This window comes from Bacteroides sp. AM41-16 (assembly GCF_003603495.1).
Taxonomy (GTDB): domain Bacteria; phylum Bacteroidota; class Bacteroidia; order Bacteroidales; family Bacteroidaceae; genus Bacteroides; species Bacteroides uniformis.
In genome coordinates, this window is sequence record NZ_QTNE01000016.1 from 57,672 (window position 1) to 115,342 (window position 57,671).

The window sequence follows — 57,671 nt, forward strand, 5'->3', positions numbered from 1 at the left end:
ATCGACCAGACGGCTTGGACGGATGAAGTTTTCTCGATGAAAAGGGGAAAAATGGAGCTTGTCGCTTCCGGCACTCACTCGCTTTTGTCGGCAGATGGTACTCCCCTCTGGCTGGTGCAGAAAGGTAAGTTTGCCTATCGGATACTTCCTGAGTATACCCGTGAAGCATTTGTTACTTGCGAGACTCGTCCCACAGATTGGGTGAAGCGGAACAAGGTGAATGAAAAGAAACAAGGCTTGCCCTCAGAAGCCAGAATCCTCCGTCTGTGGGCAAATCATGGACAGCGTCCGGTTGATGATACCTATGGCTATGTGGTTTATGCAGGCCGGCAGATACCATCGGATGAACTGCCGTTCCGGGTATTGCAGAACGATACCCTGGTGCAGGCGGTCTGCTCTATGGATGGAAAGGTGGTGGAAGCCGTCTTGTATCCCGGCAATAAAGGTTTGCAGGCAGAAGGTTTGTCTCTTTCCGCTTCTGCCCTGTGTGCGGTGCTGATAAGGGAAGAAGCAGGGGAGATTGTGGTTTCTGTCACCGATGCTTGCATGAATGCGGCTCTGAAAGGGATTCGGATTGTTCTCAATGGAAGGGAAATCAAAGTACCTATGCCGCAGAGGATGTTTTGTGGAAAACCGGGGGTAATACGTGTGGATAGAATGACAAATCAATGATATAGATTCTTTTATTGATTACTTTCTGGGCCTATATCGGTCTACTCACTACTTTTGTTTCTACACAAAAGTTTCAAAATGAATAATATCTGTCGCGATGTCAGGCTCTAATGGTATATTGGGAATAGTGTGATATAGTTGCTTTTGACGTTCAAGACCATTCCTTATTTGGTTGGATGTCTTTGGGGCAGTATTCATTGTATTGATAAATAAAAGGGAGGAACCTCACGGCCCCTCCCTTTCGTACATATCAAATTGATTAAGGTCTATTTGATTTCTTGATAAATAAGGTTAGAAGTTTTGTGTTATTCTGTTTCTATTAATAACCGGCATTATTGGTCCATTGTGTTAACTCAATCTGTTGGTAGGGGATTGGGAAATAATAATGGTTGTTTCTTTGGAAAAGTGAACCATCCCAAGTCTCGGCTCTTACTTCACTTACCTTCTCGAGACGGACTAGTTCGAACCAACGCTTCATTTCGGCAAAGAATTCCCATCCTCGCTCATTGGACACTGCAGTGGTGAAAGCGGTGGGGTCGGTAGTGGTAGTCAGTTGGCTGTCTGCATATCCGGCACGTTTCTGTATTTCCTGAATAGCCTGGATAGCTTGCGTATTCACGCTGTTGGTTGCACGAGTGGAGGCTTCGGCATACATCAGCAGGACTTCGGCATAACGATAGATGCAGGTGATACCGTTGGCAAGCTGGCTACTACCCGGTGCGCCATTATCATAGTTGTAATATTTCGAGATAGCAGGTAACTTGTCACCGCTCTCTTTGTAAGTGACATGGCCACTTTTAGTGTTCCATTCCGTCATGTAGTTCCAGGCTTTCCGTTCATCGTCTGGATAGTTCAAGTAGAAGGCTTCGTTACCGTAATAATCGGCCCAACCGGCGGGGATAAAATCGGCTGGATAATAGGACTTCCCATAGTTACTGGCTGTTTTTAGCTTTGCATTATGGTGGATGGCAAACATCACTTCATTGGCTTGTTCTTTGTTGGCTTCTTTCCACAATTCAGCATAGCTCTCGGTCAGATACAGTCCAGAGTTGTCTATGATATTTTTGGCTGTTGTAGCTGCCAGGCTATAATATTCTTGTCCTTTTTTTAAAGGCCAGCCTGCCATAGTCATGTAGGCGTCGGCGAGGCAGGCTTCAGCTGCCCATTTAGAGGGAGTGGAGCTAAAACCGCTACGGCTCTTGGTCGGTAACAGTTCTACTGCCTTTTTTAAACTTGGAATAATAGCTTGGTCATAGATGTCGGCTACAGCTGTTCTCGGCATATTAGTGGCAGCGTCTTCTTCCGTCAGAATCAGAGGTAAATCACCATACATGCGTACCAGATAAAAATAAGACAATCCACGGAGGAAGTAGGCTTCACCTAATACTTCTTCATATTGTTTGGCTAAGGTAGCGTCTTCAGGAAGCACCGCTTTGTTGATGAGTTTGTTGGCGTTGTTGATTACAGTAAAGAATAATTCCCATGTAGTCTTGTAGTCTGCATTGTTGGCTGTGATATTGGGGGTCAGTCGGTAGTAATTAGCCAGTTCATTGTTGGCTTTTGCTGCACGATATGTAATGTCATCTGCGCATACATTGATGCGTTGCAAGCGGCAGTTGAATCCGTAGTTACCATTCCATAAATCGTTGTAAAGCCCTGTTGTAGCTTGTTGCAGGCTGGTCAAATCCATACGTGCAATATATTCTTCTTCTGTAATGAAGGATTGTGGCTCTTGAGTCAGGTCCACACAAGAGGTTGTGAGGAACATACTACTTGTAATTACTATATATGCTAATTTTTTCATATCGTTCTTTTGTTTAATAAAGTTAATCATTAGAATGCAAAGTTTAAACCAATGAGGTAGTTACGGCTGTTAGGATATGCACCCCAGTCTACACCTTGTACCAATGGACTACCCATGGTAGCTTCAGGATCCAGTCCAGAATAGCTGGTAATGTGGAACGGGTTTTGAATAGAAGCATATACGCGCAGGTTGCTGATGCCTAATGCTTTACAAGCCAATTCTGGTAATGTGTAACCCAAGGTAATACTTTTCATCTTGATAAAACTTCCGTTCTCAACAAATCGCGTGGAGAAGAAATCTTTGTTTTCGGTTCCTCCATTGGTAAAACCTGGTACATTCGTATTAGTATGGGTAGGTGTCCAACGGTCCAAGAAGTCACGCATTGGGGTTACACCAGCTACCTGTTGACTTCCGATGAGACCGAAGCCTATCTGTTTGGTCGCATTATAGATGTCGAATCCGTGGAAGCCTACTACGAAGAATGAAAAGTCGAAGTTCTTGTAATTGAAACTATTGTTCCAACCCCAGTTGAATGTCGGTTGTCCGCAACCGATAATGCCTTGGTCCTCAGTGTTAATCTTTCCGTCTTTGTTGACATCTATATATTTAGAATTACCTGCAACAACTCCATATACTTTACCGTTGGTCTCACCAGTGGCGTTCCCGTTGGCATCAATGAATGGAGCGTTTACTTCATCTTCCTGCCAGATACCGTCAAAGGTATATCCCCAGAATGTCCCTAATTTTTCACCTTCAATCATTTGGAATAATTGGTTCTGGTAGTTACCAGCTTGCTGTTGGCGGTGGTTGGGAGTTGGTATACTGGCATAAGTACCTTTGTTGTGTGCCAAAGTAAGGTCTGTGTGCCAGTTGAAATCTTTATTGGTAAAAGGGTCTGCACTAATAGTAAATTCAACACCAGTATTTTTAATTTCACCAGAATTCATAAGTAATGACGAGTATCCCATGTGGGTAGGTTGTGCCAGTTCCAGTAGAATGTCTTTGGATACTTTGTTGTACCAATCGGCTGTTAAGCGAACGCGACCATTGAGAATACCAAAGTCAATACCGACATTGACCTGGTCGTTACGTTCCCATTTTAGGTAAGGAGCGGCGGGACGGTCTACTTTATAGGAAGTGCTGCCATCGCTGTTTCTTACGGGTGACATTTTGGAGTAAATACGATAAGCTTCTACTGATTGATTACCTACGGAGCCATAACCTAAACGAAGTTTTAGTTGGTCGATGAAACTGTTCTCTTTCAAGAAGTTTTCTTGTTTCAAATCCCAAGCCAAAGCGGCGGAAGGGAAGTAACACCATTTGTCTTTCAATCGTGAAGAGCCGTCGGCGCGTATGGAAGCCGTAATCATATAGCGATTCATGAATACATAATTGACACGTAACATGCCTGACATCAATGTATTGATGATGCGATCTGAACCGATAGCGGCAAGATTAGCGTCAGACCATGCCAAGTTGTTAATACCAATACGGTCGATATAATCCAGATTATAGGCAGTACTTGTGTGGTTGTAATTATTATCGTAGGATTGTTCGAATACAGCTGTTGCATTGATACGGTGATTTTTATTGAACTCCTTGACATAACTCAGTGTATTGGTGTTCAGCCAGGAAGTATTCCAGTAACTGCGCGATTGTCCTTGGGTCATTTTGTTCTTGTAGTTGTAATAGCTATCTTCGTTTTCTACTGAAGTGTTCAGTCGGTTGTCGAATAGGACACCTAATTGTGAACGGAATGTTAGTCCATCCAATATATTGAACTGTACGTATCCCTGAAGACGATTATTAATGGTCTTGTTGGAGTTGTTTGATTCCCAAATGTATCCCATAGGATTGTAGGTTGGACTGCCATCAAAGAAGGCGTTGTTATATTCTCCGTTCTCCTTTTTAGGAGAGATTGTGCTAGGGAAGTACATGGCTTGTTGAATCAAACCATCGTATTGTGTGATACGGGGAGCTGTATTATTGCGATAGTGTCCATAAATATTCAGTCCGGCTGTCAACCATTTTTTGATTTTAGTATCCATCTTCAAGCGCCAACTGTAGATTTGACTGTCTGATTCTTTAATGATACCTTTGTCATCTTGATAACGGAGTGATGCTAAGAAAGTGGTTTTCTCGCCACCACCGGCTATAGAGAGTTCATAGTTCTGGGTAACTGCAGTGCGGAAAATTTCTCTTGAGTAATCGAAACCTGCTGTTCCGTTCTTGAAAGCTTCTAGCTCTGCTGCACTGTAATAGTGGTTGTCTTCATAACCAAATTTTTCTTTACCGAATTCGTTCACCAAATTGGCATATTCGTATGGAGAGAGGTTGTCAGCATACTTAGCTACTGTCTTGATATTAGCAAAAGCATTAAAAGATACAGTCAATTTATCTTTGTCAGGATTTTTAGTAGTAACCAAGAGGACACCGTTTGCACCGCGAGAACCGTAAACAGCTGTTGCAGATGCGTCTTTCAATACTTCGATAGATTGAATATCGGAAGGATTCAACGACTGAAGGGAACCACCGATGAAACCGTCGATAACAACCAAAGGACCGGTTTCTGCTGTGATAGAGTTGATACCACGTACACGGATGGTATTGTCTTCAGTAGGATTACCGGAACCAGAGAGAACTGATACACCGGCCATACGTCCCTGCAATGCATCGGATACATTACCGGTCGGGGTATTCTTCAATGCATCTGCTGCTTTTACAGAAGCAACTGCACCGGTCAGGTCACTCTTACGTTGAACGCCGTAACCCACTACGACAACTTCCTGCAGCAATTGGCTGTCTTCTGCCAGTTTTACGTCGATTTTGGTCTTTCCGCCTACGGCAATCTTTTGTGTCTGATATCCGATATAGGAGAATACGAGAGTTGCGTTTGCCGGAACATTGGGAAGGGTGTAGTTTCCGTCAATGTCTGTGATACATCCGTTACTTGTTCCTTCCACCTGGATAGAAGCACCAATCACCGGACCTAAGTTGTCAGTCACTGTACCTGTTACTGTGAGATTCTGTGCATTGGCCTGCGTGGCAAATAGGACAGAAAGCAACATAATACCTAATGCTTTAAAGAAGCTGGATTTCTGTTTCATAAATATTAATTTAATTAGTTATTAATAAAGGTTGTTTCTTTGTTTTGTACTCACTTCAGAGTTGAATCACATCGCAAATGTAGGGGATGGAATATACAAATGCATTAGTTAATAGTTCGCAAAAAGTACGAATTCGTACAAAACTTGCGAACTATACCACTCTTGTACTTTTATTCCCTTTCACTTTGGTTCTTTGCTTCCTTCACCTCTTCCAGTAGGGCAGAGAGCGTTTTTACCTTGTCCGGATGGGCTTCTGCCACATTGTCTTTTTCGGACGGATCAATGGAAAGATTGTACAGTTGGGGCTGCGGGGCGTTGCCCATTTCTATTTTTGTCCAATACTCCAGTGCCGGCTTGTCGCTGGGCTCTATGTATTTCCAGTCTCCTTGGATAATGGAGAGTGTATTGTCCAGATTCTGTTGTACAATATAGTCACATCCGGCAGTATCGGTTCCCAGGAAGTTGTTGAGCTGGTCGCGGCTGTCGGGAGCGATGCCTGCTTCCAGCGGATGGTTCAGCAGGGCGGCGAATGAAGCGTATACATCAATCATGGAGAAGGGGGCTTGTTGTTTGCCGGGTTTGATGCCATTGGGCCAGCGTACAATGAAGGGAATGCGGGTACCGGCATCGAAAGCGCTGTACTTCCCACCGCGGTAGTGCTTCATGGGAGTATGGCCGTTCAGCAGTTCGCGTGCCTGGTCCTGATAGCCGTCGTCTATGACGGGACCGTTGTCACTGCAGAATACAAAAATGGTGTTGTCGGCAATGCCGAGGCTGTCCAAAGTGTGCATGATTTCACCCACGGTCCAGTCCAGCTGGAGGATGACGTCGCCACGTACGCCCAAACCACTCTTGCCGGCGAAACGCGGATGTGGCACGCGGGGAACATGTACATCTTGCGTACCCATATAAAGGAAGAAAGGTTCGTCTTTATGGGCTGTGATGAAGTTCTTGGCCTTGTCTGTAATCACGTCGGCAATGTCTTCGTCTGTCCAAAGGGCGGATTTGCCGCCGGTCATCCAGCCGATGCGGGGGATGCCGTTGATGATGGTGTTATTGTGCCCTTGGCTGGGTTTCATCTTGACGAGTTCGGGGTTTTCGAGACCGGTGGGCCAGTCACCGACCTTGTGGTCGTAGCTCACAGTGATAGGGTCGTTGGGGTCGAGGCCCACTACATGTCCGTTCTCTACAAAGACGCAGGGAACGCGGTCGACGGTAGCGGGGATGATGTATTCATAGTCAAAGCCGATGTCTTGGGTGTTCGGTTTGATGGAGTGGTTGAAGTCTGTACCGCCTTTAGGGCCCAGGCCGAGGTGCCACTTGCCCACTGCTGCAGTGGCGTAGCCTTCTTCCTTGAACATATCGGCCATAGTGACGCAGGCGGTATCGATGATGAGTTCGGAATTGCCCGGAGCGATGCCGGTATTCTTCTGTCGCCAGGGATACATGCCCGTCAGCAGGCCGAAACGGGAAGGAGTGCTGGTGGAAGAAGTGGCATAAGCGTTGGTAAACTGCATGCCTTGTCCGGCAAGGCGGTCAATGTTGGGAGTGCTTACTTTGGTGGCACCGTAACAGCTCAGGTCGCCGATACCCAGGTCATCAGCAATCAGATATACTACATTGGGCTTCTGCGGCGAGTGCTCCGAAGTCTTGTCTTTAGGTTGGCTTCCGCATCCCGCTATCAGGGCTGCACCGGGAATCAGAGACCACAAGGGGGAAAAATGCTTCATAGTTCTTTGACTTTAGATTGTAATTCTGAGGTCAAAGGTAAGAGGTTTTATGGAATCGGGTGTATAAGGAAGTACAAGGGAAGGGAGAAAAAGTACAAACCGTATCATGCGATGGCTTGATGTACAATATTAAGATGTCTCTTCACTGTCTTCCGTACTTTCCTCTCCTCCATTCTCTCCTTTGCGGTAGGCCAGTGGGCTGACATGGTAAATGTCCTTGAAGCATTTGGAGAAATAGCGTGAAGAACTGAAACCGATCCGGTCCGCAATTTCAGTGATATTCAGCTCCGGATTGTTGCGCAGCATTAGAGCGCCTTTCTTCAGGCGGATGGTCAGGATAAAGTCGTTCGGAGTTTGTCCGGTGATAGCCTTCAGCTTGGTGAACAGATTGGTGCGTGCCATTGCCATTTCACGGGCAAAGACGTTGACGTTGAACTCCGTATCGTCCAGATGTTGCTCGATGACTGCCATGGCACGGTCCAGAATCTCCTTGTCTATGGGGTTGGTGGCAAGCATCTGTACAAAGGCTTGCGGCTGCTTGCTGAACTTCTCCTGCAGGAGGATGCGCGAGTTCACGAGGTTGTTGCAGCGCGAAATCAATAGATTGGTGTTGAACGGCTTGGTGATATAGTCGTCCGCACCGATGCGTAGTCCCTCGATATTCTGTTCGATGGCAGTACGTGCCGTGAGCAGTACCACGGGAATATGGCAGGTGTTGAAGTCGCTCTTTATCTGTTTGCACAGTTCCGTTCCCGACATGTTGGGCATCACCACGTCGCTGACTACGATATTGGGCATTTCGCTGCGCACCAGTGCAAGTCCTTCCGCTCCGTCGGCCGCAGTCAGCACTTCGTAGAAGGGCTTGAAGATACCTGCCAGCATGTCGCGGATGGAGTCGTTGTCTTCCACTATCAGGATTTTTGCATCCGGGAGTCGTTTGATGGGAGCACTCTCTTCCAGCTCCGCCTTGAGCAGGGCATCGTTTTCCGGTTTGGGAATTTCTATTTGTTGCACACTGTCTGCATTCTTATTTATTTGCTCTTCGTCAAACTGTGCGTTCCCCAATTGCAGGTTTACGATGAAGCTGCTACCTTTGCCCAGTTCGCTTTCCACACGGATGGTGCCGTGATGGAGCTCCACGATACCCTTCGTCAATGCCAGGCCGATACCCGTACCCGTCTTGCTTGCATCTGTAGAGTCCATTTGGTCTATCTGGTAGAAGCGGTCGAATATCTTGTCCACTTCCCGGGCATCTATGCCGCTGCCGGTATCGGTCACGCGGATGACGGCATTGCTGCCTTCGGTCTTGATGCTGAGGGTGATGCTGTCTTCCGCCTTGGTATGCTTGACGGCGTTGGACAGCAGGTTGTTTATCACTTTCTGCATCTGTTTTTGGTCATACCATACTTCGAGGCTGTCTGTTTCCTTCTCGAAGTAGAGGCTGATTTGTTTGGCGCTGGCATATTCCAGGAAAAGCAGATAGTTTTCGTATAGGAAGTTCACGATGTTGTGTGGACTTACCTTTATCTTCATGTGCCCTTGTTCCTGCTTGCGGAAGTCGAGCAGCTCGGTGATGAGTTCCCGTAGCTGTATGCTGTTCTTGTAGATGCCCAGTACCTTGTTATATATGGCAGGCGTGAAGTTCTGGAGTTGCATCAGCGTTTCCACTTGGGCCACGATGAGTGTCAGCGGGGTGCGGAATTCATGGGAAATGTTGGTGAAGAAACGTAGCTTTGACTGGTTCAGGGCCTCTACGTCACGGATGTGCTTCTGTTCGTACTTCAGTGATTCACGCAACTTGATTCTGGACTTGTAGGTACGCACCAGATACCAGAGCAGGATTCCCGTCACTATCAGGTAGATAAGATAGGCAAGGGGAGTCTTGTAGTAGGGAGGCAACACGTGTATGGTCAGGTGGACTTGCGGACAAAGGCTCTCGTCTTTTCCGTTGGGCTTTATAATCAAGTTATAGGTTCCGGCATTCAGGTTGGTATAGGTGATGTTGTGCAGTCCACGGGCACTGTTCCAGTCGTTGGAGAAGCCTTCCAGCTTATAGATGATGTCGTCTTTGTTGGCGGCTACATAGTTTGAAGTGGCAAACTCTATGCTGAACATGGACTGGTCAGCGTTGAGCGTAATCTCGGGGGTGCAGTACAAGGCTTGCTGCAGGATACCGGTCTCATCTCCCACTTGTATTTCCGTTCCGTTCACAATGAGGCGGGAGAGGATGATTTTGTAGGGTTTCGGCGTGAAGTTCAACTCCATTTCATGGAAAGAAATCATTCCCTGCGTGCCTCCCAGGAATATCTCTCCGTCACGGGTCACGCAAAGGGCATTCTCGTTGACGGCAGTCATTGGGAAACCGTTTTCGGCACTGTAGTTCAGGAATGCCTTTTGCCGGTAGTCGAAGATGGAGAAGCCCTCGTTGGTGATGAGCAGCAGTTTGCCGCTGGTGGGGGATTCCTCCGTCTCATAGATACAGTCGCTGGAAAGGCCGTTCTTCGCTTGGTCAAAGTTCTCGAAGTCGTTGCTGGCAGGGCGGTATAAGTCCAGTCCGCTGCCCGAAGTGGCGAACCACAGATTGCCTTTGCTGTCTTGGGTAATGTTGTTTACATTGTTGTTGCTGATGCTGTGTGGGTCGGCAGTATCATGGCGGTAGTTGGTCAGTTTGCCGGTATCGAAACGGTAGCTGAACACACCTTCGCCCGTGGCTGCAATCCAGAGCGTACCGTTGCTGTCGAAAGTGACATCTGCCACCATCTTGATTTTTTTGCCTTCTTTGCTGTCCTGGAACAGTTGTTGGCATTTCCCGTTGGCAGGGTCGAAGAGGCAGATTCCGTTTTGGGTGGCTATCACCAGGTGGTCTTGGTAAGGCGCGATATCGCGGATGATGTCGGAAGGCAAGGTCTCCGGATTACCTGCTTCCATGCGGTAGTGTGTGAATCGCCCCGAGCGTATGTCCAGTCTGTTCAGTCCGCCCAGATGGGTTCCTATCCAGATGATGTCTTTGGAGGCATCATAATAGAGAGCCTTGATGTTGTTATGGGAAATACTGTTGGGACCGATTTCCGGGCGGAACCATTTGAACTCACGGGTACGGCGGTTGTAATAGTTCAGTCCGCCCCCTTCGGTGCCAATCCACAGATTGCCGTCCTTGTCTTCGATGGTGCGGCCTACAACCGGATTGCTCAGCCCCTTCTTTTCGATGGGCGAATACATATAGCGGCTGTATATCTCGTACTCGGGGTTGAAGTAGTTGACGCCGCCAAAGTAGGTCCCCAGCCACAGCGTTCCTTGGTTGTCCTTTACGATGCACCAGATGGAAGAGTGTGTCAGTCCGTCGCTCTGGGCATCACTGGCAGTGTGGTTCTGGAAGAGTCCCGTACTTTTGTCATACCGGTTCAATCCGTTGAATGTCCCAATCCAGATGTTTCCCAGATTGTCTTCACAGCAGGCTCGCACGAAGTTGGAAGAGATGCTGTAAGGGTTCTTTGCGTCGTATTCAAAGATTTCGATGGTTCCGTCGGTCTTTACATGGTGCAGCCCTTCTTCCCAGCTGCCAATCCATAACTCGCCTTCGCTGTCTTGGTATATGCTGGTGATGTTGCCTTTCAGGATGGGGTGGGTCAGCTCGTTCTTGTCCAGTTGCAGGCGGTATGCTCCGTCGGTGGTCGTTCCAATCCACATTTGTCCTTTGTCCAGATGCATACAGCAGATTTCCAGACTTTTTCCGGGAAGCTGGTAATAGAGGTCAAAGTTCCCGGTCTGCTCGTTATAGCGGTAGATTTCATTCTGTTTTCCGATGAAAAGGGCCTCTTTGTAATATATGCTGTGTACATTTCCTTGCAGCAGGGTGGTGAATCTTTGGGTGGCGAGATTGAACTCGGCTACTCCTTCCGTACAGAGCAGGTAGATTTTTCCGTTACGGTTGCCGGCCATGCGCAGCACGGTGTTGCAGAAAAGGCTGTAAGGGTCGTTCTTCTGCAGCTTGTAAGTTTGTATGTCTTCTCCGTCATAACGGTTCAAGCCTTCTCGGGTTCCAATCCATAAGACACCGTTTTCATCGATGTAAAGGCTGTTCACGGAGAATTGTGACAGACCGTCGTCGGTTGTCAGATGGTTGAAGGTGATGTTCTGCGCCTGCAGGGTTGCAGCAATCATGCTTACTGAAACAAGAAGCAGCCGGATGATAAACGTTCGCACTTTTCGGGTAGTTTTTAAGGTTTCAGTTACAAATATAGGTATATTTTGTACAAGACTTCTTATTTATTAGGCAGTTTTTGCGGTTATGTTTGGATAAATGTATAATTTTGGAAGCGCGCCGAACGATACTTGTCTTTTGATAGATGGCAATCGGCGTATCTTTGTAAACAAATTAATTCATTTATTATCATGAAAGACCTTTTATCTATTGTATCTCATTTTCAAATGCAGGGTACGGTTCGTGAAATCAAGCCTTTAGGCTCAGGCCTGATTAACGATACGTACAAAGTGACCACCGTTGAGGCCGATGCGCCGGACTATGTTCTGCAACGTATCAATCATGCCATTTTCCAGAATGTAGAGATGTTACAGTCTAATATCGAGGCTGTGACCGGGCATATCCGTAAGAAGCTGGAAGAGAAAGGAGAGGCCGATGTCGAGCGTAAAGTGCTTCATTTCATCCCCACGGCCGAAGGGAAAACCTATTGGTATGACGGTGAGAACTACTGGCGTATCATGACTTTTATTCCCCGTGCCAAGACTTACGAGACGGTGAACCCCGAATATTCCTATTATGCGGGAACTGCCTTCGGTAATTTCCAGGCTATGCTTGCCGACATTCCAGATACATTGGGCGAGACAATTCCCGATTTCCACAACATGGAGTTCCGCCTGAAGCAACTCCGTGATGCTGTGGCTGCCGATGCGGCGGGACGTGTGCAGGAGGTGCGGTATTTTCTGGATGAGATAGAAAAACGCGCTGATGAAATGTGCAAGGCAGAACGCTTGTTCCGTGAAGGCAAACTGCCCAAACGGGTATGCCACTGTGATACGAAAGTGAACAATATGATGTTCGACGAAGACGGTACGGTGCTTTGTGTCATCGACCTGGATACGGTGATGCCCAGCTTCATCTTCTCCGATTATGGCGATTTCCTTCGCTCAGGTGCCAACACGGGGTTGGAAGACGACAAGAATCCGGATAATGTGAACTTCAATATGGAAATATTCCGGGCATTTACCAAGGGCTATCTGGAATCGGGCAAGTCCTTCCTGTTGCCGATAGAGATTGAGAATCTGCCTTATGCGGCTGCCTTGTTCCCATACATGCAGTGCGTACGCTTCCTGGCAGATTATATCAACGGTGATACTTATTATAAAATCCAGTATCCGGAGCACAATCTTGTGCGTACCAAGGCTCAGTTCAAACTGTTGCAGAGTGTGGAGGAACATACACCGGAGATGAAAAAGTTCATTGACTCATGTATCTGAAAAAGTTTTTAATGACGATGGCGGCAGCTCTTTGCATGTTGCCGCTGTCTGCAATTAATCCCCAAAATAGTAAAATGAAAGAATTGAATGTAAAGAAAGTAAGTGTGGCCAATATACCGGTAGAGTCGGTTCCGGCTCTTCTGGATGAAGAGAAGGTGGCGTTTCAGCCCGTAAACACTGTGAATTGGGCTGCTTTTCCTTATACTCCCGATGTGGAATTCCGCATAGCGCATACGGAAGATGCCATTCTGCTGCATTTCAAGGTAAGGGAAGCGAGTGTACGCGCAGTTGCAGGCCACGATAACGGTCCGGTTTGGGAAGATGCGTGTGTAGAGTTCTTCTCTGTGCCTGCCGATGACGGAGTGTACTACAATATGGAGTGTAATTGTGCCGGGACTCTGCTTATTGGGGCAGGTGCCGGACGTGGAAACCGCCAGCATGCCCCGCAAGAGGTGCTCGATAAAGTACAGCGTTGGGCTTCTTTGGGACGTGAGGCTTTCGACGAAAGAGTAGGTGAGTGTGCCTGGGAAGTGGCCCTGGTCATCCCTTATTCCGCTTTCTTCCTGCATGACATCACTTCGTTGGATGGAAAGACGCTCCGTGCCAATTTTTATAAATGCGGTGACAAGCTCCAGACTCCCCATTTCCTTTCCTGGAATCCGATAGGTCTGGAGAAGCCGAACTTCCATTGCCCGGAGTTCTTCGGTACCCTGCATTTCGAGTAGTAGTAGAACAAAAAATTACTCAACCTGCCCTCACCACTATCACCGCTTTTCTGAAACTCCCTATTCATCGCCCTTTCAAGGGTGAGTGAGAGCAAATAAAAAGGGTGAGGGCAAATTTTACCCTCACCCTTCCGAGCGTACCCGGTTGCTTCCTGCTTCTTTCCCCGTCTTTTATAGGACAAGACAGACCATTGTCTACAGAAACAGTATAATAAATACCCTTTATATACTTAATCCGTTAGTTCACAACACTGAACAGTTTGTTCCAGCATTAGAGAACACTTTGTTTCAGTATAGAAAAACACTTTGTTTTCATATAATGGAACGAACTGTTTTGTTAAGGGAAACAAAGTGTTTTCTATAAGGAAACAAAATGTTTAGTTAAAGGAAACAGTTTGTTTTACTTAGCATACTGCCTGGAATGAATATGCATCAAAAAATAGTAAAAGATAATGCAGGAACTATTGTAGAGGAATATAGAAAAAGGCACGAACTACGCAGACTTACAGAAAAGAATTTATTCATCCGTATTGTCTGCGTGATTCGTGCCCGAAGAAGGGTGTTTACTTCACGATTCCTTTGGAATTCTTGATGAAGTTGATGATATTGTGTATCTCGTCACTCATCGGTACTTGGTCTTCAATCTTCTGCAAGGCATCCTGCACGCTGAAGTTTCCCTGGTATACCAGACGGTAGGCATTTACGATATGGCGCAATACACGTTCGGTCACCTGGTGTTTGTGTTGAAGCACAGCAGCGTTGATACCGTGGTATTCTGCCGGATTACCGTTCATGATGATATAGGGCGGCACATCTTTTGATATGCGGCAGCCAGCTTGAATCAGTACCCAACTTCCAATGTGGCAGTATTGGTGCAGAATGACATTGCTGCTCAGAATGGTACAATCGTCTATCTGACATTCTCCGGCTACGGTAGTCTTGATACCCAGTACACAATGGTTGCCTATCTGCACGTCGTGGCAGAGGTGTACACCATCCATCAGGTAGTTTTCATTGCCGATGCGGGTAGCGCTTCCTGCATGGGTAGCACGGCTGATAACCACGTTCTCGCGGATGTCGTTATTATCACCGATAATCAGCATACTGCTCTCTCCCGTATAGTGGAAGTCTTGCGGTTCGGCACCCAGAACGGCATTGTGATGTACCTTGTTCCCTTTTCCCATGCGGGTACCGTGCAGAATTTTTGCACCCGACATAATAATACAGTCATCACCGATTTCCACGTTCCCTTCGATAAATGCAAAGGGCTGGATGGTTACATTCTTGCCGATTTTTGCGGCAGAATCTACATAAGCTAACGGACTTATCATAGTAATTAGCGATTAATGATTAATGATTAGTGATAAATGGTTAGTGATTAGGATTTACTATTTCATTAATCGCTAATCACTAATCACTTATCGCTCATTTTATTCTCTTCCTCCTCCAAGCGCTTGATACAGGCTGATAACCGCCTGCATGCTGCTGAAGGTGTCGGATACTTCTGCAAGCTGTGCGCTGAGGTAAGACTGCTCGGCAGACAAGACTTCCAGATAGGTCGACGTGCCTAAGTTAAACAATTCTTTTGTATCTGAGGCAGCTTGGCGGGCAGAATTTACTTGAATAGTGCGTGAAACGGCTTTGTCCTTCTCCATTTGATACAGGTGCAGGGCGTTGCTCACTTCATTTCCGGCATTCAGCAGGGCGGTTTGGAACTGAATCTTAGCCTGCTCCTCTTGTGCCTTGGCTTGTTTCAGACGGGCAATGTTGGCACCGCGATAGAACAAGGGTTGCGTCAGCGAACCGATGGCGGAAGCCAGTAGTTTGCCCGGGTTGACGATACCTGCACCGGAGTTATTGGTCCAGCCTCCCGAACCGCTCAATGTAATCTGCGGGTAGAAAGCGGCACGGGCGCTATTGGTATTATAGTAGCTGGCAGCCAGTGACATCTCGGCAGCTTTCACGTCCGGACGGTTGGATAGCAACTGCAAGGGGATACCTACTGAAAATTCCGTAGGCAGCTGTTGCTCTTCCAGCACACCGCGTGCGATGCTCTGTGCCGGTTGGTGCAACATCAGGCAGAGGGCGTTTTCGGTTTCGCGTATGCTCTGGCGTATGTCGGGCAGTGATGCCATGACTTGAGCGTAGGCAGTGCGGCTCTGCTCTACGGCAGCAGAAGTGGTTCCGTAGATGCCTGCATCTTTCATGGCTTGCACGGTCTCCAGGTTCTTTTTCAGAATCTCGACGGTGCCTTCGGTGATTTGCAGTTGGCGGTCCAGCATCAGCAGGGTGTAGTACATGTTGGCTACGCCGGCGATGACTTGCGTCTGAACGGCTTGTTCGTAGAATTGCGTCTGCTTCAAGCTAACCTTTGCTTGTCGCTTCGGGTTCAGCAGTTGACCGAAGAGGTCGACTTGCCAGCTTGCGGTGACGGGCAGGGAGTAGATTTGTGTAGCCTTTCCCTTGTCCCAGCTGCTGACGGTTCCTTGCGGAGACAAGGCAAGCATCGGAGCATAGGCAAGGCGGGCAGACATCAGTGCGGCTTGTGCTTGTTTCACGTTCAAGGCGGCACTGCGCAGGTCACCGTTGTTGGTGAGTGCTTGCTCGATAAGTGTCTGCAGCTGCGGGTCTGTGAACACTTCTCTCCAAGGCAGATTACCGAAGTTGGCCGTATCTGCGGCTAATGTATTGTTCACGGACGCCGTGTCGCGATACAGTCCGGCAGTTGTTATGTCTTCGGGTCTGTCGTATGATTTGTAGATGTGGCAACTGCTCAATAAAGCAGTTGCGCACATCAGGCATATTATTTTCTTCATAATCGCTAATCGTTAATCACTATTTTGTATATTGTTCAATCTCCGGTTCTGCATCCGAGTTGTCCACATCTTCCCATTCCATCGGCTTGAATTTCTCCTGCAAGTACTGGAATGCCACGAACAGTGCGGGCACTATGAAGATTTGCAGAATCATACCGATTAACATACCGCCGATGGCAGACGTACCCAGCGTACGGTTACCGTTGGCACCCGCACCGGAAGCAAACATCAGCGGGAGCAGACCGACAATCATTGCCAACGACGTCATCAAGATAGGACGCAGACGGGCTGCGGCACCCAATACGGCTGCCCAGGTGATACTCATACCCATTCTGCGGCGTTCGAGGGCAAACTCTACAATCAAGATGGCATTCTTGGCCAACAGACCCATCAACATGATGAGGGCAATCTGCATATAGATGTCATTGGACATCGTACCCAGAATCATTTTCAGTGCCGGGATGCTGCCCAATGCGCCTATACCGCCTACAAAGAGGAAGCTACCCAGCAGACCGAACGGCACGGACAGCAATACGGATAAAGGCAGGATGTAGCTTTCGTACTGGGCACTCAGCAACAGATAAACGAATACGAAGCACAATATGAAGATGAGTCCCGTAGTGCTGCCACTCGTTTCGGCCTCTTCACGCGCCATACCTCCCAACTCATAACCGAAACCGGCAGGCAGGTTTTCCTGCGCCACTTCGGCAATGGCTTGCAGAGCCTGACCGGAAGTGTAGCCTGATGCGGGAGCCACCATCACCTTCATGGAGGTGTAGAGGTTGAAACGGCTGATGACGTCAGGACCATATACTTTCTTGATGGAGATGAACTGCGTGATAGGTGCCATCTCGTTGCCGTTGCGCACCTTGATGCTTTGCAGTGTTTCCATATTCTTGGTAGCATCAGGTTCGGCTTGTACCATTACGCGGTACATCTTACCGAAGCTGTTGAAGTTGGAAGCATACAAACCACCGTAATATCCCTGCAAGGTAGTCAAGATGTCATTGGGGCTGATACCTGCTTTCTTACAAGCGGCAGCGTCAATGTCCAGCTGGTATTGCGGGAAGTGAGGGTTGAAGGATGTCTTGGCGGAGTTGATTTCCGGACGCGCTTCCAGGGCAGCAGTATAGTTGTTCACCACGTCGAAGAAGTGGTCCAAATCACCACCCGTCTTGTCCTGCATGTTCAACTCGATGTCGCTTGAAGCCGAGTAACCCGGAATCATAGGCGGCGCGAAGAACAATACCTGCGCTTCCTTGATAATCTTTTGGGCGCGCATGTACAAAGTGGCGTACACAATCGTGGAGTTCTGCATCGTGGAACGTTCTTCCCAGTTCTTCAGCTTGATGATGAGTGAACCGTAGGAGGGGCCTTGACCGCCCAAGAAGCTATAACCTGAGATAACGGTACGTGACTGTACGGCAGGGTCTGCAGCAACCAAGCTGTCCACACGGTTCAAAATCTCTTGTGCGCGTTCTTGTGAAGTGCCCGGAGGCAGTGTCACAGCGCCCATGATGGTACCGGTGTCTTCGTTGGGCACCATACCGGTCGGGGTTATCTGCATGAATACGCCCAACAGTACAATAGAGCCGATAACCAGTCCTGCCGATATCCAGCGTTTCTGGATGAAGAACAGCACTTGTTTCTTATACTTGCCCAGGATACCGTTGTATGAGTCATTGAAGGATTGTTTGAACTTGTCGGTAGTCATACCTGCCAACGCCAGCACACTGATGATAATCATCAAGCTACACAGAATGGGGTGTTCGCTGAAGCTGAACAGACCGAAAATCATGCCCAGGATAGCTACCGTCACGAAGAGCAGTGTAATGCCGGGACGCATCAACCGGCCTATAGAGTCGGCATAACGTGCAATCATAATCTTGCGGGCTTCCTTGGCGGCAACGCCTACACGCTCTTTCAGACTTTCGTGTCCGCCGTTGTGAGGTTTCAGGAAGATGGCACACAGCGCAGGACTCAGGGTCAGGGCGTTCAGAGCCGAGAAACCGATGGCAATCGCCATGGTCAAACCGAACTGACGGTAGAAAGTACCTGCCGTACCTCCCATGAAGCTCACGGGAACGAATACGGACATCATCACCAACGTAATGGAGACGATGGCACCACCCAGTTCACTCATGGCGTCGATGGAAGCTGTACGGGCCGATTTGTAGCCCTGGTCCAGCTTGGCATGGACGCCCTCGACGACGACGATGGCATCATCGACCACAATCGCAATGGCAAGCACCATGGCCGAAAGGGTCAGCAAGTTGATACTGAAGCCAATCAGTTTCAATACAAAGAAGGTGGCAATCAACGCCACGGGAATGGCGATGGCGGGAATCAACGTGGAGCGCATATCCTGCAGGAAGATATACACTACGATGAACACCAGGATAAAGGCCTCGATCAATGTCTTGATTACCTCATGTATGGAAGCGAAGAGGAAGTCGTTGGCACTCTGTGCAATGTTTATCTTCAAGCCGGCGGGCAGTTTGCTGGAATAGTCGTCCAGTAGGGCCTCGATATCCGAGATGGTCTGCGTGGCATTACTGCCTGCCATCTGGAAAATGATACAACTCACGGCTTTATGTCCGTTTACCATATTGTTGAATCCGTATGACAGACGGCCCAGTTCCACATTTGCTACATCCTTCAGACGGAGTATTTCACCGTTCTCCAAGGCCTTGATGACAATGTTCTCGAACTCCGTAGTCTGTTGCAGACGTCCTTTGTAGCGCAGGGTATACTGGTAGGTTTGGTTACCGCGCTCACCCAACTGGCCGGGAGCCGCTTCGATGTTCTGTTCGCTCAAGGCGGCAACCACATCGTTGGGGATAAGTTTGTATTGGGCCATTACATCAGGTTTCAGCCAGATACGCATGGAGTAGTCTTGTCCCAATACCATGGCATCGCCCACACCGTTGACACGTTTCACCTCAGGGATAAGGTTGATGTTGGCGTAGTTTTCCAGGAACTCGATGTTGTACTGGTCTTTTTCATCATAGATGGAGAATACCATCAACATGGAAGTCTGGCGTTTACGGGTGGTTACACCGATTTTGGTAACTTCGGCAGGCAGCAAGCCTTGCGCCATGGAAACGCGGTTCTGTACGTTCACCGCTGCCATATCGGGGTCGGTACCTTGCTTGAAGTAGATGGAGATGTCGCCCGAACCGCTGTTGGTGGCGCTCGAACTCATATACATCATATTTTCCACACCGTTAATCTGGTCCTCCAGCGGAGCGATAACGGAGTTAAGCACCGTTTGGGCATTGGCACCTTGGTAAGTCGCACTTACCGATACGGTGGGAGGTGCAATGTCCGGGTATTGGGTGATAGGCAAGGTAGCCAGGCCAATAACTCCTAAGATTACTATCAGGATGGAAATTACCGTTGATAGTACCGGACGGTTAATAAATCTATCTAATTTCATTTCATGAACAATTAAGGAATTAAAAATTGAAGAATTTTTTTATTTTTCATTCTTTCATTGAAACGCAGTCTGAATATTGCCTTCTTTCTGGTCTTTTAGGGCCTTCTGGTATTCGGCTTCCTTTTCAGCAGGCGTGATGGGCGTGATGGACTGTCCGTCCTTCAGGTTCTGTACCCCTTCGATAACGATTTTTTCGCCTGCTTTCAAACCTTCCGTCACGTAATAATACTTGCCGTCGTCTAAGCTGAACACTTTAACTTCGGTATTTTTCAGCGTGTTGTCCGGTTGCAGTACGAATACGAACTGCTTGTCCTGGATTTCGGTAGTGGCAGACTGTGGAATCATGATGACATCATGCAGCGGGTTGGGGAATACCACATTGCCGGTGCTTCCACTACGCAGCACGTTGTGCTTGTTGGGGAAGAGGGCACGCATGGTTACCGAACCGGTAGTCTGGTCAATGACTCCGCTGATTGTCTCCACGCGGCCACTGTCGGCATACATGGTTCCGTCGATGAGCTGCAACTGTACATTCGGCATCTTTTCCAGAATTTCCTTGGTGCTACCGCCTTCACGAATCTGTGACAAGAGTTGGCGTTCGGTCATGGAGAAGTAGGCGTACATTTCGGAGATGTCGGCAACGGTAGTCAGCGGGCTGGCTACGGAAGGACTAACCAAGCTACCTACGCGGTAGGGAATGCTACCTACTACACCGTCACTGGGGCTGGTTACACTGGTGTATGACAAGTTGTTCTTGGCATTGACCAATTGGGCATTGGCTTGTGCCAGTTGTGCCTTTGTCTGTGCCAGCTGGTTTTCGGCCATTTGCAAATCGTAGTCACTGATGATGTTTTTCTTGTTCAGTTCACGTTTGTTGTTTACAGTCAGTTCTTGTGTGTTTACGGCAGCTTTGGCTGTTTCAACAGCAGCTTTGGCCGAATTTACGGCTGCCTGATACTGTACGGGGTCGATGCTGAACAACACTTGTCCTTTGCGCACTGTTGCGCCTTCATCCACGTGCAATTTTGTGATGAACCCACTCACCATCGGGCGGATTTCTACATCTTGTTTACCCTTGATAGTAGCAGGGTAGCTGTTTGTCAAGTTGGCAGTGGTGGTCTTTGCCTCAATCACTGCAAATTCGGGAGCTTTACCCGTTCCTTTGTCGCCTTGTCCGCAACTGCTGAGCAGTGCCAGGCAACATGCCAATAATACTAATCTACTCTTCATACTCTTTTTTGTTCTCTGTATAATTTTATATTCTTCTTTTTTTCGATTCTTGAAAGGCGTTTTTGTGTGTAATTCATGATTTAGAAATAAGGCAGGAAAAAGAAAACTGAATACTCCTATTCAGTTTTCGTCTGCAAAAATATTCTTTTCTTAGTATATAAGGTGTGAAACACTTCCTTTTTTAACTATGTTTCATACATAGATGAGAACGAAAGGACATTTTTTGATTAAAATACTGTAAAGCATACCGCTAATTGGCAGATAACCTTTATTTTTGCAGCATGTTAGAACGTAAACGCCATACTAAAATGAAGCCGCTTTTCCGCAGGTTGTTGGGGGGTGTTGCCATAGCTGCCGCACTGTATTCTTGTGCCAGTGTGGGCCGTATTGAAGGAGGACCTTATGATGAGACTCCTCCGCGTTTTATTTCCGGTACTCCCACGCCCGGCGCACTCCATCACAATAAAAATAAACTTTCCATTGAGTTCGATGAATTTATCAAGCTTGACAAGCCGAATGAGAAGATTGTAATATCCCCTCCGCAGGTGCAGCAGCCCGAAATTAAGTCTAATGGGAAGAAGGTGGTCATCACTCTGCAGGATACATTGAAACCCAATACTACTTATACATTCGATTTTGGTGATGCCATCCAGGATAATAATGAGGGGAATCCCTTGGAGAATTTCTTCTATTCTTTCTCTACGGGCGACCGTCTCGACTCTATGGCTGTGGCCGGTACAGTACTGAATGCGGCCAATCTTGAACCGGTGAAAGGAATGCTGGTCGGTCTGCATGCCAATCTGGCCGACTCCGCTTTTACCAAACTTCCTTTTGAGCGGGTGGGGCGTACGGACAGTCGCGGACGCTTCTCTATCCGTGGAGTGGCTCCCGGCAAGTATCGCATTTATGCCTTGCAGGATGCCGACCAGAATTTTGCCTATTCCCAGCCGACGGAAGTGATAGCTTTTAATGACTCTATCATCATTCCTTCCATGGAAGAGCGCATGCGCCAGGATACGACCTGGATAGACTCGCTGACAGTAGATACGATTGTAGAACGTCAATATACCCACTACCTTCCGGATGATGTTCTGCTGCGTGCTTTCAAGGAGCTTTCCTTCTCGCAACGTTTTTTGAAGGCCGAACGGTTGACTCCGGAGAAGTTTTCGCTCTATTTCACTGCTCCGGCAGACACGTTGCCTTTATTGAAAGGATTGAACTTTAATGAGGAAGATGCGTTTGTTATAGAACAGCCTACCGGCCGGAACGATACGATTCATTATTGGATAAAGGATTCTCTGCTCTATAAGCAGGATTCCCTGAAAATGAGTATCACCTATTTGTATACGGATAGCCTGAAACGATTGGTACCCCGTACCGATACTTTGAATGTGCTGGCGAAGTTGACATACGACAAGCAGCAGAAGCAGAAGCAGGAAGCGAAGGAAAAGGAACAGAAAGAGCGTGAGAAGAAAAAGAAGAAGTTGAAGGAAGGTGAGGTGGAAGAGCCCGAGCCGACGGAATTCCTGGCTGTAGATGTGTATGCCCCTTCTGCAATCGATGTATATGATTATCTTACTCTGTCGTTTACGGAGCCGGTGGCAAGCATAGATACCACCGCTTTCCATCTGAAACTGAAAGTGGACTCGTTGTGGCAGGATGTCCCGTTCGACTTTATGCGCGACTCTTTGGACTTGAAGCGTTATAATCTGTTTGCCGAATGGGCACCCGGCGAAAGCTATACATTTGAAGTGGATTCTGCTGCCATACGCGGGTTGTACGGGTTGTTCTCCGACAAGATAAAGAAGGACTTCAAGGCCAAGAAGCTGGAAGAGTACGGGCAGATATTCTTTAATGTGCATGGAGCGGACTCTCTGGCTTTTGTGGAACTACTGGACGGTCAGGACAAAGTGCTGCGCACGGTGCCGGTGGTGGATGGGAAAGCCGATTTCTATTTCCTCAATCCGGGCAAATATGGAGCGCGGCTGATAAATGATACGAATGGGAATGGCGTCTGGGATACGGGAAACTATGCCGAGAAGCGCCAGCCTGAAATGGTTTACTATTATCCGATGGTTCTGGAGCTTAAAGCGAACTTTGATTTGACCCAGGAATGGGATATTAAGGCCAAGTCCCTGGATAGGCAGAAGCCGGACGAACTAAAAAAACAAAAACCAGATGAAGACAAGAAAAAGCAAAACAGGAACAAAAATAACCGCAGTGGCAATAGCAGCCGCAACAGTGGTAGGGGCCATAGCTATTAGGCGGAAGCAATTGTTCATTCTGTTGATGGTGGGAGCGGTCTGTTTGGGAACCTCCCAGTCTGTTCAGGCCCAATGTACTGCAAAGAATGAAGCTTTCCAGTCGGGCGAGCATGTCATGTACGATTTATATTTCAATTGGAAGTTCATTTGGAAGAAGGTGGGGTTGGCAAGCCTCACTACCAATGCCACGACTTACCATTCCGAGCCTGCATTCCGCTTTAACTTGCTTTGTGTAGGCAGTAAAAAGACCGATTTTTTCTTCAAGATGCGTGATACGCTGACTTGTTATGTCAGCGATAGGTTGGAGCCGCTCTACTTCCGTAAAGCGGCGGAGGAGGGAAGCCGCCATACGGTGGACGAGGCTTGGTTCTCCTACTCGGACGGACTGGCGAATGTAAAGCAGAGACGCACCTGGCACAATCCCGTGCGTGAGGCTCAGGAGATGGAATACAGTGATAGTCGCTGTATCTTCGATATGTTGAGCATTTTGGCGCAGGCGCGCTCTTATGACCCTAAAGACTACAAGGTAGGGCAGAAGATACTCTTTCCCATGGCCACGGGACGCAGGGTGGAAGAGCAGACGTTGATTTACCGCGGCAAGGAGGAGGTCAAGGCGAATAACGACACCGTTTACCGCTGCTTGGTATTCTCTTTCGTAGAGTACAAGAAAGGTAAGGAGAAGGAGGTCATCACCTTCTTCGTATCCGATGATAAGAACCACCTTCCCATTCGCTTGGACATGTATTTGAATTTCGGTTCGGCCAAGGCATTCTTCAAGAGTGTCCGGGGCAACCGCTATCCGATGACGTCTGTGGTAAGGAAAAAGTGATGTTATCCCCTTTTCTAAATACACTGGATTCGAAAGTGGCAATCAGTTTTCCCTCCTGGTTGGTGACGTCGATCTGGTAATATCCGGTGGTGCGGCCGATGTAGCGTTCGCGTGCTTCGGCATACAGTACATCGCCCGGTCCGCTGCTGCGCAGGAAGGTGATATTGGACGAAAGAGAGAAGGCCAATGTTCCGTGGGAGTTGGCTGCTGCTGCCAGTGCCAGGTCGGCAAGGGTGAAGATGGCCCCTCCTTGCGTACGGCCTCCTGCATTGAGATGCTCTGCTGTGATAACCAGGCGTGCCTTGCTGTATCCTTCCTTTATTTCTATCAGTTCTACACCTGCATTCGTGGCGAAGCGGTCGTTCTTAAAAAACTCTTGTGCGGTCATGGGGAGTAATGATTAATGTTTAGTGATTAATGGGTGGAAAATATGTGCTTCCGGACGCAAAAGTAACGATTTTAGCCATTAATTGAATTATTTAGGCGGGTCAAATCTGTACACTTGCTCTACTTTTGCAGCAGGAAAAATCATAAACTCTTAATAAATAAATCCCTTATTATGAAAACAGTCCTCACTACATTGGGAATCTCCCTCCTTGTATTGGCAGGTTGCGCAGGGCAAAAGCAGGCTGAAAGCAACTTTATCCAAGAAAACATTGATAATGCTGTGGCTCAGGAGACAATTCAGACAGACATTATCGAAAAATCCGGTAAAATCCTTAATCCCCGTACCATTGATAAGGATGGGAACATTGTCTATGTACCTATCGACGATTGGTGTTCCGGCTTCTTCCCCGGTAATATCTGGCATATGTACGAGTTGACCGGTGACCAGAAGTGGCTGCCGCTGGCAGAGAAGTATACCGAGGATTTGGATTCGGTACAATACCTTACCTGGCACCATGATGTGGGCTTTATGATTGGCAGCAGCTACCTGAACGGATACCGTTTTGCGGGTAAGGAGGAGTACAAGCCGGTCATCATACAGACAGCCAAATCATTGTCTACCCGTTTCCGCCCTGCAGCAGGCGTACTTCAGTCATGGGATGCAGACAAGGGGTGGCAGGCTGAACGTGGCTGGAAATGTCCCGTTATCATTGATAATATGATGAACCTCGAACTGCTGTTCGAAGCTTCCAAGCTGTCCGGCGACTCCACTTTCTATAACATAGCCCGGAAGCACGCCGATACGACTATGGCTAACCATTTCCGTGAGGACAACAGCTGCTATCATGTGGTGGATTATGACCCCGAAACCGGTGAAGTCCGTAAGAGACAGACTGCACAAGGCTATGCCGACGAGTCTGCTTGGGCACGTGGACAAGCGTGGGCCTTGTACGGCTATACCATGTGCTATCGCTATACACACGATGCCAAATACCTGGAGCAGGCTGAAAAGGTCTACAACTTTATCTTCAACAACAAGAATCTTCCGGAAGACTTGGTTCCCTACTGGGATTTCGATGCCCCCAATATCCCGAATGAACCTCGCGATGCTTCGGCAGCTGCCTGCACGGCGTCCGCCCTTTACGAGCTGAGTACTTATCTGCCGGATAAGGGATACAAGGAAACCGCCGACCGGATTATGGAAAGCCTCGCTTCTCCTTCCTACCGTGCCAAGGTGGGTACCAACGGCAACTTCATCCTGATGCACTCTGTGGGCAGTATTCCTCACGGTGCGGAGATTGATGTACCGTTGAACTATGCCGACTATTACTTCCTGGAAGGATTGATGCGTAAAAGAGACTTGGAAAAATGAAAACTCAATTAAATATTTTGTTAGGTGGTTTAGGTTTGTTCGCCTTGCAGGGCTGTAAAGCCCCGCAGGCGGAACAATCCGTCCAGCCGAATGTCATTTACGTTTTTCCCGACCAATACCGTAACCAGGCGATGGAGTTCTGGGGCCAGGAAGGTTTTCGCGAGAAAGTGAACTTTCGGAATGACCCGGTGCATACCCCGCGCTTGAATGATTTTGCCCGGGAGTCAGTGGTGTTGACATCTGCCATGAGCAACTGCCCGTTGAGCAGTCCCCACCGTGGTTCTCTGTTGACGGGAATGTATCCTAATAAGAGTGGTATTCCATTGAATTGCAATTCGAGCCGTCCCATCAGCTCCCTGCGTGAGGATGCTGTGTGTGTGAGCGATGTTTTCTGCAATGCCGGATATGACTGCGCCTACTTTGGCAAACTGCATGCCGACTTTCCTACCCCCAATGACCCCGAACGTCCCGGACAGTATGTGGAAGACCGTGTACCTGCATGGGATGCCTATACGCCGAAAGAACGTCGTCATGGGTTCAATTACTGGTATTCTTACGGTACCTTTGACGAACACAAGAATCCGCATTACTGGGATACGGAAGGCCGTCGCCACGACCCGCGCGAGTGGTCACCGTTACACGAATCGGGCAAGGTGGTGTCTTATCTGAAGAACGAGGGGAATGTACGCGACCCGAAGAAACCTTTCTTCATTATGGTAGGTATGAATCCTCCCCATAGTCCGTACCGTTCTTTGGACGACTGTATGGAGGAAGATTTCAATCTCTATAAAAACCAGCCTCTGGACAGCTTGCTCGTCCGTCCGAATGCCGACTCCAAGATGCTCAAGGCAGAGAGTGCACGATACTACTTTGCTTCTGTGACGGGTGTCGACCGTGCTTTCGGTCAGATACTCGATGCCTTGAAGGAACTCGGACTGGACAAAAATACCATTGTCGTGTTTGCCTCCGACCATGGAGAGACCATGTGCAGCCAGCATACGGAAGACCCGAAGAATTCCCCATACTCCGAGTCCATGAACGTTCCTTTCCTGGTGCGTTTTCCCGATAAGATTAAGCCCCGCGTGGACGACTTGATGCTTTCCTCGCCGGACATCATGCCTACCTTGTTGGGTCTTGCCGGTCTTGCCGACTCCATCCCGACCGAGGTGCAGGGCCGCAACTATGCACCGCTTTTCTTCGATGAAAAGGCGGATATTGTCCGTCCTACCGGCGCTCTCTACATCCAGAACCTGGACGGTGAGAAGGATGCGGAAGGCATGGTCCGTTCCTACTTCCCTTCGTCGCGCGGCTTTAAATCGGCGCGCTACACGCTGGCGCTCTACATTGACCGCGAAAACCATAAGCTGGTCAAAAGTTTGTTGTTTGACGATGAAAAGGATCCGTATCAGATGAATAACCTTTCTTTGGAAGAAAACCAAGAAGTCGTAAAAGACCTTTGCGCAGAGATGGGCAAAGTGTTGAAAGAGATTGATGATCCTTGGTATAAGGAAGGTATCTTGAAGGATATGATACCTTATTGATTGGAAATGGGTTATAGATAATCCTCCATAAATTGCTTGAACGTTTTTTGCGACCCGCTTCGACTGATAGTGAACTATTTGTCGGAGCGGGTTGTTTAATTCAGAATGGAATAAATTACCAATACGTATTAAGTAAATGATGGAGATGAAGTATAGACTATGGGCTTGTTTGTTGTTTTTGCCGATGGTCCTTTGGGCGTCCGGGCGTCCGAAAGTGGCTGTCGTACTCAGTGGGGGTGGCGCCAAAGGGACGGCGCATATCGGTGCTCTGAAAGTAATTGAAGAAGCGGGTATCCCTATAGATTATGTGGTGGGCACTAGTATGGGGGCCATTGTGGGCGGTTTGTATTCTATCGGATATACCCCGCAGCAATTGGACAGTATGGTGAATGCCCAGAACTGGAAATTCTTGCTCTCGGATGCCCCCAATCCTAAGGATGTGTTGCTGGATGACCGGTTGAAGTCGGAGCGCTATGTACTCTCCATTCCGTTTTCTTTGAAATCTGCCGCTGTTTCGGATGCGGGTATCATAAAAGGGAAGAACCTGGCACGTTTGTTCTCCACATTGACAGAAGGTTACCAGGATTCTGTGGATTTTAGCCGTCTGCCTATTCCGTTTGCCTGCGTGTCGGAAAATCTGGTGAATGGCAGCGAAGTAGTGTTCCATGAGGGAATACTGGCTACTGCCATGCGTTCCAGCATGTCCATTCCCGGTGTGTTTGCTCCGGTAGACCTGGATGGAATGGTGTTGGTGGACGGTGGAATGGTGAATAACTATCCGGTAGATGTGGCGCTTGCCATGGGGGCCGACTACATTATCGGGGTGGATGTGCAGAGTCCGCTGCTTAAGGCTTCCGAGCTGAAATCGGTGAAAGACATCTTCGGGCAAATCATCAATCTGCAAGGAGAGAAGAAATACCGTGAGAATCTGCGTAATACCGACGTGTTGATAAAGGTGGATGTCACCGGCTATTCGGCTGCAAGTTTCACCAAAGAGGCCATCGACACTTTGATGGTGCGGGGAGAGCGTGCTGCCATGGACAGTTGGGACGGACTGCTTGCCCTGAAACGGAAGCTGGGACTTGCAGAAGATTATCAGCCTCGCCGCCCGGGACCTTTCCGCTTGCCCGGCGCGGCTGTTGATAGGGAGATTCCCGTTGATTCCCAAATAGCCGCCCCTGCTGTGCGGGAGAACAAGCTGAATGTCGGTTTTCGCTTTGATACAGAAGAACTGGCGGCGTTGCAGGCAAATACGGACTTCTATTTCGGCCGGCAGCGCGAGTCGCTGGTCAGCCTTACTGCCCGTCTGGGCAAGCGTACACTGGCACGACTCGGATATAGTTACCAGTGGGACGGTGGATGGCAGGCGGGACTTGCCTATCAGTTCGACTATAAAGATATGAATATTTACAATGAAGGCAAACGGGCGCTGGATTTGACTTTTACACATCAACTGGTCCGTATGGGGGCGGCGAAGGACTGGAACAATATCCAGGTCAGTCTGGGCATTGACTTTGATTACTACCACTATCATGATTTGCTGTCGCTCGACCCGTTAGCTTCGGCACTGTTTGAAAATTCGTCCTTATTCAGTTACTTTGCCGGACTTGTGTTCAACAACTTGAATGAGAGGAGCGCCCCTACAAAAGGTATGTCGTGGGCGGTATCCTATCATCTCTATACGGATAACTTCTTCCAGTATAAGGACAACAATCCTATTTCTGTTTTCGATGCCCGTTGGCAGGGATGTTTCTCTCCCTCGAGTAAGTTCACTGTCACTCCTTCGTTTTATGGACGCGTATTGTCCGGAAGCGGTAATTATCCTTTTGCCATCATTAATATGGTGGGGGGAACCATACCGGGGCGCTATATGCCACAGCAGATACCGTTTACGGGCATCAACCGTGCGGAACTGTCACAAGCCGCACTGCTGGTTGCAGGGCTGAACCTCAGACAGCGTATCTTGAAAAACCAGTATATATCAGTGATGGGCAGTTATGGGCGAAACTCCGGGAAGTTTCATCAGATTCTTGACTCTTCCGAATCGGCTGATATGGCAGGGGTAGGCATCGGCTATATGTACAAGAGTTTTCTGGGACCAGTGGAGATACAGTTGAATTGGTCCAACCAGACGAAGAAAGTAGGGTGGTATGCTGGGTTCGGATTCGTATTCTAACGAGGATATATCAAAATATTACATGGATTTTATTTTTCAGACAAAAGAACAGAAGAACAAGAGAAAAATATGTTCTTTTGTTCTTCTGCCTAAAACTTACCCCCAATCTGTATGATTCTGCGGTGAGTTATGATACCTTCGTTATTTATTCAGCTTCCATTCGCTTCCGTCCTTACCGTCCTTAATCTCGAAACCGAGCGCGGTGAGTTCATTGCGGATTTTGTCGGATGTAGCCCAATCTTTGTTGGCTTTTGCCTTTGAACGCTCTTCCAATAGCATGTCCACTACCTTGCCGAAGGCAGCTTCACGCTCTTCGTTGGAGGCGTTGTCTTCTTGTAATCCTAAGATGTCGAAGCAGAAGAGGTGGAAGGTTTCCTTCAATTCTTTCAGGTCTTCGGCTGTGATGGAATCGTTTCCAGCTAGGATATTGTTTACCATCTTGGCGCCGTCGAAGAGGTGGGCGATGACAATCGGTGAGTTCAAGTCATCATTCATGGCTTCGTAACACTTGGCACGCAGGGATTTCACGTCTATGGTGGAGGTTGCAGCAGGGGTAATCTTGTCCAGTCCATGTACAGCATCCATCAGTCTTGCCAATCCCTTTTCGGCGGCTTGCAGAGCTTCGTTGCTGAAGTCTACCGTACTGCGGTAGTGGGCTTGCAGGGTGAAGAAGCGGATGGTCATTGGGCTGTAGGCTTGCTCCAGCATGGGGTGTGTGCCTTTGAAGAGCTCTTCCAATGTGATGAAGTTACCGTAAGACTTACCCATTTTCTGTCCGTTCACGGTCAGCATGTTGTTGTGCATCCAATAATGTACCATATCTTCCCCTTGGGAAGCTACGGATTGTGCAATCTCGCATTCGTGATGCGGGAAGATAAGGTCCATGCCGCCACCATGAATGTCGAAGTGCTCGCCCAAGTATTTCTTTCCCATGGCTGTACATTCGGCGTGCCAGCCGGGGAAGCCGTCGCTCCACGGGGAAGGCCAACGCATGATGTGTTCCGGTTGCGCACATTTCCAGAGGGCAAAGTCTGCGGGGTTGTGCTTCTCGCTCTGTCCGTCCAGTTCGCGGGTGGTGTTGAGAACATCATCCAGGTTGCGTCCGGAGAGCTTGCCGTAGTGATGGTCCTTATTGTATTTTTCTACATCGAAATAAACGGAACCTTCACTTTCGTAGGCATATCCGTTCTTCAATATCTCCTTTACAAGTTCTATCTGTTCGATGATGTGGCCGCTGGCATGTGGCTCGATACTGGGAGACAGCACATTCAATGTATCCATCGCCTTATGATAGCGGTTGATGTAGTACTGTGCCACTTCCATTGGTTCCAGTTGTTCCAGACGGGCTTTTTTCGCAATCTTGTCTTCACCTTCGTCGGCATCGTGCTCCAGATGGCCCACGTCGGTAATGTTGCGGACATAGCGCACCTTGTAGCCGATGTGCGTCAGGTAGCGGAACAGCAGGTCGAAAGTGATGGCAGGGCGTGCATGTCCCAAGTGCGGGTCACCGTACACGGTCGGTCCGCAGACATACATGCCTACATGCGGTGCATGCAGCGGTACGAACAGCTCTTTTTTTCTATTTAAAGTGTTGTAAATGGTCAGTTGATGTTCCATAACAGTTGATTATTAGTTCTTTTAGGAGTACAAAGGTATAATAAATCTGTGAAAATCTATAATGATATTCTGTTTTATAAGAGTAAATGCAACGGATTTCACCTTCGTTTATTACTTTTGTATCCATGAAGTCAGATAAACGTGTATTGCTTGGCATGAGTGGCGGCACGGATAGTTCCGTGGCCGCCATGAGGTTGCAGGAAGCCGGTTATGAGGTGACTGGCGTGACTTTCCGTTTCTATGAGGCAGGAGATGAGACCGGGTATTTGGAAGATGCACGGGCTCTGGCCCTGAAGCTGGGGATGAAACACATTACCTATGATGCACGCGAGCTTTTCCGTTCGCGTATTATCTGCTATTTTGTGGAAGAGTATCTAAGGGGGCGTACTCCCGTTCCTTGCACGGTCTGCAATAATGAGCTGAAGTGGGCGCTGTTGGCTAAAATAGCCGATGAAAAGGGGATTTATTGGATTTCTACCGGACATTATGTGCGTAAAGTCTTGTCCGGAGGAAAGTATTATATAGCTCCTGCTGCAGATAAGGACAAAGACCAGACTTTCTTTCTGTGGGGATTGAAGCAGGACATCCTGCAGCGTATGTTGCTTCCGATGGGAGATATTACGAAAAATGAGGCGCGCTCGTATGCGGCGGAGCGTGGTTTCGGGCAGGTGGCTGCGAAGAAAGACAGTATAGGTGTGTGCTTTTGCCCTTTGGATTACCGTTCCTTTTTAAAGCGTGAGGTTCCTGAAACACTATTACCCGGTAAAGGTAGATTCGTCGATGAAAAGGGGAATTTCTTAGGATGGCATGAGGGCTATCCGTTTTATACCGTAGGGCAACGTAGGGGCTTGGGTATCCATCTGAACAAGGCTGTTTTTGTGAAAGAGACAAGAGTGGAAAGCAATGAAGTCGTTTTAGCTCCGCTCTCTTCCCTCTACAGGCAGGAAATGTGGCTGGGAGACTGGAACCTGGTGGAGAATAGTCGTGTGCTGGGTGCAAACGAGGTTATTGTGAAGATACGCTACCGTAAGCAGGCAAACCGGTGCAGGGTGACTCTTACGGTGGAAGGTCTGTTACGTGTCCGTCTGATAGAGCCGCTGGAATCCATTGCACCCGGGCAGGCAGCGGCTTTCTATGATAAGGACGGATACTTGTTGGGCGGTGGAATTATTCTCTGAACCTTACATTCGTTTTATAGCTTCTCGAACAAAAGATAGTAAATGTTGTTAATTTTATGAGACGTCTTTTTATGAGAAACTTTTAAAACGAACTGTAATATGAAAAGGATATATATTGTAATGTTGTTTGCTGCTTTAGCAACCATAACTTATGCTCAGACGGATGATAAAGGTTATCAGGAGGGAGCTTGGGTATTGAAAGGAGTGACTGGTCTTAATATGTCACAGACTGCCATGGCCAACTGGTCGGCAGGAGGTGAAAATTCCATTGCTGGAAATGCCTACTTGAATGCATCACTGACACACAAGAAAGGAAACTGGCTCTGGGTCACCAACATGGTGCTGGACTATGGCTTGTCCAAAACCAAATCTCAGGGGATGAGGAAAAGTAGTGATAAAATAGGGCTTTCCACTCAGTTGGGATATTCTACCGACAACGTCTGGTTCTATACGCTGATGGGTGATTTGAATACCCAGTTTGCCAAAGGATATGACTATCCCGACAAAGAGCACCAGATTTCCAATTTCTTTGCTCCTGCCTATTCGAATATCGCTCTGGGTATGGAATGGAGGCCTAAAAGTAACTATTCTCTGCTGCTTTCACCCGTTTCCACCAAGATGACTTTCGTGACTGATGATTATCTCTCCGATTTGGGTGCCTTTGGTGTAGACCCGGGTGACCACTTCAAGATAGAGGGTGGCGCTTTTGTGAAAGCCCGTGCTGAATTGCCCGTGATGGAGAATGTGAATCTGATTACTACGGCTGATTTCTTTACTCCTTACAGCAAAGATTTTGGAAACATAGATGTGAATTGGGATGTACTTATCAGCATGAAAATCAATAAAGTATTGTCGGCTACCATCAATACAACTCTGAAGTATGACAATGATGTGAAAACGTTTGATGACAATGGAGTGAAGAAGGGCGCCAAGGTGCAGTTTAAGGAAGTGCTGGGAATTGGGCTGGCATATAATTTCTAATCCTTGAGGCTGATTGTTGAAATGAAAAAGTAAAGTCAAAACGTACTGACTGATTTGTAAAACGCGGATTACGCAGATTACATGGATTTATTAATTTATCCGCGTAATTTGCGTAATCCGCGCTTGATTTTTATGATATAGTAATTTACCGGTTTAGTTCCAGCATTTCCTCTATATACTCCCTCGTGTTGCTGAGCCGGGGCACCTTATGCTGTCCGCCGAGTTTCCCCTTGCTATCCAGCCAGTCATGGAAGAGGTTGGGGCGGGCAACGATGATTTCCAGCGGTTGCAGCGCCAGATTATTCTGCCTTTTAGCCTCGTAGTCGGAGTTCACCTCTTTCAGGGTATCGTCCAATACTTTGGCGAACTTCTCCAGGCTGTCCGGCATTTGTGCAAACTCTATCAGCCACTGGTGGCGGCATTTGGCATGCTTGTCCATAAACACGGGAGCAGCAGAGTAATCTACTACTTGTGCACCGGTCTCGGCACATGCCCTGGCAAGTCCTCTTTCCGCGTTATCCACAATCAGTTCTTCGCCGAACGCGTTGATAAAGTGCTTGGTACGTCCGGTGATGACGAACTTATAGGGGTTCTTCGATGTGAACTTCACCGTATCTCCAATCATATATCGCCACAAACCGGCAGAAGTGGAGATTACCATGGCGTAGTTTTTGTTCAGCTCCACCTCCTCGAGGCAGAAGGTACGCGGATTCTCCTTGCCTACATCTTCAAGCGGGATGAACTCGTAGAAGATACCGTAGTCAATCATCAGCAACATGGCAGGGTCGGCAGGGTCGTTCTGCGTGCCGAAGTAGCCTTCGGAGGCGTTATAAGTCTCTACATAATGCATCTTGCTGCTGCGGATCACGTCTTTGTATTGCTCGCGGTAGGGAGTGAAGGCAACGCCGCCGTGGAAGAATACCTCCAGGTTGGGCCATATCTCTTCGAGGCTCTGCTTTCCCGTCTTTTCCAGTATATGTTTGATGAGTACAAGCATCCAGGACGGTACACCGGAAAGGTTGCTTACATTTGCATGGATGGTTTCGCGGGCAATGGCCTCCATTTTGGGCTCGAAGTGCTCCATCAAGGCTGTCTGCTTGCTGGGTACGCGGACAAAGTTTACCAGTGGGTTGATATTTTCTATGAGGATGGCGGAGAGGTCGCCTACAAGACTGTGGTTGGTGTTCAGGTTGGGAGCGTGGCTGCCTCCAAGGATAAGCCCTTTACCGGAAAAGAAGCGACTTTCGGGATTCTGTCCCAGATAGATGGCAACGGCATCCCGGCCTCCCTTGTAATGCGTGTCGTGCAAGGACTCCCGGCTGACGGGCAGGAACTTGCTCTTGTCGTTGGTGGTACCCGATGATTTGGCAAACCAACGTATTTCCGAAGGCCAAAGCAGATTTTGCTCACCGGCACGCAGGCGGGTTACATAAGGTTTTACTTCTTCGTAAGTTTGTATGGGAAGGCGCTTCTTGAAATCTTCATAAGTACGGATAGAGGCATAGTCATGCTTCTTTCCCCATTCCGTGTTTGCCGCTGTCCGGACGAGGCGCTGCAGTACAAGCTGTTGCAATTCACCGGCATGGCTGGTGTATTGTTCGATTTCTTTCAGACGGGGAGCAAAATATACCTTATTCAGAAACTTTGTAATATTCATCGTTCTTTGTGAAATCTTATTTTAAACCGCAAAAATAATCTTATTTATCGGCATCTCTATCTTTTTTCTCTTTTTTTTCTATCTTTACGGACCTATAGAACAATAATTCAAACAAAAATATCATGAGAATAGGTATTTTGACTTCAGGAGGCGACTGTCCCGGCATCAACGCTACCATTCGCGGTGTATGCAAAACAGCTATCAACCATTATGGAATGGAGGTAATTGGCATTCACAGCGGTTTTCAGGGGCTGCTGACCAAGGATGTGGAGTCGTTTACCGAAAAGTCCTTATCTGGTTTGCTGAACTTGGGAGGTACGATGCTCGGTACTTCGCGCGAGAAGCCCTTTAAGAAGAACGGCGTGATGTCCGGCGTGGACAAACCGGCACTGATAGCGCGGAATATCGAAGAGATGGGGCTTGATTGTGTAGTCTGTATCGGCGGGAACGGTACGCAGAAGACAGCCGCCAAACTCTCTGCTATGGGGCTGAACATTGTGTCTGTACCTAAAACCATAGACAACGATATTTGGGGAACTGATTTCTCCTTCGGATTCGATTCTGCCGTCAGCATTGCTACGGATGCCATCGACCGGTTGCACAGCACGGCCAGCTCGCACAAACGGGTGATGGTGATTGAGGTGATGGGGCACAAGGCAGGTTGGATAGCCTTATACTCCGGTATGGCAGGCGGTGGTGACGTGATTCTGATTCCGGAGATTCCCTATAATATCCACCGTATCGGAGAAACGATTCTGAATCGGCTGAAGAAAGGAAAGCCTTACTCCATCGTGGTGGTAGCCGAAGGTATACAGACGGACGGGCGGAAGCGTGCCGCCGAGTATATCGCTCAGGAGATAGAGTATGAGACGGGTATCGAGACCCGTGAGACTGTGTTGGGTTATATTCAGCGAGGCGGCTCACCCACACCTTTTGACCGTAACCTTTCCACACGTATGGGCGGACATGCCACGGAACTGATTGCCAACGGGCAGTTCGGGCGGATGATTACCTTAAAGGGAAATGAAATAGCTTCTGCACCGCTGGAGGAGATTGCGGGCAAGTTGAAGCTGGTGACGGAAGACAATGACTTAGTTGTCCAGGGGCGCAGGATGGGAATCTGTTTCGGCTAATTTTTCTTGTGAGGATTCTTCAACAGCTTCTGCCATGGGATTTTCTTCTGTGGCGGTTTCTGTTGCATGGCTCCGCTCCTTGGCTGCCTGGACTTCCTCCTTGAAAGCGGCATCCTTAATTTTTTTCAATGCCATCTGTGCCGCATTTTGTTGCGACTCCTTCTTGGAATAACCGGTGCCGGTACCTGCCGATATCCCTTCGATGCGGACTTCGGTGTGGAACATCGGATTGTATTCTTCGTCGAGAAACTGCTCGATAAGCTCGAATGACACCTCCATTTTGTTCTTCTGGCTCCATTCGATGAGTTTTGACTTGAAGTTGACCTCTTTGCGAGACATCTTGTCGAGGTCGATATAGTTTTTGAAAATCTTCTCTTCCATGAACTGCTTGCAGCGGTCGTAGCCCTGGTCCAGATAAATGGCGCCGATGAAGGCTTCGAATGCATTGCCGTACATGTAGCTGTTGTGGGATGAGGAGCGGGTGGAGTATTTCACCAGTTTGTCCAGTCCGATTTCCACGGCCAGTTTGTTGAGTGTTTCCCGCTGTACAATTTTGGAACGGGTATTGGTAAGGAAACCTTCGCGGCGTCCTTCGAAATGGCGGTAGACAATATCTCCTACAATGGCGTCGAGGATAGCATCGCCCAAGAATTCCAGCCGTTCGTTGTTGATGGGACGTCCTTTTTCGGAGCGCATGGAGATGGATTTATGCAGCAAAGCCTGCTGATAGACCTTGATGTCACGTGGAAAGAAGCCGAGAATTCTGTAAAAACAAAAATAAGACTCTCTATCCTTGCGGAACAAGAGCCTTATTTTATCTATTTGGTTACGTAACACGACCTTATTATTCTGCGTATTTCTTGAAAATGACACACGCATTATGACCACCGAATCCAAAAGTATTGGACAAAGCTACGTTCACTTCGCGCTTTTGTGCTTTGTTGAACGTGAAGTTCAGGCCATAGTCGATGTTTTCGTCGTTATCACCCTCTTCGTGGTTGATGGTCGGAGGAACAATGCCATTCTTGATGGCGAGGATGCTTGCAATGGATTCTACCGCACCGGCAGCGCCCAGCAAGTGACCGGTCATGGATTTTGTCGAACTGATGTTCAACTCATACGCATGCTGTCCGAATACCTCTTTGATTGCTTTTGCTTCCGAAATATCACCTACGGGAGTAGATGTACCGTGAACATTGATATAATCTACTTCTTCGGGTTTCATTTCTGCATCTTCCAACGCATTCAGCATCACTAACTTGGCTCCCAAACCTTCGGGGTGAGAGGCTGTCAGGTGATGAGCGTCGGCAGACATTCCTACGCCGGCAACTTCCGCATAGATTTTGGCACCGCGTGCCTTGGCGTGTTCCAGTTCCTCGAGAACGAGACAACCGCCACCTTCACCCATGATGAATCCGTCACGGCTTGCGCTGAACGGACGGGATGCAGTTTCGGGAGAATCATTGCGGGTTGACAATGCATGCATGGCATTGAAACCACCTACACCGCAAGCGGCGATGGCAGCTTCCGAACCACCGGACACGATAACATTTGCCTTACCCAAACGGATGAGGTTAAACGCATCGGCAATGGCATTTGTGGAAGTGGCACATGCAGAACAAGTTGCGTAGTTGGGACCATGGAAACCATACATGATGGAAATTTGTCCGGCAGCAATGTCCGAAATCATCTTGGGGATGAAGAACGGATTGAATTTGGGGCCGTTTTCCTTACCGGTCAGGGCATAGTTGCCCGCCTCTTCTTCGAATGTACGGATGCCACCGATACCGGCGCCGAAGATGACACCGATTCTGTTTAAATCCTCATTTTCGACGTCAAGCCCAGAGTCACCTACCGCTTCTTTGGCTACTGCAATGGCATATTGTGTGTACAAGTCCATCTTGCGGGCCTCTTTGCGGTCTATATATTTGGTAGCATCGAAGCCTTTTACTTCGCATGCAAACTGAGTCTTGAAAAGCGATGCATCGAAATGAGTAATAGGTCCTGCTCCACTAACCCCATTCACAAGATTTTCCCAGAATTCGGGAACACTGTTGCCAATGGGAGTAATGGCGCCGAGACCTGTTACTACAACTCTTTTTAATTCCATGTTATAAACGAATGGATAAGATTACTTAGCGTGTTCTTCGATGTAAGATACAGCATCACCTACAGTACCAATCTTTTCAGCCTGGTCATCGGGAATAGAGATACCGAATTCCTTTTCGAATTCCATGATAAGTTCTACAGTGTCAAGAGAATCAGCTCCCAGGTCGTTAGTGAAGCTAGCTTCGTTAGTAACTTCTGATTCTTCTACGCCTAATTTATCGACGATAATCGCTTTCACTCTTGATGCAATTTCAGACATAACTTTAAGTTTTTAATTAATAATTAGTTTTATTTCTTTAAATTTGCGGTGCAAAGGAATGAATATTTATCATTCCTCGCAAATATTTGATGAATTAAATGCACCTTTTTGCACATTTTTCACGGTTTTGTGCAGTAATTGGAGGGATTATGGGAAAAAATATCGCAGTTTTAGCGTCGGGAAGTGGTACGAATGCCGAGAATATCATCCGTTATTTCCGGGAAAAAGGTTCGGCACGTGTGGCTCTGGTTTTGACTAACCGGCAGAATGCGTTTGTTTTAGAGCGTGCCAAGGGGCTGGGAGTGCCTTGTGTCTGGTTTGCCAAGAGCGATTGGGAAAGTGGAGAGCTTGTTTTGTCGACGCTTCGAGAGCATGATATTGATTTTGTGGTATTGGCAGGATTCCTGGCACGTGTGCCGGACAATATTCTGCATGCTTATCCCAATAAAATGATAAATATACATCCTTCGTTGCTGCCCAAGTTCGGTGGAAAGGGAATGTACGGCGACCGTGTGCACGAGGCAGTGATTGCTTCCGGCGAAAAGGAAAGCGGTATTACCATCCATTATACGAATGAGCATTATGACGAAGGCGGCATTATCTGCCAGCAGAAATGCCCCGTATTGCCGGGCGATACGCCGGAGGAGCTGGCGCAACGCATCCACCGGCTGGAGTATGAATACTATCCGAAGGTGATAGAGGAGTTGGTGGAAGGCCTCTCTCCCAGTTATTTATAGAATCGGTTAAGGGAGAGGATGGCCTCGTTCAGCTTACGGTTGTCTATCTTGTAGTTTTCCAGGGGATTCAATGCACTGTCGCTGATTTCTATATATCCGGAAGGGTGTTTTTCCAGAATAGTATGATTTTCTACGATAAAGGCATAATTGAGATTGTCGCCCACGATATGCCAGTTCCGTGGACAAGTATCGGTTATTAAATGCCCCATACTGTAATCGGAAGGCGGATTGGTTACACCCAGCACTTTATTCATTAGGGTTGGTGCAAAATCATAGTGCGTGGTACGGTGATGGTAGGTATGTGGCTGTTCTCCCGGTTCATATAATAGGAAGGGGATATGTGTTTGTACCGGTGAATAATTACTGCCGTGGCCCCAATAATTTTTATGATTCTCATTGAATTCTTGTCCATGGTCTCCGGTAATGATGACCAGGGTATTGTCTAGCAGTTTCTTTTCCTCAAGTTTGTGGAGGACGCATCCCACCAGTGAGTCGGCTTCCGCCACGCAGTTGTAGTAGAGGTTCAGGAAAGGAGTAGGGTCTATGTCGTTGTTCAGTTTCATATAGTCGGCGAACTCCCAGGACGGTTGGAAACGATAAAGCTTGTCCTTCGGCACTTCATATCCGTGTGCCAAATCATAGAAGAGAAAGGAAAAGAAAGGTTTTGTACCGCTGCCCAGCGTATCGAGTGCTTGCAGATAATCTGCTGTAATACGGCAGTCGCGGTCATAAACGGTTTTTCCTTCGGTATGGGTACGCAAGTCGGGTACCTTTGAGAAAAGTATTTTGGCAAATGGCGGGTTGACGATTGTAGCACTGGGATAAATACCTATCTGATAATTCTGCTTCAATAGTTCTTCTATGAGCAGGGGCTGTATGCCCGATACCTCAAAATCAGTCCAGTAGATGGATGAGAGACTGAAGAAAAGCCCGAAGATACTTCCACGTGTGCCATTGCTGCTGCTTAGATGGGAGGTGAATCTGCTGCAACTGTCGGCAAAGTGGCTGATATGAGGTGTAATGTCCTGGTTAAAGGCGCGGTAGTTCCATGAGTCTATGGCTATCAGCACTACATTCTTGGGGTTGGAATGGACTTCGTATTTCAAAGAATCTATCGGATAGTTGAGGTCAGCAGACTGCTTTTTGTTGTTGAAGTTCATTTTAATGACATCCTTGGATGAGACCACTCCTAACTTCATCATCAGGCGGGTTGCCGTAAGCGGGAAGTAATAGGGCAGGCAGGGGGCGCTGCGAATCACTGAAGTCTTTTGCGCTACGGCGGCATAGGCATGATAAAAGTTAGAGAATAGTGCAAACAAAATCAGAGTGGCAAGTATAGGACGGAAGCCACAGCGGTGAAAGCGGGTATAACAATGGCCTGCAAGTATTCTTAGCAAAGTATTGGCGGCAAATATACCCACTAATACTCCTGCAATCTTCAGATAAAGCCAGAAGCTGAATGTGAAAATCTCACTGTTGCCCTCTCCAACCAGGAGATTCAGTACAAAACCATTGATATGGAACTTGTAAAGACTGTACACACTGCCGTCTATGTAAGCAAGTATATTGAGTAATGATACAAGAATAATGTGTGTGATGGCGGCGGCTTGATGGCGCCGGACGGTAATGGCTACGATTAAGGATATGATGTAAGGAATAAGTGCCCACAAGGCGGCATGTGAGCAAGCGGCCGTTATATAAAACATCCAGCCTCCCACGTCCATCATGGCGAGCCGGGGACTGTGAATCAGATAAAACAGAAATTGTATGGCAATCGTCAGAGTTGAAATTGCATAAAAAATAAATCCTTCACTGAGTGATTTCTCTAACTGTATTTTTTGCATTGATATTGTAATGTTTTGCCTATAGTTTCCTCTGATTCGGCATTGATAGTAAAGGCGTGAGGAGCTTATATAGTGACGTCTTTTGTATTATCGGGCTGTATCTCTAAATGTATGTGCTACTTTGGGATATAAGTGTAAGCATCTTTTTCTCTTCGTAGCGGGTAGTCTCCCCGCAATTTTTCAAATTGTTCGGGATGTGTTTTCAGTGTTTCGCTGTCCCTTCTCGGGTCATACATTTGCAGATATGCTTCTGCCAGGCTGTCGGCGGTAATAATCGGGTTCCGGGGTTGGGGGGGAGCGATGCGGTAGTCGGCTTTGATGTGAAAGAAACGGCAAAGGGCATCCAGGGACATACGGGTGGCATTGGCTTTTCCGTCGGCTGAATAACCGGCTATATGGGGAGTTCCAAGGAACACCCTATTTAATAAGGTAAGATTGATATCAGGCTCGTTCTCCCATACATCAATGATGGCATCGGAAATCAGTCCGTCTTCTAAGGCATTCAGGAGCGCATTGGTTTCAATCACCTCTCCACGTGAGGTATTGATAATGACGGGACAGCGTTTTAATGACCGGAAGAAAGTATGGTCTGCCAAATGGAATGTTTTGTATGGCCCTTCCTTATATAAAGGTACGTGGAAGGTGAGGATATCACATTCTGCTGCGAGTGCTTCCAAGGAACTGAAATCGCCTTCTCCTTCCTTGTCTTGCCGGGGCAGGTCATTCTTCAGGACACGCATGCCCAGTTCTTGCCCTACTTGGGCTATTTTGCTACCCACATTGCCTACGCCGATGATGCCTAATGTCAATTCGGACAGTTGTACTCTTTTGAGCTGTTGCAATAATAGTAAGGCTGATTGCACGTATTGAGCTACGGATGCTGAATTGCATCCGGGGGCATTGGTCCAAGCGATGCCTGCTTCACGGCAATATTCCGTATCTATATGGTCGAAGCCTATGGTGGCGGTGGCAATGAAGCGGACTTTACTGCCTTCCAGCAGTTCCTTGTTGCAGTGAGTGCGGGTACGTATAATCAGTGCATCGGCATCTTTTACCAACTCCGGAGTGAAGTCTCTGCCAGGAGTATAAATCACGCTGTCGGCTATTTTTTCGATGGCTTCCTTAATAAAAGGTATCTTGTTGTCAACAATGACTCTCATAATGCTGCTGTTCTTTTCGACGATTTTCCATCGTGCGAAGATACGACTAATCCGCCAAAGTGGCTAAGTAATGCCCGGAAAATAATTTGATTCTTTCCGTTTTTAAGTTTGCATTTCTGCCCTCACCGCTCTCACTCTTTTCTTCAACTTCCCTATTCATCGGCATTGCAGGGGTGGGTGAGAGCAATCGAAAAGGGTGAGGGTAAATTTTGCTCTCACCCGTGTTTTCTTCCGTTCCGCATCCTTCTTTCTTCTGTTGCATCCTTTTCATTCTTTCGTTTTACTTTTGGATTCTTCAGCAGCCCACGTTAGTGAGCCGTAATGTTCACTTGAGTGAACTAAATAGCTCACTAGTGTGGTTGAATTGGTTCATAACAGTGGGCCGATGATGAATAAAGTAGTTTTCGGGAAGGAGATAAGGTGTTTGAAGGATAAAACAATGGGCCAGTACGGATTGAACAATGGGGATGTGCCCGATTCCGTACTTGGTTTTTGTAACAGACAGCAAGTGATTGCTCATCTCTATCTTATGTTTTATAGGTGAATTTGTGTTTTTGTCAAAAAAGGAAAGCGAAATAGACTGCTATATGAGGATTATCTTGTACATTTGCAGCTGAAACTTTTTAGAGATGAGAATAGGATACGACGGAAAACGGGCTGTGCAGAATTTTACGGGATTGGGCAATTACAGCCGGTATGTGGTGCAGTCATTGTCAGCCTTTGCTCCGGAAAACGAGTATTGGTTGTATGCTCCGGTACACCGTGAAAATCAGCAACTCTCGTCGATGGTGGCCGAAAGCCGGGGAACGGTATCGGTACATTATCCATCTTATTGGCTCTGGAGAGGAATGACTTCGTTGTGGCGCGTGGGAGGTATACGCAGGACTTTGAAACGGGACAACATACAGCTGTTCCACGGATTGAGTAACGAACTTCCCCTGACCATCCATCGGGTACGGGAAGTAAAGAGTGTGGTGACTGTTCACGACCTTATTTTCCTGAGACTTTCACATTGTTTTTCGTTGGTCGACCGCTTGATTTATAACTACAAATGCCGCTATGCATGCAAGCATGCAGACCACATCATTGCTGTGAGTGAGTGTACCAAGCGTGACATCATACATTATTATGGAATTCCTGCGGATAAAATTTCCGTTATTTACCAAGGGTGTAGTTCTCTGTATGCCTGTCGTGTCGGTAAGGATAAGCGCAAGGAGGTGATGCGGAGTTATCGGTTGCCCGAACGCTATATCTTGTCGGTGGGCACCATTGAGGAGCGTAAAAATGCGCTGGCCATTGTGAAGGCTTTGGAGTATCTGCCCGATGAACTGCATTTTGTTCTGGTAGGGAGACCCACAGCCTATATCCATCAGCTGAAAGAGTTTATGACAAAAGCCGGATTGCAAGACAGAGTACATTTTCTGCATGGTATCCCTTCGGACGATTTACCTGCCATTTATCAGTCGGCCGAGACTTTTGTATACCCATCCGTTTACGAAGGTTTTGGCATCCCTATTCTTGAGGCTTTGCATTCCGGCATTCCGGTGGTTGCAGCAACCGGCTCTTGTCTTGAAGAAGCGGGGGGGGAGCATTCATTGTATGTGAGTCCCCACGATGTGGAGGGATTGGCAGCGGCGATTGCCCGTACACAAGAGCCTTCTTTGCGTGCCACCATGATTGAGGAGGGGCTGAAGTGGGCACAGCGTTTCACGGAGGAGCAGATGGCGCGTGAGACGATGGAGTGTTATCGGAAAGTATTAACAAAAGAAACCTAAGATATGAATTATTTGGACCGCAATGAGTTTAACTACGCACCTTCGCAAGAGGTGGTGGAGGCTCTGAAGAATTTTGATATAAACAAACTCTGTTTCTATACCCGTATCTACGACGAAGGCAAGAAGAGTATTCTGTCTGTTTATCTATCTGAATCTTACGGAATTGATGAACCGCAGGTACTGTTGGGTTATGGTGGAGAAGATATATTGAAACAAGCAGTCCACTATTTCCTGACCCAAGAGGATGGGAACAAGACGATGCTCATTCCTAAATTCTCGTGGTGGTACTATAAATCCATTGCTGATGAAGTGGACGGGCATACGTTGCAGTATCCATTGTATGAGGATGGCAATACCTTTAAATATGATTTCGCTGCCATGAAAGAGATGGTACAGCGTGAGAATCCCAAGGTCTTATTAATCGCTTCGCCCAATAATCCCACCGGTAACGGTCTGACCCCTGCAGAATTGGACGCTTTGTTGGCTGAGTTGCCCGTAACAACCATCGTTTTGGTGGACGAAGCCTATGCCTCTTTCGTATCTACTGATACGGACTATATTAAGATGCTGGTTGATAAATATCCCAACCTGATTATTTCACGCACGCTTTCCAAGTTCTACGGATTGCCCGGATTGCGCATGGGTTTTGGATTTATGAGTAAGGAGTTGGCCAACTTTGGCAAATACAGCAACAAATATCTGGGTTATAACCGTATCTCTGAGGATATTGCTATTGCCGCACTGAAATCGGATGCGCATTACCGGAATATAGCACGGCTGATGAATGAGAGTCGCGCCTGCTTTGAAGCGGAGATAGGGACGTTGCCTGGTTTCAAGGTATATGAGTCGGTGGCGAACTTTGTCCTTATAAAATATCCGATTGTCTTGAAAGAACGCTTACAGAAAGCTTTTGCCGACGAGGATTATAAGGTGAAGTTCATGAATGAACCAGACATCAATACCCATTTGCGTATTACCTTGGGGCGTCCTGAACAGAACCGTATTGTCATTGACACCATTAAAAAAATTGCATTACAATGAAAGCGGTTATATTGGCTGCAGGGATAGCTTCGCGTTTGCGTCCGTTGACTGATACCACTCCAAAATGTCTGTTGAAAGTTGGAGAGCGTTGTTTGCTGCAAAGAGCCTTTGATGCATTGCTGCAGAATGGCTTTCGGGAGTTTGTCATTGTCACCGGTTATAGACAGCAGCAGATTGTGAACTTTCTGGAAGCTCATTATCCGGCATTGGAGGTTACGTTTATCTATAATGAGAAATATGCTTCTACCAATAATATCTACTCTTTATGGCTTACACGGCCTTATGTAGATAAAGAGGACATTCTGTTGCTGGACAGCGATATCCTTTTTGACCCGCAGATTGTAGCCAAGTTGCTTGGATATGGTCAAGCGGATGCGTTGGCTCTGAACCATCATACATTGGGGGAAGAGGAAATCAAGGTAATAGCGGACAATGATGGCAAGGTGTTGGAAATCAGTAAGACGTGCTCCATATCCCGAGCTATTGGCGAGTCTATTGGCATCGAGAAGATGTCTGCCGCTTATACAGAAGCGCTTTTCCGGGAATTGGAGGTTATGATTACCAAAGAAGGTTTGGATAATATCTTCTATGAACGTGCTTTTGAGCGTCTCATACCGCAAGGACACTCTTTCTATGCGCTTGACACTACCGAATATTTTTCTGTGGAGCTTGATACGGTGAATGACTTTGAACAAGCACAGCGGTTGATTCCTTCACAACTTTATTAATTAATGGGCTGATTTTTATGGCAGATTATGATATACGTCCTTTGCAGCTTCGTATTTTGAAGATATTGCTTGCTGTGGATAAAGTTTGTAAAGAACATGGTTTGCGCTATTATATAATGGCCGGTACTATGCTTGGTGCAGTCCGTCATAAGGGATTTATCCCTTGGGACGATGATTTGGATATCGGTATGCCGAGGGCTGATTATGATTTGTTGATGTCTCATTCCAAGGAATGGCTTCCCAAGCCTTATGAGGCTGTCTGCGCAGAAAATGATCCGAATTATCCATTACCTTTTGCCAAGATACAAGATGCGGATACGACTCTTATCGAGCGTATGCATTTGAAATACTTGGGAGGTATCTACTTGGACGTATTTCCATTGGACGGTGTACCGCAAAGCAACCTGAAACAGAGGATTCATTTTGCCCGGTATGAATTTTACAAGCGGGTGCTCTATTTTATCTACCGCGACCCTTATAAACATGGAAAAGGTCCCGGCTCATGGTTGCCGCTGCTGTGCCGGAGACTTTTTACTACTGCCGGCGTACAGAGGAGTATCAGAAATGTGATGACCACCTATGACTTTGACAAGTCTTCTTTAGTCTGTGATTATGACGACGGTATGCGCGGTATTATGCCCAAGGCAGAGCTGGGAGCTCCGACTCCCGTTTCGTTTGAGGGCGAAACAGTGTGGGGAGTACAAGATTATGACGCCTATCTGACCCGAAAATATGGAGACTACATGGTTATACCGAAACAAAGCGGGCAGAGACAGCATAATTTCCACTATTTGGATTTGGATAAGCCCTATTCTTCACAAGAAAGTTCCAATTCTATTTTATAATTTTGCTCTTTTAGGGAAATGTTAGACAAATGTTTTTTTCCAAAATTTCCATAAGGGACCGAAATCTTTGGTTAATAAATAAAATATGGCTTTTAGGCGGCCGCGTATTAGGCTTATTTTGAATCTATTTCCTGTTTTGAAAGTTCCTATCTTTTGGGATTTGAAATCTTTTCCTTTGTAAGTGAAAACTTTGCGGAATGTGGATGAAGTCATGCCCCATTTTAATAGAAATTGCATTTGACCACAATTCTTGCGTATGCGGGTAGTTGATTTTGTTTCAAAATGATAGATGCGACTGGCTTGTAGCCCTTTCATGAATCTGACTCCACACATATATAATTTTGCGGTGAAATCTGGGTCGCTGTACATTCCGGGTGAGTATTCTATACTATAACCGCCTACTAAATCCCAAATGTCCCGGTGTACGATATTGGGAGGAATGGTAGCTCCCATCCAGTCGTTTATTTTGTAGTTCATGTATTCTTTCAGTAATTTATCTTCTTGAAAAGTTTCGATACTGTCTCCATAATTGGCTAAGATGGTTGATGCGCTTTGTGTATGTGGTTGTATTGATGTAGCTGAAAGAAAGAAATAATTGTCAGACAGTTTTTCTATTTCGTCATAGAGAACCTTGTCCCAAAAAGGGAGTACATACATATCATCATTCAAAAATAGAATATAATCAGTTTTGACTTTAGTGCGCATCATATTCATAGCAAAACATACTCCGATATTCTGCTCAGAATGTGTGTAATCAATACCTGCTTTTTTTATCCACTCTAAGGTTCCGTCACTTCCATCGTTTACGTGTACAATGATTTGGTGATTGTAGTAAGAGTTTCTTTGGATACTTTGTATGCATAGTTTTAGGAAAGCAAGGTTATTCCATGTAGGTATAACGATTGAAAATAATCTGTTTTGAGATTTTATAGCTGTCATCTTTTGCTAATTGAGAAAATAAGTACAAAGATATTTATATAAATGGAGTTTTTGATTATAATTACTTGAAAACATTTATATTTTATAATATGCAAAAACAATATTGGTGTGAAATATACTGTTTTATGAGTGATATATAATACCTCTAGATTTCTTGTAGACAATAGTTTGGACTTGGATTGAATTTTTATGTTTGTGTTTTGTGTAGGCTGATGTTCTATATTGTATGATTAGCCTATATCGCTATTTGCGAAACTTGAATTAAGTTATTACTTTTGTGCCGAATCAGCAATTCTAATAAATTTGTTATGACCAAATTCTTAATTATCCGTTTCAGTTCGATAGGGGATATTATCCAGTGTATGGGAATTATCGGTGGAATACGTGAACGGTTTGCAGATGTGGAAATTCATTGGATTACCCGGAAAGATATGGTGGGGACCTTGTCGATGGATGGCAGGATTGATAAAATCTGGGCGTTTGACAAGGAGACCGGACTTGCCGGGTTGTTGAAAATGGCGGCTGATTTGAGAAAAGAGCATTTCGACTACATTTATGACGCTCATAGTAATATCCGTTCCAACATATTGAAGCTGATAGTGTCTCCATTGCCTTTTGTGAAACCTTACGTTGCTCTGCGGAGCAAAGAGAGAGGCAAACGCTTTTTGTTGTTCAAACTGGGAATCAACCATTTCGACAAGCCTTTCAGGGGGATGGTGTCTTTTCAGAAACCATTGAAGAAATGGGGAATTACGCATTTTCCGGACAACTATCACGACTGGCATTTCCCGGATGAAATACGTAGCAAGTATGAGAACTTTGTAACCAAAGATATGATTACGCTGGTGCCGTCTGCCAACTGGGAAATGAAACGCTGGCCCGTTTCCTATTGGAAAGAATTGGTTGCCCTTCTTCCTGAGTATAAATTTGTTATTCTGGCTGGTCCGAAGGATACTTTCTGTGAGGAAATCAGAAGTGCTGCACCGGAACGGGTAGTTAACCTTGCGGGACAAACCTCATTGATGGAGTCTTCTTACATAGTGTTGCGTTCCAATCTGGTAATCAGCGCTGATACGGGTTTTATGCATGCCGCTGATTTGTTCCGTGTTCCTGCTTTTGCCTTGATGGGACCTACGGCCTTCGGTTTCCCTACGGGACCTACGGTGGAAATACTCGAAACAGCCCTGCCTTGCCGTCCGTGCACCAAAGACGGACGGGGTAAATGCAGGCTAGCTGTTTATCAGAAGTGTATGGTGGATATTACCCCCCAACAAGTCGCTGAAAAGATTATTGCTTCTCTTGGTTGATGGCGCCTATCGTCTTTGTAGTGGAATAACCGTCTACGAAGGGGATAGTTACTGTTTCTTGGGCGTACTCCCTGCCTACAATGTTTTCTATGGCATAGTCGCCACCTTTTACCAACACGTCCGGCGCTACTGTCCTGATGAGGTTCAGCGGGGTGTCTTCCGTAAAAATCACTACGTAGTCCACTGCTTCCAAGGCTGCCAGGACTGTGGAGCGGGCGCTTTCATCATTGATGGGGCGCGATTCCCCTTTCAGACGTTTTACTGAGCTGTCCGAATTCAATCCTACGATAAGTACGTCCCCCAGTCTTTTGGCCTTTTCCAGATAGCACACGTGTCCTTTGTGCAGAATGTCGAAGCAGCCGTTTGTGAATATGATTTTGCGCTCCTGCGCACGCAGTTGTTTTATAGTATCTGCAAGTTGGGGAATAGGAATAAGTTTGCTGGCCGGTTTCCCGATTTGTAGCTCGTCCTGCAACTCTTTGAACAGAATGGGGCTGGTGCCTATTTTCCCGACTACAATGCCGGCCGCTTTATTGGCAAGATAAATGGCATCTGCAATAGGGATACCGGCTGCCAGCGCAGCTGCTAAAGTTGCCACGACAGTATCGCCTGCACCTGAAACGTCATATACTTCCCTTGCTTCGGTAGGAATGTCTTGTGAGGCTTCCGGAGCTATATATGACATACCTTTTTCGGAACGTGTCACTAATAGAGAAGTAAGGTTATACTCCTTCAGTATCCGGTTTGCCGCGTTATGTATTTCTTTATCCTCATTTCTCACATCCATTCCCGAAACGGCTGAAAGTTCTTTCAGATTGGGGGTGATGATGGTTGCGGAACGGTATTTCTCCCAATTTGTCCCTTTGGGGTCTATAATGACCTTCTTCCCTTGCCCGGCAGAGGCGGATATAACCTGCTGGCATACTGTATCATTGCATACTCCCTTGCCATAATCCGAAATCACGACAATGTCCACTTCGGGGAGTGCACGCTTCACGGCATCCAGCAATTTCTGCTCAGTCTCTTCGTTCAGGCATTCATTTTCTGTTTCAAAGTCCAGCCGTACTACTTGCTGGCTGTTGCCTATTACGCGGGTTTTGGTGATGGTTGGGTGTTCTGTATGAAACAGTTCGTTTCTGATACCCAAATCAGCGAACATCTCCTGCATTGTGTTTCCGTTGTGGTCGTTGCCAAGCAGGCTGACGACATACGGCGAGCAACCCAGTCCCAACAGATTTCTTGCAACATTGGCCGCTCCTCCCAATACATTGTAGGTACGGGTGACACGGACCACTGGTACGGGGGCTTCGGGAGAAATCCTTTTCACGTCCCCTATATGGTAAGTATCCAGCATCACGTCTCCGATAACGAGTACCTTCTTTCCCTTTATACTGTTTAATTCTGTATTCATAATAGGTTGTTTTTTAATTGGTTGGCCCAATATAGAAGTGAATGCTCAGAGGTGACCCGGAAGGACTTGACACCACTTCTTTCGCCGCATTCCGTATCCGATTTCTTATCTCCGAACATATAGGATTGGGATGGGTCGATTTCATATTTCTTCATCGCTTCCGTCACCATGAAAGGAGAAGGCTTACGGCATTCGCAATGTTCTTCCGGAGCGTGAGGGCAAGTATAGAAATCGTTCAGTATAACTCCATGTTTTTCCAGCTCTTGGGCGAGTGCCCGGTTGAACTGTTCGGCGTCCTCCAGCGTAAAGTAGCCACGTCCAATACCGGATTGGTTCGTGATGACAATCAGCAGATAACCCAATTCCTGAAAAATGCGGAGTGCTTCGGCTACACCGGGCAATAATTCAAGCTCTTGGGTCTTATAAACGTAGCCGAAATCAACATTGATGGTACCGTCCCGATCAAGAAAAATCGCTTTATTCATGGGAGAACAGTTTATTGTCAACGATGCCGCACAAGATATGTCCGATGGTAATGTGCACTTCTTGAATCCTGGCAGATTCGGCGTGCTGTATAATCAACGGGTAATTGCAAAGTTCCTTGCACCTTCCTCCATCCCTTCCCAGGAGCCCTATGGTGGTGATGCCCATAGATTGTGCCTTCTGCAAGGCATGCTCTACGTTGGGAGAGTTGCCGCTGGTAGAAAGGCCTATCAGAATATCACCTTTCGTTCCCAAGGCTGCCGTCTGCCGTTCGAAAACGCGTTCGAAGCCATAATCATTGCTGACTGCGGTCAGGATGGAAGTGTCGGTTGTCATGGCGATGGCGGGCAGGCCTTCCCGTTCGGTCACGAAACGTCCGACGAGTTCGGCAGCGATATGCTGGGCATCGGCTGCACTGCCGCCGTTACCGCAAAGCAAGACTTTGTGCCCTTGTCGAAGGGCTTGTACTATCAGATTGCCGACGGTTTCGATGTCGGTAAGCATTTGCCGGTTGTTCAGGATATTTTCTTTGAGCCTGATACCTTCTTGGATGGACTGGATGATATAATCTTGCATAATTTTCTAATCTCGTTGGTACAAAGATACGACATTTCAGAAATGAAGCTTGCTTTTGACGAAATTTTTAAATTGTCTTTGCTTTCTCCATTTCAGTCTGCTGAAGAGAGTGAAGAATATGCATTCTTCAATATCGAATCCTCTTTGCTCGGCATATAGAGGTATTATTTTCATGAAGTCATCGGCGGGAATACCCAGTTGGCTGAAGGCATTCATGGACATTCTGATACCGGGTACTTTACCGAGCTTCAGGCGGTTGATGTCAATGAGGGCGAAGTGATATTTGCCGTCTGTCTTCCGGTAAAATATATTCTTGGGATTATAGTCCAGTGGCAAGACCTTGTTCAGATGTAATTGGAGAGTGAAGTCTACGAGGTCATGTCTTAGCCGTTTTTTCTCTTCTTCCTCCATTTCCGTACCGAACATATCCGTAACAAGCGGGTAGGGGAGGTATTCGGAAATAAAGTATCCGGTGTGGAAGAAACCATTCTTTTTGATTTCTATATAAGCTACCGGAGGGGCGGTCTCTATTCCCCGTTGCAGAAAAAGTTCTGCATATTCAAAGGCGCGCTGCGCTTTGCTTTTGCGGAACCAAGTGTAAATGAGGCAGTTTATGAGGGCAGGTCTTTTGTATTTCTTGATTACGAAGTCCTTATCTCCGAACCGCACTCTTTCGACTGTGTTCCTTCGGTTACAATAAACCTCTTCCCGTTCATATTCTTCCGATGGGATGGCTCGGATATAACTCTCGTAGGCGGCATAGTGCGGATGAATATGTACCTTCATTGCTTTTATTTACATTTTACTTCTTTTGAACGGTGCAAAGATAGTGCAAACCGAAAGCAGAACAAAATGAACTTGTTCATTTTTTATTTTGAGGTGCCGCCTATCTTCGCTTTTGAGCAAAGATAATCAAAATGTATCATCTGGTCGGAAATATCGTATGCTTTTTTAGCGAACTCGGCTTCTGCCGGGGTGGGCTCTTCACCTACCACCTCCATTTGGGGGCTGATGGCGAATCCTTTCTTGCATGGGTCGAGGATGCTTTGGCCCAATCCGCTCCAGTAGTAATCATCCAGTTGGAGCAGGTTCAGTAAGGTGGGGTACATATCGATTTGTCCCATCACTTTATCATAACGCATGCCTACCGGAGAGTTTACTATGATGAAAGGGGTGAATGTCTTGTCGGATACGATACCCTTGCCACCGGGGGCGTTGCACAATTCTTCACGGTAGGTAGCCAGTCCTTCGTGGTCACCGGTGATGACGATAAGGGTCTCGTCGTATTGTGGGAGTGTTTTCAAGTACTCCACGAATTTTCCTATCGCCTTGTCCGTATAGCGTGCAGTGGTCATATAGTCATTCATTTTCTGTGGAATGGCCGGAGAGAAATGAATCTCTTTCAATTCTTCAGGCAATTTGAAGGGAGCATGGCCGGAGTAGGTCACCAGCTGCATGTAAACATTCTCCCCCTTCTTCCAGATTTCCCCCTTCTCTATTTTTTGGCTGCATTGCGCCAGGAAGGAGCCGTCTCCGGTACGTTTGTGCGTGCCAAAGGCCTCTGTCAGTTCAAAGTCATGATAAGCAATGATGGTGTCGGTCCCGAAACTGTAGGCTATGACGCCTTGGTTCCAGGTCGATACTTTATCAATGGTCAGGAGGTAGTTGCGCGAGTTCTTCTGCTGATGCATGGCTTTTTGCAGGGTTCCGTAGGTGTGGTCAGGATATTGGCTGCTGTATGTGCCGCTGTTGATAGGCAGCATACCGGCGCAAAGCAACAGCTGTGCATCAATGGAACGTCCTCCTTTCACTTGCGTCAGTACGTGGGGAGCGTATAAGGTGGTGGAGTCTTGCAGCAGTTTGTTGAGATATGGAGTAATCTCTTGCCTTTCCACTTCCCTTTCGAGTACCCAGCTTTCCAAAGATTCTGCCAGGATGACGATGCAGTTGTTGCGGATTCCGATACGTCCGGCCAAAGGGTGATGTCCGGGTTTCTGGCTCAGCCACTCCTTTATCTCTTGCTGTATCTGTGGGGTGGCCTCCTGCTTCTGGTTGATGAGGTCATAGCATAGGCTTCCGAAGACGGTATACATGGAAGTGGTGCTTGCACACAGATAGGCTTTCTGGCGGACGGTGTTGTATGCTTCCTTGAATCCTCCTTTGGCCAGGGTGGTGATGGCAAACAGCAGGATACCGATTCCCAAAGCTCCTCCGTAATACTTGTATGATGTTCTTCCGGCGGTATTTCTTTTGTAATGCCAATAAAGGGGGATACTGGCAATGGTAGATAGAGGGAAGAAGATGTCGTACCAGCGGAAGGAGTCGTAAACGCTTCCGGTGAAATCGGCGAGGTTTCCAGAAAGTCCATAGCTGTTAAGTGGGATGGCAGTATAGTAGGTGCGGAAATACATCAGGTTGACAATCAGTAGTATATCCAGCAAAAGCATGATGACTATCTCTGTTTTCCAGAGCCGGAAGAACTTATAGGGGACGAGAAGTACGAGGGTGGCTATTATTTTGGTTGCATAAAATTCGATGGTAGAGAATGAAGCGAATGTGGTGGGTATGCTCCAGATGAAATCGAATAGCAGGAATTTGAAAAAAATGGTGATTCCGAACAAAAGAGTCACTTTATCTGTTGCCCCTTGTTGGCTGTTGGAGCAATGAAAAAGATTTCTTCTCATAAAATAGTATTTTTAAAATATTGGGGTGCAAAGATAGATATTTTAGAGAAGAAAAAGCTTCATAAACAGCAACTTTTGGAGAAAAGTTGATAAAAGTCATTTTTTTTTCCGGATTGATGCAGTATATGCAGAATTCTTGTATTTACTTTGCAGACGTTTAAAGCAAAGAAAGCAAAACTGTTACAAACTAAGGGCTGGATTTTATTGTTCTATTGGTAATTTGAGGTGACGATTGTGTCGTTGCCGTGATATTTTGAGTGTATGAAGAAGCATTATTTATTTTTCGTTTCGGTAGCCTATTCCTATCCTATACTTCGCCCGCTTCAGGACGAAATCAGGCGTAGAGGGGATGAGGTCGCATGGTTTGTTGAACCAGACTGCCCGGTTCTGTTGGATCAAGATGAGAGGTGGCTTCAATCTGTTCAGGAAGTGATGGATTATCAGCCTATTGCCGTGTTTGCGCCGGGCAACTATATTTATGATTTCTTCCCGGGAGTGAAAGTTTCCCTTTTTCATGGCTACCCCATCAATAAGCGTGGCGATGAAAAGGACGACCATTTTTCTGTCCGCGGATGGTTCGATGTCTATTGCACGCAAGGAGAAACGAGCACTCTTCCTTTCAAGGAACTTGAGAGGAAATACGGCTTCTTCAAGGTATACGAAACGGGCTGGTGCAAGGCGGATACTTTCGTGAAAGAACGTGCGCACACTCCTCATAATGCACGTCCGGTAGTCTTGTACTCTTCTACATTTACAAAGAATATAACTTCCGCCCCTCATCTGTTTGATACCATCAAGAGACTGGTGCACGAGAAGGATTGGGATTGGATTATTTCGTTCCATCCGAAATTCTCGGATATGGAAGTCCTCAAGAAATACAAGGAACTGGCTGCATCCTGTCCCAACATTACTTTCCACGAGAGCGGACTTGTCGATGCCAAGCTGCTGAACAGTGCGGATGTGCTGTTGTCCGATGCTTCGTCTGTGATTGTTGAGGCAATGATGTTGGACAAACCGGTTGTGACCTATTGCAACACCATGCCGGGAGCTCATTTGCTGAATGTCACTGACACGGATGCTGTAGAGGGAGCGATAGAAAAGGCGATTTCCCGTCCGGCGGAACTGATGGAACGGATGCGTGCTTATGTGCACAAGCATGAAGCCCATCTGGACGGTGAGTCCTCTTCACGGGTACTGGATGCCGTAAACAACTACATCTGGTATTTTCAAGGTAAGACCAGAACCAAGCCCTGGAATCTGGTACGTAAGTTTAAATTGCGATGGCGGGTGGGTTATCCGTTGATGGCCACTTTGCGGTTATGGTAACTGTTGCGGCTTATGAAGAACACTGAAGCATTACCTCTTATAAGTATTATTGTACCGGTCTATAATGTAAAGGATTATCTGGAGAAATGCCTGCAATCCATTTGCGTGCAGACTTATAAGAATCTGGAAATAATATTGATTGACGACGGCTCTTCCGATGGTTCGGGAGAGCTTTGTGATTTATTTGCCCAAAGGGATGGACGGATAAAGGTTATCCACCAGACGAATGCAGGTCAGAGTGCAGCCAGGAATAGAGGTTTGGCGGTAGCTCAAGGTGAATTCCTTGGTTTCGTGGATAGCGATGACTGGATTGAGCCGGATATGTACGAATTCTTGTATCACTTACTGAAAGCGAATGGGGCGGATATATCCATTTGCTCGCATTATATAGAAACTGCCGTAAAGACCAGAGTGAAGCACTCTTCTGGGCAATTCTCCAGCTTTTCTCGTGAAGAAGCTATCCGAACATTGGTAGAAGATAAGCGTATAAGAAATTATATGTGGGATAAGTTGTATAAGCGTCAATTATTTGCTGGAATATATTTTCCGGTAAATAGAGTTTTTGAAGATATTGCAGTTTCTTATCAGATATTTTATAAAACGCAGAAAGTCGTTATGCAAGACTGTCCTAAATATCATTATTTGAAACGTGAAGGAAGTACTACTCAAGGTAAATTGTACAATTACGAAAAGGAATATCTGCTCTTTCAAACTGTCTATGAACAAGTGAAATTTGTGCGAGAAAAAGAAATATGGGATAAAGCTCCTTATTGTGTACATGAACGGGGAATTCATTTGATTGACCATTTGATGATGCTTCCTCAATCTTCTTTGATAGATGATGTTATCAATGATGTATTAGCCAGAATGCAGGAGTTTGATAATGTGTCGTGGCCGCAATTGGGTGTTATGCATATATTTAAGCGCCGTATGATGTATTGTCATCTAAAGGTTTATAGATGTATTTACCGTTTAGTGAGGACATTCTTCAAATCTAAACGGTATAAATTCCAAACATTATAACTTTAATTGAATCTCAATAATGAATAAAGCAAGGGTTATAGCTTTTTATCTACCTCAATTTCATCCAATACCAGAAAACGACAGATGGTGGATGAAAGGTTTTACGGAATGGACTAATGTAGGAAAGGCACGTCCATTGTTTCCAGGACATTATCAGCCTAAGGTACCGGCAGATTTGGGATATTATGATTTGCGAGTGCCGGAAACACGTAAGGCGCAAGCTGACATGGCAAAAGAATATGGTATCGAAGGCTTTTGTTACTGGCATTATTGGTTTGGAAATGGAAAGAGACTCTTAGAGCGCCCGTTTAATGAAGTATTGTCTTCTGATGAACCGGATTTTCCTTTTTGTCTGGCTTGGGCTAATGAGTCATGGAGGGGCTTTTATCACGGCATAAAGAGCAAAGATACTTTGATAAATCAGCTTTATCCGGGAGAACAAGATTATATAGCTCATTTCCACGAGGTATTACCTGCTTTTAAAGACCATCGTTATATTACAGTGGATGGGAAACCGTTGTTTATGGTTTATCATCCTTTGGATCATCCGGAGATGAAAGAGTTCATTGAACTCTGGCGTACTTTAGCTGTGCAGAATGGCTTGAAGGGGGTTTATTTCATAGGACAAACCTATCATTTGAAAGAAGAAAAAGAGAGACTTATGAAAATGGGGTTTGATGCTATTAATGTTGTACGCTTGTTTGACTTTGAGAAGAAAGCTGCTCTGACTTATAAATATGCGAAATGGAAACATAAAATATTTCGTATTCCTAAGGTTGTGGAGTATAAGAAGGCCAGTTCTTTCTTTGTGGGTGATGAAGAATATGAAGAGAATATTATACCTACCATTATTCCTAACTGGGATCATTCTCCACGTTCCCGTGGTAAATCGTTGGTCTTGAATCACGCTGAACCTTCTTATTTTGCCCGACATCTGAAAGAAGCGATAAAGCGCATTGAGAATAAGCCTTTAGACCATCGGCTTGCATTTGTAAAATCATGGAATGAGTGGGCTGAAGGGAACTATCTGGAACCGGATTTACATTATGGAAAACGTTATCTGGAAGTGATAAAAAAGAATGTTGTAGAGGGATGATTTCTATGGAAGAAAAGATAGCAATTGTTATACCGGCATATAAGTGCCGCTTCCTCCGGCAGACATTGGATTCTATTGTCGTACAGACTTGTCGAAGTTTTACTGTTTACATAGGTGATGATGCAAGTCCTCAGAATCTGAAGGAAATTGTTTCTGATTATGCGGATAAAATGAATATTGTCTATCGACGTTTTG

Annotated in this window: 44 protein-coding genes (2 of these 44 cut by a window edge); 21 read left to right on the forward strand and 23 right to left on the reverse strand. The window is 46.8% G+C overall.

Features of this window, described 5'->3' with window-relative positions:
• A protein-coding gene (locus DW896_RS14150) for a polysaccharide lyase family 8 super-sandwich domain-containing protein (RefSeq protein WP_119993379.1) crosses the window boundary here: on the forward strand, positions 1-672 show its 3' portion. The gene continues 1,809 nt to the left of window position 1, outside the view; 672 of the gene's 2,481 nt are visible here — the last part of the coding sequence; its start codon lies off the left edge, out of view; the stop codon is at positions 670-672.
• A gap of 319 nt (positions 673-991) precedes the next feature.
• Here DW896_RS14150 and DW896_RS14155 read toward each other — a convergent pair whose 3' ends face one another.
• The 4 genes from DW896_RS14155 to DW896_RS14170 form a co-directional block, all read right to left on the reverse strand.
• Positions 992-2,476 carry a RagB/SusD family nutrient uptake outer membrane protein gene (locus tag DW896_RS14155; RefSeq protein ID WP_009037415.1) on the reverse strand — a complete coding sequence of 495 codons (1,485 nt, stop codon included), beginning with the start codon at positions 2,474-2,476 and terminating at the stop codon, positions 992-994.
• A 29-nt stretch (positions 2,477-2,505) separates the two neighbouring features.
• On the reverse strand, positions 2,506-5,583 hold the full coding sequence (locus DW896_RS14160) for a TonB-dependent receptor (protein WP_008662101.1): 3,078 nt from the start codon (positions 5,581-5,583) through the stop codon (positions 2,506-2,508).
• A gap of 170 nt (positions 5,584-5,753) precedes the next feature.
• Positions 5,754-7,313 (reverse strand): arylsulfatase, encoded by a 1,560-nt coding sequence (locus DW896_RS14165; protein ID WP_008662099.1) that lies wholly within the window; start codon positions 7,311-7,313, stop codon positions 5,754-5,756.
• 129 nt (positions 7,314-7,442) lie between these two features.
• Positions 7,443-11,516: a hybrid sensor histidine kinase/response regulator transcription factor gene (locus tag DW896_RS14170; RefSeq protein ID WP_009037414.1), complete on the reverse strand. Its 4,074-nt coding sequence runs from the start codon at positions 11,514-11,516 to the stop codon at positions 7,443-7,445.
• Positions 11,517-11,705: 189 nt separating this feature from the next.
• On the opposite strand from DW896_RS14170, the gene DW896_RS14175 reads away from it, so the two are divergent.
• Both DW896_RS14175 and DW896_RS14180 read left to right on the forward strand, forming a co-directional pair.
• Positions 11,706-12,788 (forward strand): phosphotransferase enzyme family protein, encoded by a 1,083-nt coding sequence (locus tag DW896_RS14175; RefSeq protein ID WP_008662096.1) that lies wholly within the window; start codon positions 11,706-11,708, stop codon positions 12,786-12,788.
• Positions 12,779-13,513: a carbohydrate-binding family 9-like protein gene (locus DW896_RS14180; protein ID WP_098031924.1), complete on the forward strand. Its 735-nt coding sequence runs from the start codon at positions 12,779-12,781 to the stop codon at positions 13,511-13,513. The genes DW896_RS14175 and DW896_RS14180 overlap by 10 nt, the downstream gene beginning before the upstream one ends.
• Before the next feature lie 563 nt (positions 13,514-14,076).
• Here DW896_RS14180 and lpxA read toward each other — a convergent pair.
• The 4 genes from lpxA to DW896_RS14210 all read right to left on the reverse strand — a co-directional run bounded on the left by lpxA (position 14,077) and on the right by DW896_RS14210 (position 20,998).
• Positions 14,077-14,844: an acyl-ACP--UDP-N-acetylglucosamine O-acyltransferase gene (lpxA, locus tag DW896_RS14195; protein ID WP_008662093.1), complete on the reverse strand. Its 768-nt coding sequence runs from the start codon at positions 14,842-14,844 to the stop codon at positions 14,077-14,079.
• A gap of 99 nt (positions 14,845-14,943) precedes the next feature.
• A complete protein-coding gene (locus DW896_RS14200; protein ID WP_008662091.1) occupies positions 14,944-16,329 on the reverse strand; it encodes a TolC family protein in 1,386 nt (461 codons plus the stop codon).
• Between the two features lie 19 nt (positions 16,330-16,348).
• Positions 16,349-19,768 carry an efflux RND transporter permease subunit gene (locus tag DW896_RS14205; RefSeq protein WP_117589468.1) on the reverse strand — a complete coding sequence of 1,140 codons (3,420 nt, stop codon included), beginning with the start codon at positions 19,766-19,768 and terminating at the stop codon, positions 16,349-16,351.
• Between the two features lie 54 nt (positions 19,769-19,822).
• Positions 19,823-20,998 carry an efflux RND transporter periplasmic adaptor subunit gene (locus DW896_RS14210; RefSeq protein ID WP_005833830.1) on the reverse strand — a complete coding sequence of 392 codons (1,176 nt, stop codon included), beginning with the start codon at positions 20,996-20,998 and terminating at the stop codon, positions 19,823-19,825.
• 281 nt (positions 20,999-21,279) lie between these two features.
• On the opposite strand from DW896_RS14210, the gene DW896_RS14215 reads away from it, so the two are divergent.
• Together DW896_RS14215 and DW896_RS14220 are read left to right on the forward strand one after the other, a co-directional pair.
• Entirely contained in the window at positions 21,280-23,262 is a 1,983-nt protein-coding gene (locus DW896_RS14215; protein ID WP_192916495.1) for an Ig-like domain-containing domain, read from the forward strand.
• Complete coding sequence (locus DW896_RS14220) at positions 23,177-24,091, forward strand: DUF3108 domain-containing protein (protein ID WP_008662085.1); 915 nt, start codon at positions 23,177-23,179, stop codon at positions 24,089-24,091. Before DW896_RS14215 ends, DW896_RS14220 begins: the two co-directional genes overlap by 86 nt.
• On the opposite strand, the gene DW896_RS14225 is transcribed toward DW896_RS14220, so the two are convergent.
• Complete coding sequence (locus tag DW896_RS14225; RefSeq protein ID WP_005826009.1) at positions 24,036-24,479, reverse strand: PaaI family thioesterase; 444 nt, start codon at positions 24,477-24,479, stop codon at positions 24,036-24,038. The two genes, DW896_RS14220 and DW896_RS14225, sit on opposite strands and share 56 nt — an antisense overlap.
• Before the next feature lie 171 nt (positions 24,480-24,650).
• On the opposite strand from DW896_RS14225, the gene DW896_RS14230 reads away from it, so the two are divergent.
• From DW896_RS14230 to DW896_RS14240, 3 genes are all read left to right on the forward strand, one after another.
• Positions 24,651-25,850, forward strand: a complete 1,200-nt coding sequence (locus tag DW896_RS14230; protein WP_005826007.1) for a glycoside hydrolase family 88 protein — start codon at positions 24,651-24,653, stop codon at positions 25,848-25,850.
• Entirely contained in the window at positions 25,847-27,391 is a 1,545-nt protein-coding gene (locus tag DW896_RS14235) for a sulfatase (RefSeq protein WP_008662082.1), read from the forward strand. Before DW896_RS14230 ends, DW896_RS14235 begins: the two co-directional genes overlap by 4 nt.
• Before the next feature lie 145 nt (positions 27,392-27,536).
• Positions 27,537-29,567 (forward strand): patatin-like phospholipase family protein, encoded by a 2,031-nt coding sequence (locus DW896_RS14240; protein ID WP_034532708.1) that lies wholly within the window; start codon positions 27,537-27,539, stop codon positions 29,565-29,567.
• A 141-nt stretch (positions 29,568-29,708) separates the two neighbouring features.
• Here the strand turns inward: DW896_RS14240 and cysS are convergent, their stop codons facing one another.
• A complete protein-coding gene (cysS, locus tag DW896_RS14245; protein WP_098031929.1) occupies positions 29,709-31,184 on the reverse strand; it encodes a cysteine--tRNA ligase in 1,476 nt (491 codons plus the stop codon).
• 125 nt (positions 31,185-31,309) lie between these two features.
• On the opposite strand from cysS, the gene mnmA reads away from it, so the two are divergent.
• Together mnmA and DW896_RS14255 are read left to right on the forward strand one after the other, a co-directional pair.
• On the forward strand, positions 31,310-32,362 hold the full coding sequence (mnmA, locus tag DW896_RS14250) for a tRNA 2-thiouridine(34) synthase MnmA (RefSeq protein WP_117588605.1): 1,053 nt from the start codon (positions 31,310-31,312) through the stop codon (positions 32,360-32,362).
• A gap of 99 nt (positions 32,363-32,461) precedes the next feature.
• Positions 32,462-33,343: a DUF3078 domain-containing protein gene (locus DW896_RS14255; protein ID WP_005825995.1), complete on the forward strand. Its 882-nt coding sequence runs from the start codon at positions 32,462-32,464 to the stop codon at positions 33,341-33,343.
• Positions 33,344-33,488: 145 nt separating this feature from the next.
• Here the strand turns inward: DW896_RS14255 and DW896_RS14260 are convergent, their stop codons facing one another.
• Positions 33,489-35,000: a GH3 auxin-responsive promoter family protein gene (locus DW896_RS14260; RefSeq protein ID WP_005833815.1), complete on the reverse strand. Its 1,512-nt coding sequence runs from the start codon at positions 34,998-35,000 to the stop codon at positions 33,489-33,491.
• Positions 35,001-35,122: 122 nt separating this feature from the next.
• Here DW896_RS14260 and DW896_RS14265 point away from each other — a divergent pair, with 122 nt between their 5' ends.
• The gene (locus DW896_RS14265) at positions 35,123-36,133 is read left to right on the forward strand and encodes an ATP-dependent 6-phosphofructokinase (protein WP_005833813.1); all 1,011 of its coding nucleotides are present in this window, start codon (positions 35,123-35,125) and stop codon (positions 36,131-36,133) included.
• On the opposite strand, the gene rnc is transcribed toward DW896_RS14265, so the two are convergent.
• The 3 genes from rnc to DW896_RS14280 are packed head-to-tail and all read right to left on the reverse strand — an operon-like array spanning position 36,092 to position 38,501.
• A complete protein-coding gene (gene rnc, locus DW896_RS14270; protein WP_005833810.1) occupies positions 36,092-36,970 on the reverse strand; it encodes a ribonuclease III in 879 nt (292 codons plus the stop codon). The genes DW896_RS14265 and rnc overlap by 42 nt on opposite strands.
• 7 nt (positions 36,971-36,977) lie before the next feature.
• On the reverse strand, positions 36,978-38,243 hold the full coding sequence (gene fabF / locus DW896_RS14275) for a beta-ketoacyl-ACP synthase II (protein ID WP_022401863.1): 1,266 nt from the start codon (positions 38,241-38,243) through the stop codon (positions 36,978-36,980).
• Between the two features lie 21 nt (positions 38,244-38,264).
• Complete coding sequence (locus tag DW896_RS14280; RefSeq protein ID WP_004291965.1) at positions 38,265-38,501, reverse strand: acyl carrier protein; 237 nt, start codon at positions 38,499-38,501, stop codon at positions 38,265-38,267.
• A gap of 149 nt (positions 38,502-38,650) precedes the next feature.
• On the opposite strand from DW896_RS14280, the gene purN reads away from it, so the two are divergent.
• Entirely contained in the window at positions 38,651-39,238 is a 588-nt protein-coding gene (gene purN / locus DW896_RS14285; protein WP_016272085.1) for a phosphoribosylglycinamide formyltransferase, read from the forward strand.
• On the opposite strand, the gene DW896_RS14290 is transcribed toward purN, so the two are convergent.
• From DW896_RS14290 to DW896_RS14300, 3 genes are all read right to left on the reverse strand, one after another.
• Entirely contained in the window at positions 39,229-41,082 is a 1,854-nt protein-coding gene (locus DW896_RS14290) for a sulfatase-like hydrolase/transferase (protein WP_008662067.1), read from the reverse strand. The two genes, purN and DW896_RS14290, sit on opposite strands and share 10 nt — an antisense overlap.
• 116 nt (positions 41,083-41,198) lie before the next feature.
• The gene (gene pdxB / locus DW896_RS14295) at positions 41,199-42,242 is read right to left on the reverse strand and encodes a 4-phosphoerythronate dehydrogenase PdxB (protein WP_119993381.1); all 1,044 of its coding nucleotides are present in this window, start codon (positions 42,240-42,242) and stop codon (positions 41,199-41,201) included.
• Positions 42,243-42,288: 46 nt separating this feature from the next.
• On the reverse strand, positions 42,289-42,504 hold the full coding sequence (locus tag DW896_RS14300; protein WP_229076106.1) for a hypothetical protein: 216 nt from the start codon (positions 42,502-42,504) through the stop codon (positions 42,289-42,291).
• 367 nt (positions 42,505-42,871) lie between these two features.
• On the opposite strand from DW896_RS14300, the gene DW896_RS14305 reads away from it, so the two are divergent.
• The 4 genes from DW896_RS14305 to DW896_RS14320 are packed head-to-tail and all read left to right on the forward strand — an operon-like array spanning position 42,872 to position 46,631.
• Positions 42,872-44,017 carry a glycosyltransferase family 1 protein gene (locus tag DW896_RS14305; protein ID WP_057097427.1) on the forward strand — a complete coding sequence of 382 codons (1,146 nt, stop codon included), beginning with the start codon at positions 42,872-42,874 and terminating at the stop codon, positions 44,015-44,017.
• 3 nt (positions 44,018-44,020) lie between these two features.
• On the forward strand, positions 44,021-45,058 hold the full coding sequence (locus DW896_RS14310; protein WP_008662064.1) for a histidinol-phosphate transaminase: 1,038 nt from the start codon (positions 44,021-44,023) through the stop codon (positions 45,056-45,058).
• On the forward strand, positions 45,055-45,786 hold the full coding sequence (locus DW896_RS14315; protein WP_005825963.1) for an NTP transferase domain-containing protein: 732 nt from the start codon (positions 45,055-45,057) through the stop codon (positions 45,784-45,786). The genes DW896_RS14310 and DW896_RS14315 overlap by 4 nt, the downstream gene beginning before the upstream one ends.
• A 17-nt stretch (positions 45,787-45,803) precedes the next feature.
• A complete protein-coding gene (locus DW896_RS14320) occupies positions 45,804-46,631 on the forward strand; it encodes a phosphorylcholine transferase LicD (protein ID WP_005833794.1) in 828 nt (275 codons plus the stop codon).
• Between the two features lie 21 nt (positions 46,632-46,652).
• Here the strand turns inward: DW896_RS14320 and DW896_RS14325 are convergent, their stop codons facing one another.
• Positions 46,653-47,570 carry a glycosyltransferase family 2 protein gene (locus DW896_RS14325; protein WP_005825959.1) on the reverse strand — a complete coding sequence of 306 codons (918 nt, stop codon included), beginning with the start codon at positions 47,568-47,570 and terminating at the stop codon, positions 46,653-46,655.
• Positions 47,571-47,878: 308 nt separating this feature from the next.
• On the opposite strand from DW896_RS14325, the gene DW896_RS14330 reads away from it, so the two are divergent.
• Complete coding sequence (locus DW896_RS14330) at positions 47,879-48,877, forward strand: glycosyltransferase family 9 protein (protein ID WP_008662059.1); 999 nt, start codon at positions 47,879-47,881, stop codon at positions 48,875-48,877.
• Here the strand turns inward: DW896_RS14330 and hldE are convergent.
• The 5 genes from hldE to DW896_RS14355 form a co-directional block, all read right to left on the reverse strand.
• Positions 48,858-50,288, reverse strand: coding sequence for a bifunctional D-glycero-beta-D-manno-heptose-7-phosphate kinase/D-glycero-beta-D-manno-heptose 1-phosphate adenylyltransferase HldE (gene hldE / locus DW896_RS14335; protein ID WP_119993383.1), 1,431 nt, complete (start codon positions 50,286-50,288; stop codon positions 48,858-48,860). The genes DW896_RS14330 and hldE overlap by 20 nt on opposite strands.
• Positions 50,285-50,773 carry a D-glycero-beta-D-manno-heptose 1,7-bisphosphate 7-phosphatase gene (locus DW896_RS14340; protein ID WP_016272073.1) on the reverse strand — a complete coding sequence of 163 codons (489 nt, stop codon included), beginning with the start codon at positions 50,771-50,773 and terminating at the stop codon, positions 50,285-50,287. The genes hldE and DW896_RS14340 overlap by 4 nt, the downstream gene beginning before the upstream one ends.
• A complete protein-coding gene (gene gmhA, locus DW896_RS14345; RefSeq protein ID WP_119993385.1) occupies positions 50,766-51,347 on the reverse strand; it encodes a D-sedoheptulose 7-phosphate isomerase in 582 nt (193 codons plus the stop codon). Before gmhA ends, DW896_RS14340 begins: the two co-directional genes overlap by 8 nt.
• A gap of 36 nt (positions 51,348-51,383) precedes the next feature.
• Positions 51,384-52,133 carry a lipopolysaccharide kinase InaA family protein gene (locus DW896_RS14350; RefSeq protein WP_009037398.1) on the reverse strand — a complete coding sequence of 250 codons (750 nt, stop codon included), beginning with the start codon at positions 52,131-52,133 and terminating at the stop codon, positions 51,384-51,386.
• Positions 52,134-52,216: 83 nt separating this feature from the next.
• Complete coding sequence (locus DW896_RS14355) at positions 52,217-54,031, reverse strand: LTA synthase family protein (protein ID WP_005825948.1); 1,815 nt, start codon at positions 54,029-54,031, stop codon at positions 52,217-52,219.
• Positions 54,032-54,292: 261 nt separating this feature from the next.
• On the opposite strand from DW896_RS14355, the gene DW896_RS14360 reads away from it, so the two are divergent.
• The 4 genes in view from DW896_RS14360 to DW896_RS14375 are tightly spaced (at most 19 nt apart) and all read left to right on the forward strand, a layout consistent with a single transcriptional unit that may run on beyond the window.
• Positions 54,293-55,357, forward strand: a complete 1,065-nt coding sequence (locus DW896_RS14360) for a CDP-glycerol glycerophosphotransferase family protein (RefSeq protein ID WP_035447680.1) — start codon at positions 54,293-54,295, stop codon at positions 55,355-55,357.
• A gap of 12 nt (positions 55,358-55,369) precedes the next feature.
• A complete protein-coding gene (locus DW896_RS14365; protein WP_009037395.1) occupies positions 55,370-56,380 on the forward strand; it encodes a glycosyltransferase in 1,011 nt (336 codons plus the stop codon).
• A gap of 19 nt (positions 56,381-56,399) precedes the next feature.
• A complete protein-coding gene (locus DW896_RS14370; RefSeq protein WP_009037394.1) occupies positions 56,400-57,476 on the forward strand; it encodes a glycoside hydrolase family 99-like domain-containing protein in 1,077 nt (358 codons plus the stop codon).
• Positions 57,473-57,671 carry the 5' end (the start) of a glycosyltransferase family 2 protein gene (locus tag DW896_RS14375; protein ID WP_050756848.1) on the forward strand. It continues 746 nt past the right edge of the window, so only the first 199 of its 945 coding nucleotides appear in the window; its start codon is at positions 57,473-57,475; its stop codon lies beyond the right edge, outside the window. The genes DW896_RS14370 and DW896_RS14375 overlap by 4 nt, the downstream gene beginning before the upstream one ends.

Bases quoted from the DNA above. Each gene is read 5' to 3' on its own strand.
- hldE (WP_119993383.1), bottom strand. From the start codon at position 50,288: ATGAATACAGAATTAAACAGTATAAAGGGAAAGAAGGTACTCGTTATC.
- cysS (WP_098031929.1), bottom strand. From the start codon at position 31,184: ATGGAACATCAACTGACCATTTACAACACTTTAAATAGAAAAAAAGAG.
- DW896_RS14210 (WP_005833830.1), bottom strand. From the start codon at position 20,998: ATGAAGAGTAGATTAGTATTATTGGCATGTTGCCTGGCACTGCTCAGC.
- lpxA (WP_008662093.1), bottom strand. From the start codon at position 14,844: ATGATAAGTCCGTTAGCTTATGTAGATTCTGCCGCAAAAATCGGCAAG.
- DW896_RS14360 (WP_035447680.1), top strand. From the start codon at position 54,293: ATGAAGAAGCATTATTTATTTTTCGTTTCGGTAGCCTATTCCTATCCT.
- DW896_RS14320 (WP_005833794.1), top strand. From the start codon at position 45,804: ATGGCAGATTATGATATACGTCCTTTGCAGCTTCGTATTTTGAAGATA.
- DW896_RS14370 (WP_009037394.1), top strand. From the start codon at position 56,400: ATGAATAAAGCAAGGGTTATAGCTTTTTATCTACCTCAATTTCATCCA.
- DW896_RS14220 (WP_008662085.1), top strand. From the start codon at position 23,177: ATGAAGACAAGAAAAAGCAAAACAGGAACAAAAATAACCGCAGTGGCA.
- gmhA (WP_119993385.1), bottom strand. From the start codon at position 51,347: ATGCAAGATTATATCATCCAGTCCATCCAAGAAGGTATCAGGCTCAAA.
- DW896_RS14340 (WP_016272073.1), bottom strand. From the start codon at position 50,773: ATGAATAAAGCGATTTTTCTTGATCGGGACGGTACCATCAATGTTGAT.
- DW896_RS14305 (WP_057097427.1), top strand. From the start codon at position 42,872: ATGAGAATAGGATACGACGGAAAACGGGCTGTGCAGAATTTTACGGGA.
- DW896_RS14315 (WP_005825963.1), top strand. From the start codon at position 45,055: ATGAAAGCGGTTATATTGGCTGCAGGGATAGCTTCGCGTTTGCGTCCG.
- DW896_RS14155 (WP_009037415.1), bottom strand. From the start codon at position 2,476: ATGAAAAAATTAGCATATATAGTAATTACAAGTAGTATGTTCCTCACA.
- DW896_RS14255 (WP_005825995.1), top strand. From the start codon at position 32,462: ATGAAAAGGATATATATTGTAATGTTGTTTGCTGCTTTAGCAACCATA.
- DW896_RS14160 (WP_008662101.1), bottom strand. From the start codon at position 5,583: ATGAAACAGAAATCCAGCTTCTTTAAAGCATTAGGTATTATGTTGCTT.
- DW896_RS14225 (WP_005826009.1), bottom strand. From the start codon at position 24,479: ATGACCGCACAAGAGTTTTTTAAGAACGACCGCTTCGCCACGAATGCA.
- DW896_RS14265 (WP_005833813.1), top strand. From the start codon at position 35,123: ATGAGAATAGGTATTTTGACTTCAGGAGGCGACTGTCCCGGCATCAAC.
- DW896_RS14365 (WP_009037395.1), top strand. From the start codon at position 55,370: ATGAAGAACACTGAAGCATTACCTCTTATAAGTATTATTGTACCGGTC.
- DW896_RS14215 (WP_192916495.1), top strand. From the start codon at position 21,280: ATGTTAGAACGTAAACGCCATACTAAAATGAAGCCGCTTTTCCGCAGG.
- fabF (WP_022401863.1), bottom strand. From the start codon at position 38,243: ATGGAATTAAAAAGAGTTGTAGTAACAGGTCTCGGCGCCATTACTCCC.
- DW896_RS14175 (WP_008662096.1), top strand. From the start codon at position 11,706: ATGAAAGACCTTTTATCTATTGTATCTCATTTTCAAATGCAGGGTACG.
- DW896_RS14205 (WP_117589468.1), bottom strand. From the start codon at position 19,768: ATGAAATTAGATAGATTTATTAACCGTCCGGTACTATCAACGGTAATT.
- DW896_RS14230 (WP_005826007.1), top strand. From the start codon at position 24,651: ATGAAAACAGTCCTCACTACATTGGGAATCTCCCTCCTTGTATTGGCA.
- DW896_RS14240 (WP_034532708.1), top strand. From the start codon at position 27,537: ATGAAGTATAGACTATGGGCTTGTTTGTTGTTTTTGCCGATGGTCCTT.
- DW896_RS14300 (WP_229076106.1), bottom strand. From the start codon at position 42,504: ATGCAACAGAAGAAAGAAGGATGCGGAACGGAAGAAAACACGGGTGAG.
- DW896_RS14325 (WP_005825959.1), bottom strand. From the start codon at position 47,570: ATGACAGCTATAAAATCTCAAAACAGATTATTTTCAATCGTTATACCT.
- DW896_RS14200 (WP_008662091.1), bottom strand. From the start codon at position 16,329: ATGAAGAAAATAATATGCCTGATGTGCGCAACTGCTTTATTGAGCAGT.
- DW896_RS14280 (WP_004291965.1), bottom strand. From the start codon at position 38,501: ATGTCTGAAATTGCATCAAGAGTGAAAGCGATTATCGTCGATAAATTA.
- DW896_RS14355 (WP_005825948.1), bottom strand. From the start codon at position 54,031: ATGAGAAGAAATCTTTTTCATTGCTCCAACAGCCAACAAGGGGCAACA.
- DW896_RS14330 (WP_008662059.1), top strand. From the start codon at position 47,879: ATGACCAAATTCTTAATTATCCGTTTCAGTTCGATAGGGGATATTATC.
- purN (WP_016272085.1), top strand. From the start codon at position 38,651: ATGGGAAAAAATATCGCAGTTTTAGCGTCGGGAAGTGGTACGAATGCC.
- DW896_RS14180 (WP_098031924.1), top strand. From the start codon at position 12,779: ATGTATCTGAAAAAGTTTTTAATGACGATGGCGGCAGCTCTTTGCATG.
- DW896_RS14260 (WP_005833815.1), bottom strand. From the start codon at position 35,000: ATGAATATTACAAAGTTTCTGAATAAGGTATATTTTGCTCCCCGTCTG.
- DW896_RS14235 (WP_008662082.1), top strand. From the start codon at position 25,847: ATGAAAACTCAATTAAATATTTTGTTAGGTGGTTTAGGTTTGTTCGCC.
- DW896_RS14310 (WP_008662064.1), top strand. From the start codon at position 44,021: ATGAATTATTTGGACCGCAATGAGTTTAACTACGCACCTTCGCAAGAG.
- pdxB (WP_119993381.1), bottom strand. From the start codon at position 42,242: ATGAGAGTCATTGTTGACAACAAGATACCTTTTATTAAGGAAGCCATC.
- DW896_RS14290 (WP_008662067.1), bottom strand. From the start codon at position 41,082: ATGCAAAAAATACAGTTAGAGAAATCACTCAGTGAAGGATTTATTTTT.
- DW896_RS14165 (WP_008662099.1), bottom strand. From the start codon at position 7,313: ATGAAGCATTTTTCCCCCTTGTGGTCTCTGATTCCCGGTGCAGCCCTG.
- DW896_RS14350 (WP_009037398.1), bottom strand. From the start codon at position 52,133: ATGAAGGTACATATTCATCCGCACTATGCCGCCTACGAGAGTTATATC.
- mnmA (WP_117588605.1), top strand. From the start codon at position 31,310: ATGAAGTCAGATAAACGTGTATTGCTTGGCATGAGTGGCGGCACGGAT.